We start from the raw sequence: 57,671 nt of genomic DNA, 5'->3' as shown, positions 1-57,671 counted from the left end.
CCAACCATCGACACGCCGCGCATCGCTTCCGGACCATTGCCGATCAACGTCGCGCCCTTCACCGGTGCGGTGATCTTGCCGTCCTCGATCAGGTAGGCCTCGCTGGTGGAAAACACGAACTTGCCGCTGGTGATGTCCACCTGGCCACCGCCGAGGTTGGCGCAGTAGATGCCCTTCTTCACCGACGCGATGATTTCCTGCGGGTCGCTGTCGCCGGCGCGCATGTAGGTGTTGGTCATGCGTGGCATCGGCAGGTGGGCGTAGGACTCGCGGCGCCCGTTGCCGGTGACTGCCATGCCCATCAAGCGGGCGTTGAGCTTGTCCTGCATGTAGCCCTTGAGGACACCATTCTCGATCAACGTGGTGCACTCGGTCGGCGTGCCTTCGTCATCGACACTGAGCGAACCGCGACGCCCTTCCAGGGTGCCGTCGTCGACGATGGTGCACAGCTTCGAGGCCACTTGCTCGCCGATTCGCCCACTGAACGCCGAACTGCCCTTGCGGTTGAAGTCGCCTTCCAGGCCATGACCGACCGCTTCATGCAGCAACACGCCGGACCAACCTGGGCCGAGCACCACAGGCAATGTGCCAGCCGGCGCAGGAATCGCCTCGAGGTTGACCAGTGCCTGGCGCAACGCTTCACGGGCATAGCCCATGACCCGCTCCTCGGTGAAGAAACGATAGTCGGTACGCCCGCCACCGCCCTGCCCGCCGCGCTCGCGGCGACCGTTCTGCTCGACGATCACGCTGACATTGAAGCGCACCAGCGGGCGCACATCGGCGGCCAGGCTGCCGTCGGCGGCGGCCACCAGGATGCGCTCCCAGACCCCGGCCATGCTCACGCTGACCTGCTGGATGCGGGGGTCGAGAGCGCGGGTGGCGGCGTCGACGCGCTTGAGCAGCTCGACCTTTTCCGCCCGGCTGAGCACTGCGAGGGGATTGTCAGCGGCATACAGCGCAGTCACGTCCTGGCTGCGGAAGGCCTGTACCTTGCCGTTCTGCCCGGCGCGCGAGATCGAACGGGCGGCACGGGCCGCCGAGGTAAGCGCCTCGAGGTTGATCGCGTTGCTGTAGGCGAAACCGGTCTTCTCGCCGGACTGGGCACGCACGCCCACGCCCTGGTCGAGGTTGAAGCTGCCTTCCTTGACGATGCCGTCTTCCAGCGCCCAGGTTTCCGAGATCTGGCCTTGGAAATACAGGTCGGCGGCGTCGATGCCGGGGCCGGCCAACTCGCCCAGCACCGTCTGCAGGCTGTCGAGGGTCAAGCCGCCCGGGGCCAGGAGCTGCTCGCTGACGGTGGATAACATCTGGCTCATAGTCACTCCGAGGTGTGCGCAGGCCGCAAGGCGTCCTGCGAGAAAAAGCGCCGGTGGCTGACCACCGGCATGCGCGCCCGGATGGACGCTTGTTCTTCACTGTCGCGCGTGGCCAGCAATACCGCTTCGCCCCGCGCCTGTTGCGCGACGATCCGCCCCCAGGGGTCGACGATCGCCGCTTGGCCATGGGTTTCCCGCGGCCCCGGATGCACACCGCCCTGGGCGGCCGCCAGCACATAGCACTGGGTTTCGATGGCCCGTGCACGGATCAGCACTTCCCAGTGCGCCGCGCCGGTCACCGCGGTGAACGCCGCCGGCGCGCTGATCAGCTCGGCCCCGGCGGCGCGCAAGGCGCTGTACAGCTCGGGGAAGCGCAGGTCGTAGCATACCGACAAGCCGAGACGCCCGACCGGCGTATCAGCTACCACCACCTGGTCACCGTGGGCGTAGTCGTCGGATTCACGGTAGCGGCCACGGTTGTCGGCCACGTCCACATCGAACAGGTGCAGCTTGTCGTAGCGCGCGGCAATCTCGCCATGCTCGTCGACCAGCAGCGAGCAGGCATGGGCCTTGTGCTCCGGCCGGCCGACCGGCGGCAGCGGCAAGGTGCCGGCGACAATCCATAACCTGAGGTCGCGGGCCGCCTGTTTCAACCAGGGCAGGATCGGCCCTTCGCCCAGCGCCTCGGCGCGGCCGATGGCGGAGGCGTCACGCCGCCCCATGGCGGCGAAGTTCTCTGGCAGCACGGCCAGGCGCGCGCCACCGGCCGCGGCCTGTTCGAGCAAGGCCCGGGCGCGTTGCAGATTGGCCAGGATATCGTCCTGGCTGACCATCTGGATCACTGCTGAAGTCATGCCCACCCCTGCCATTACTTGTCGAATGGTTTCACAAACGTGATTTTAGGCTCTTTCACCGGCCCTTCTACGCGGTAGTGCACGCTGGCAAAGCGGGCCACGCGGTCGCCAATCAGGCGGTCGACCAGGAACAACGCGCCACCGACGGCCGGCGCGCCGATGATCAGCGCTGCCAGCGGCAGGTTGTTGGTCACCGGCAGGGTCACCAGCAGGTTGGCGTCGACCCGGTCGCGGACGAAGTCCAGAGTGCCGTCGAGCTCGAAGTTGCTCGACGGCCCCGTCACGGTAATCGGCTCGCGGGTCACATAGACCCCCTCGCTGGCCACCAGCAGGCCCTTGACCCGGTCATAGGCCAGGCCCTTGCTGAACAAGTCGGAGAAGTCCAGGCGCAGGCGGCGCCCGATGGAGTTGAAGTTGAGCAGCCCGAACACCCGCAGGGCCTGGGCGCTGCCCTCGACCTCGACGAACTGGCCGGTGCGCAGGGCGGCGTCGAGGCTGCCGGAATAACGATTGAGGCTGACCCAGGCCGGCGAACCCGGCCAGCGGCCATCGACATCCATGCGGAAATCCCGGCTGGTTACGGTGGGGGCGAAGCCCCAGGCCTTGAGCACATCGGCCAGGTTCTTGCCGTCCAGGCGGCCCTTGTACCAACTCGAGGTACTGCCGGGCTCGCCTTCCCAACCGCCACTGCCATCGATATACAGCCCCTTGAGGTCCAGGTCGATATCGGCCAGGGCCAGGCCACGCGACGCCTGGCGCAGTTTCACCGAGGCACTGCCGAACAGGTCGTCGCCGCGGTACATCTTGTCGATGGTCAGGTCCAGCGGCGGCACCTTGCGCGGGTCGACGCCGGCCAGTGGATCAGGAGCGTTTTCCGCCTGCTCCTCCGTCGTCGGGTTGGCGGGAGGCAGGCGCAAGGTCTGCAGGCGGATGGTCATCGGCGTGGCCTTGGCGTCGGGAATACGCGCATTGCCGATGACTTCCTTGCTGTCCAGGCGCAGGTCCCAGGCCTGGCCGCCACGCGCCAGGCGCACGACCGCCTGGTTGAGATCCATGCCGAAGGCCTTGAGCTGGCCGATGCTCAGGTCGACGCCCTGCAGGTTCTGTCGCGCGCTGCCGCCTGGGTCCTGCCCGGCGAAACGCTCCATCTGCTGCTGCCAGGGTGCCAGGTCCAGTGTCTCCAGGCGCCCACGCACACGCAGGCCTTGGCCATTCGGCACGCTGGCCTCACCGGCACCCAACAGCAATTCGCCACGGCCAAGGGCCAGATTGTCGGGGGGCACGGCGTAGGCGAAGCGGGCCAGGTCGGCATAGCCGACATCGAGACGCCGTTCGGGGCCTTGCAGGGTGAGGCTGAAACGGCTGTCGCGAATGTCTGCGGGCGCCTTGCCGAAGGGGGCTGGGAGATCGATGGCCAGGCCCTTGAGCGATGAATTGACAGTGATCCGGTTGTCACGGCTTCCAAGCATCACCTGCAACTGGTAGGGCAGATCGCCCGAAGCCGGCAGTGCTTGCTGGAAGTTCAGCCAATCGGTCAAAGCCTTGAGGCCGACCTGGCCGGTGGCGCTGATACGCGTCTGGATCTGCCCGCCCTGCCCTTCGGCGGCGATCTGCGCGGTGACCGGCTTGCCGAAGGCCTGCAAGGTGATGCCCTTGCCGCTGAGCCCCTTGTCGAAATCAAAGCTGAAGTCGCCCTTCAGGCGGTTCAGTTCCAGGCTCGGTGGCGCGACCTTGAGCGTTGCGTCGGCGGTCGAGAAATCCACCAGCACCTTGGGGCGCTGCCCGTGGGTCAGGGGAATATCAAGTTTGACCTTGCCTCGTAGCGGCCCCTCGCCTTCCCAACCGGCGAAGATCTCCCCCGTGCCGATGGGCGCTTCCTTGAGGATCTTCAGGCCATCGCCGAGGCTGCCATCGAAGTCGCCATCGAGATACAGGTGGCTGTGCTGGTCGCCCTCGACATGGGGAATGTCGACACTCACGTCGCTGACCTTGGTGTCGAGCAGCAGCCCTTGCCGGGCCTTGATCCGCACCCCGGTGTCCTCGATGAACACGTCGCCCTCGACCTGCTGCACCTGGGGCCAGCCCGGCTGGAAGTCCAGGGCCGCGTCGTGCACCTTGAAGAACAAGCTGATATCGCGGGCATGTGGCGGCGCGCCGTGGTTCAGCGAGCCCTGGTACTGGAAGTAACCTTCGTCGACATTGCCCTTGACGATGGCGCTGCGCAGCCATTCGTCCAGCGCCGGGCTGAGTACCTCGGGCAGGTACTTGGCGGTGTAGCGGCCATCGCCCTCGGTGAGGCCGACACGCAGGTCCATGTAGTCCTCATGGCCTGGCTCCAGGTGGATGCGGATCAGGAAGTCGGCGGCGATCTTGCCTTCGTCGCCCAACACCTTGATATAGGGGGCGACCAGGGTGAAGGCTTGCTTGTCCAGCGTCCAGGTCAGCCGCGCGTTGGCCTTGGGGTAATGCCAGGGTTTGCCGAAGATCGGGTACAGATGCAGCATGAACGCTTGAGTGTCCAGGCGCAGTTCGCCATGCCCGAGGTCACCGCTGATCGCCCCGGTGACGTTGCCGGCAGCAGGCGCGCCGTGATAGGCGTCGAAGCCAACCTTCTCCAGGTTGGCGGCGAACTGCAAACGCTGGTCGCCCTCGGCCTTCGGGCGGATGTCCAGGCGCACGTTGCGCAACGAGCCGGTCACCTTGAGGGCGTCGACCACGGTCATGAGTTTGTCGGGCAGCGGCGCCAGGGCGTCGATCAACGGGGTCAGCGGCGTCAGGTCGAGGCGATCGGCCTGCACCTGCCAGGTTTCGTCGGCAGGGTTCTGGCCCAGGCGCTGCGCCAGTTGCAGGTGGGACTCCCAGCGAGTCTGGCCAAGGCTCATGGCCAGCGAGTCGACCGCCACGTCGAAACCCTGGTCCTTGCGCTGGAACCAGGCCGACAAGGCCAGGTTGTCCAGGGTGACAGCTTTGCGCCCGGTATAGGCACCCTTGAGCTGCGGGGCATTGAGGCGAACCATCGCCTGCTGCAATTGCCCATTGTTCCAGTCGATCCAGAATTCACCGCCGGCACGCAGCGTACTGGCTTGCCACTGGCCCAGCAGGCGCGCCGGCAACCAGCGGGCCCAGTCACTTTGCGGCAGGCTCAGGTAGGCCTGCAGGCGCCCCTCGCGCCAGGCCTTGGCACTGGCCCGGCTGTCCAGGCTCATGGCCAGCGGCTGGCCGTCGGGCAAGGTAGCCCGCAGATCGAGGCGCTGGCGCGAGGCACCGGCCTGCAAACCCAGGCTGACATAGGTCAGGGTCAACGGGTCACGCTGCCACGGGCGCAGGGTGACCTGGCTGTCGAACAGGTCGATGCGCCCCAACTGGCGCAGGCGCTTGAGCGCATCGGCCGGATCGAGCGGAGCATCATCCTGGTGCGGCAGGCCTTCAAGGGCCCAAGCGCCTTGCTCGTCTTCACGCAGGATCAACTGCAAGCCTGCGAGCTGGATACGTGCCAGGCGCACTTCGCGCGCCTTGAGGCTGGCCCACAGGTCCGGCACCAGCTTGACGTCATCCAGGCGCAGCGCCGCGGCCCCCTCGCCCAGTTGCAGGTCGCGCACCCGCAGCACCGGGGCCAGGCCGCTCCAGCGCCCTTCCAGCGCGCCGACATGCACAGGCAAGCCCAAGGCCTGTTCGACCTTGAGCTCGGCGTCCGCGCGGTATTCGGCGACCAGGGGTACCAGTTGTCGCCCAAGGCTGACATACAGCGCCACCAGCACCGCCAGCAGGGCGCAGATACCCAGCCCCCAGCGGGTCAGGGCGCCCAGAACGCGGGTCAGACGTTCCATGGCCAAGGCCCTCCGAGTCGTCCCTTAACTATGGCCGGGGAATCGGGCTTTGCCAGCCCTCGTACGGGGCGACGGCCTTCAGAACGGGTCAGAGCAGCACCACATCGTATTGTTCTTGGGAGTACATCGACTCGACCTGGAAGCGAATGGTTCGCCCGATGAACGTTTCCAGTTCGGCGACATTGCCCGACTCTTCGTCGAGCAGGCGGTCGACCACCTTCTGGTTGGCCAGTACCCGATAGCCCTCGGCCTGGTAGGCGCGGGCCTCGCGCAGGATCTCACGGAAGATTTCGTAACATATTGTCTCGGGGGTCTTCAGCTTGCCCCGCCCCTGGCAGGCGGCACACGGCTCGCATAGCACCTGTTCGAGGCTTTCGCGGGTACGCTTGCGGGTCATCTGTACCAGGCCCAGCTCGGTGATGCCGATGATGTTGGTCTTGGCGTGGTCGCGCTCGAGCTGCTTCTCCAGGGTACGCAGGACCTGGCGCTGATGCTCCTCGTCCTCCATGTCGATGAAGTCGATGATGATGATCCCGCCGATGTTGCGCAGGCGCAATTGCCGGGCGATCGCGGTGGCCGCCTCGAGGTTGGTCTTGAAAATGGTCTCTTCGAGGTTGCGATGGCCGACGAAGGCACCGGTGTTGACGTCGATAGTGGTCATCGCCTCGGCCGGGTCGACCACCAGGTAGCCGCCGGACTTGAGCGGCACCTTGCGCTCCAGGGCACGCTGGATCTCGTCCTCGACCCCGTACAGGTCGAAGATCGGGCGCTCGCCGGGATAATGCTCGAGGCGATCAGCGATCTCGGGCATCAGTTCGGCGACGAACTGCGTGGTCTTCTGGAAGGTTTCCCGCGAATCGATGCGAATCTTCTCGATCTTCGGGTTGACCAGGTCGCGCAGCGTGCGCAGCGCCAGGCCAAGATCCTCGTAGATCACGGTGGGGGCGCCACAGGTGCTGATCTGCGCGCCGATCTGTTCCCACAGGCGGCGCAGGTAGCGGATGTCCTGGAGGATGTCTTCAGAGCGGGCGCCTTCGGCGGCGGTGCGCAGGATGAAGCCACCGGCATCCTTCATGTCTTCCTGGGCCATGCAGTCGTTGACCACTTGCTTGAGGCGTTCGCGCTCGGCTTCTTCCTCGATCTTCAACGAAATTCCGACATGGCTGCTGCGTGGCATGTACACGAGATAACGCGAGGGGATCGACAGCTGGGTGGTCAGGCGCGCGCCCTTGGTGCCGATCGGGTCCTTGGTGACCTGCACCACCAGCGCCTGGCCCTCGTGGACCAGCGCGGTGATGGTCTCCACCGCCGAGCCTTCGCGCTGCGAGATTTCCGAGGCATGGATGAACGCCGCGCGCTCCAGGCCGATGTCGACGAAGGCCGCCTGCATGCCCGGCAACACCCGCACCACCTTGCCCTTGTAGATATTGCCGACGATGCCGCGGCGCTGGGTCCGCTCGACGTGCACTTCCTGCAGGACGCCGTTCTCCACCACCGCCACGCGTGATTCCATCGGGGTGATGTTGATCAGGATCTCTTCACTCATGGCACGCTCTCGTCAAAGGTCTGGGGTAATGATGGATCGCAGCAAGGTGGCTGGCTAGCGCTGGGCGGCATCCTCTTGCAGTTGCCAGCAGGGGATGGCGAATTGCTCGAGCAATTCAGCCGTCTCGCTCAGGGGCAGGCCGACCACTGATGAATAACTGCCTTCGATGCCGCTGACGAACACCGCGCCCAGGCCCTGGATGGCATAGCCGCCGGCCTTGTCCTGGGGCTCGCCGCTGGCCCAGTAGCGCAGGGCCTCCTCGAAGGAGATGGTACGAAAGCGCACGGTGGTGGTGACGCAGCAGCTCAGGCTGCGCTGGCCATCGGTCACCGCCACGGCGGTCAGCACCTGGTGCTCGCGCTTGGACAGGTCGCCGAGCATGGCCAGCGCCTGCTCGCGGTTTTCGGGTTTGCCGAGGATGTTGCCATCGAGCACCACGGTAGTGTCGGCGCCCAACACCACGCCGGTGCCGTCGGTCTGGGTGAAGCCCGCCACAGCCTTGGCCTGCGCCAGGCGTTCGACGTAGGCAGCCGGCGCCTCGTCGGGTAACGGGGTTTCATCGATGGGCGCACTGACGACAACGAACGGCACGCCGATCTGGGTCAGCAGTTCACGCCGTCGTGGCGAACCGGAGGCCAGGTACAACTGGGGCATGTAGACATCTCCTTGTCAGTGGCGGCGGCCGTCAGTGGATATGCAGGCGCAGGCGCAGGCCGCGCAAGGCAAAGCTGATCCACGGCCAGAGCAAGGCGCTGATCACCGCAGGCCAGACCAGCGCCAGCGTTGGCAGGCGATTGCCGGTCAGGGCGCTCAGCCACAGCTGGATCAGCTGGGCGATGCCGAAGATCACCAGGATCACCAGGCTCTGCTGCCACATGGGGAACATACGCAAGCGTTGCTGCAACGACAGCACGAGGAAAGTGATGAGCGTGAGAATCAGGGCGTTCTGCCCCAGCAGGGTGCCGTACAGCACATCCTCGGCCAGGCCGAGCACGAAGGCGGTGGTCATGCCGACCTTGCTGGGCACGGCCAAGGTCCAGAACGCCAGCAGCAAGGCCAGCCACATGGGCCGGAACACTTCCATGAACTGCGGCATGGGCGAAACGCTGAGCAACAGGCCGATGGCGAACGTCACCCAGATGACCCAGCCGTTTCTGCTACGGGTGCTGGCCATTCATTGTCTCCGGGGTTGAGCGGGCGCGGCAGGCGGATGGGCCGGTGCGGCGGGCGTCGTGACGGGTGCCGCAGGCACGGTCTGGCTGGCCGGGGCCGGCGTCGCCGGGGTGGCGGGCGGCTGGCCATGGTTGGCCCCTTGACGGTCGGCTTCTTCCTGGGCGATCGCCGCTTCGGTGGCGCGCTCTTCCGGCGTACGCCGGTCGCTGAACACCAGCAGCATGTAGCGACTGCGGTTGAGCGCGGCGGTGGGGATGGCGCGGACGATGGCGAATGGCTGGCCGGAATCGTGGATCACTTCGTTGACCGTGGCCACCGGGTAACCGGCCGGGAAGCGCTGGCCCATGCCGGAGCTCACCAGCAGGTCGCCTTCCTTGACGTCGGCAGTGTCGGCCACATGGCGCAGTTCCAGGCGCTCCGGGTTGCCGGTGCCGCTGGCGATGGCGCGCAGGCCGTTGCGGTTGACCTGCACCGGAATGCTGTGGGTGGTGTCGGTCAGCAGCAGCACGCGCGAGGTATACGGCATCAGCTCGACCACCTGCCCCATCAGGCCCCGGGCATCGAGCACCGGCTGGCCGAGGAACACGCCGTCGCGCTCGCCCTTGTTGATCAGGATGCGGTGGGTGAACGGGTTGGGGTCGACGCCGATCAGCTCGGCGACCTCGACCTTCTCGTTGACCAGCGCCGAAGAGTTGAGCAGCTCGCGCAGGCGCACGTTCTGCTCGGTCAGGGCCGCCAGCTTCTGCAGCCGCCCTTGCAGCAGCAAGGCTTCGGTCTTGAGCTTCTCGTTTTCGGCGATCAGCTCGGTGCGGCTGCCAAACTGGCCCGCCACGCCCTGCCACGCACGCTGGGGCAAGTCGGTGATCCAGTAGGATTCCATCAACACCAGGCCCATCTGGCTGCGCACGGGCTTGAGCAGGTCGAAGCGCGAGTCGACCACCATCAGCGCGACCGACAGCACCACCAGCACGAGCAGGCGAACGCCCAGCGAAGGGCCCTTGGAGAAAAGCGGTTTAATGGGCCGTTCCTCGTGGACGACGATTCAGGAGGTCATGGGACATGGGGCAACGCACCGGCCTGCTTGCGGGTTGACGGAAACGACGCCCGAACGGGCGCCAGCACAGCGCATACAGGTAGCACTGTGCGTGCTACCTGTAAACCTGGATGCTTGCTGCAGCGCCTGCGATCACTCGCTGGAGAGCAGGTCCATGGCGTGCTTGTCCATCATCTCCAGCGCACGGCCGCCACCGCGGGCGACGCAGGTCAGCGGGTCTTCGGCGACGATCACCGGCAGGCCGGTTTCCTGGGCCAGCAGCTTGTCCAGATCGCGCAGCAACGCGCCACCACCGGTCAGCACCAGGCCGCGCTCGGCGATGTCCGAGGCCAGCTCCGGCGGCGACTGCTCAAGGGCGCTCTTGACCGCCTGGACGATGGTCGCCAGCGATTCCTGCAGCGCTTCGAGCACTTCGTTGGAGTTCAGGGTGAAGGCACGCGGTACGCCCTCAGCCAGGTTGCGGCCACGAACGTCGACTTCACGCACTTCACCGCCTGGATAAGCGGTACCGATTTCCTGCTTGATACGCTCGGCGGTGGATTCGCCGATCAGGCTGCCGTAGTTGCGACGCACGTAGGTGACGATGGCTTCGTCGAAGCGGTCGCCGCCGACGCGGACGGACTCGGCGTAGACCACGCCGTTCAGCGAGATCAGCGCGATTTCGGTGGTACCGCCACCAATGTCGACGACCATCGAGCCGCGGGCTTCCTCAACCGGAAGACCGGCACCGATGGCGGCGGCCATGGGCTCTTCGATCAGGAATACTTCGCGGGCACCGGCACCGAGGGCCGATTCGCGGATGGCACGACGCTCGACCTGGGTCGATTTGCAGGGTACGCAGATCAGCACACGGGGGCTGGGCTGCAGGAAGCTGTTTTCGTGCACCTTGTTGATGAAGTACTGCAGCATCTTTTCGCAGACGCTGAAGTCGGCGATCACGCCGTCCTTCATCGGACGAATGGCAGCGATGTTGCCTGGAGTACGGCCGAGCATGCGCTTGGCTTCGGTCCCGACTGCGACGACGCTTTTCTGGGTGCCATGGGTACGGATGGCAACCACCGAGGGCTCATTCAGGACGATACCGCGCTCACGCACGTAAATAAGGGTGTTGGCAGTACCCAGGTCGATGGACAGATCGCTGGAAAACATGCCACGCAGTTTCTTGAACATGGGAAAGTGACCCTGGGGAAAGCGTGGGTAAAAAAGTGCGGCAAACTCTAACAATGGCAGGGATTTTGGGCAAGGAGCCAATATGTTAAATTGGCTGTTTTTCCGAGCATGCCTGCCGATGATCGCGGCCCTTTGACCGCCAGAATCCTGACATGTTCCTCATTTGCGGACCCATTCCGCATTTCGTTTCCCTGGAGATCCCCATGGCGCTTCAACGCTCCGACGTGGAAAAGATCGCCCATCTGGCCCGCCTGGGCCTGAATGAAGGCGAACTGCCACGCATTACCGACGCCTTGAACAGTATTCTCGGGCTGGTCGACCAGATGCAAGCCGTCGACACCAGCGGTATCGAGCCTCTGGCCCACCCGCTGGAGACCACCCAGCGTCTGCGTCCCGACCAGGTCACCGAAAGCAACCAGCGCGACCGCTACCAGGCCGTCGCGCCGTCGACCGAGAACGGCCTGTATCTCGTACCGAAAGTCATCGATTAAGGGAAAGCGCCTGCCATGCATCAATTGACCCTGGCCGAGATCGCCCGCGGACTCGCCGACAAGTCGTTCTCCTCGGAAGAACTGACCGGCGCACTGCTGTCGCGCATCAAGCAGCTCGACCCGCAACTCAACAGTTTCATCACCGTCACCGAAGAACAGGCCCTGCACCAGGCCCGCGCCGCCGATGCCCGACGCGCCGCCGGCGAGACCGGCGCGCTGCTCGGCGCGCCGATCGCCCACAAGGACCTGTTCTGCACCAACGGCGTACGCACCAGCTGCGGCTCGAAGATGCTCGACAACTTCACCGCACCCTACGACGCCACCGTGGTCGCCAAGCTGGCCGAAGCCGGCATGGTCACCCTGGGCAAGACGAACATGGACGAATTCGCCATGGGCTCGGCCAACGAGTCCAGCCACTACGGCGCGGTGAAGAACCCGTGGAACCTCGAGCACGTGCCGGGCGGTTCGTCCGGTGGCTCGGCCGCCGCCGTGGCCGCGCGCCTGCTGCCGGCCACCACCGGCACCGACACCGGCGGCTCGATCCGCCAGCCGGCGGCGCTGACCAACCTCACCGGCCTGAAACCGACCTACGGTCGCGTTTCGCGCTGGGGCATGATCGCCTACGCCTCGAGCCTCGACCAGGGCGGCCCGCTGGCCCGCACCGCCGAAGACTGCGCCCTGCTGCTGCAAGGCATGGCTGGCTTCGACAGCAAGGACTCGACCTCGGTCGACGAGCCCGTACCGAACTTCAGTGCCGACCTCAATGCCTCGCTGCAGGGCCTGCGCATCGGCCTGCCGAAAGAGTACTTCGGCGCCGGTCTCGACCCGCGCATCGCAGCGCTGGTCCAGGCCAGCGTCAAGGAGCTGGAAAAGCTCGGCGCGGTGGTCAAGGAAATCAGCCTGCCGAACATGCAGCACGCCATCCCGGCGTACTACGTGATCGCCCCCGCGGAGGCCTCCTCCAACCTGTCGCGTTTCGACGGCGTGCGCTTCGGCCACCGCTGCGCGGACCCGAAAGACCTGACCGACCTGTACAAGCGCTCCCGTGGCGAAGGTTTCGGCGTTGAAGTGCAGCGCCGCATCATGGTCGGCACCTACGCCCTGTCGGCCGGCTACTACGACGCTTACTACGTCAAGGCGCAGCAGATCCGCCGCCTGATCAAGAACGACTTCGTGGCCGCGTTCAACGATGTCGACGTGATCCTCGGCCCGACCACCCCCAACCCGGCCTGGAAGCTCGGCGCCAAGAGCGCCGACCCGGTCGCCGCGTACCTGGAAGACGTCTACACCATCACCGCCAACCTGGCGGGCCTGCCGGGCCTGTCGATGCCGGCCGGCTTCGTCGATGGCCTGCCGGTGGGCGTGCAACTGCTGGCCCCGTATTTCCAGGAAGGCCGCCTGCTCAACGTCGCGCACCGTTACCAGCAAGTCACCGACTGGCACACCCGCGCCCCTAACGGCTTCTGAGGAGTTCACACATGCAATGGGAAGTTGTGATCGGGCTGGAGATTCATACCCAGCTCGCCACCCAGTCGAAGATCTTCTCCGGCAGCGCCACCACCTTCGGTTCCGAACCGAACACCCAGGCCAGCCTGGTCGACCTGGGGATGCCTGGCGTGCTGCCAGTGCTCAACCAGGAAGCCGTGCGCATGGCGTGCATGTTCGGCCTGGCGATCGACGCCGAAATCGGGCCGCGCAACGTGTTCGCGCGCAAGAACTACTTCTACCCCGACCTGCCCAAGGGCTACCAGATCAGCCAGATGGACCTGCCGATCGTCGGCAAGGGCCACCTGGACATCGCCCTGGAAGACGGCACGATCAAGCGCATCGGCGTGACCCGCGCGCACCTTGAAGAGGATGCCGGCAAGAGCCTGCACGAAGACTTCAACGGCGCCACCGGCATCGACCTGAACCGTGCCGGCACCCCGCTGCTGGAAATCGTCTCCGAGCCGGACATGCGCAGCGCCAAGGAAGCCGTGGCCTACGTCAAGGCGATCCACGCCCTGGTGCGTTACCTGGGCATCTGCGACGGCAACATGGCCGAAGGTTCGCTGCGTTGCGACTGCAACGTCTCGATCCGCCCCAAAGGCCAGACCGAATTCGGCACCCGCTGCGAGATCAAGAACGTCAACTCGTTCCGCTTCATCGAGCGCGCGATCAACAGCGAGATCCAGCGCCAGATCGACCTGATCGAGGACGGCGGCAAGGTGGTGCAGGAAACCCGCCTGTACGACCCGAACAAGGACGAGACTCGCTCCATGCGCAGCAAGGAGGAAGCCAACGACTACCGTTACTTCCCCGACCCGGACCTGCTGCCGGTGGTCATCGAGCAAAGCTTCCTCGACAGCGTGCGCGCCGCCCTGCCGGAGCTGCCACCGCAGAAAGTCGAGCGCTTCCAGAGCCAGTATGGCCTGTCCCCGTACGACGCCAACGTGCTGGCTTCCAGCCGCGAACAGGCCGACTACTTCGAGCAGGTGGTCAGCATCGGCGGCGACGCCAAGCTGGCGGCCAACTGGGTCATGGTCGAGCTGGGCAGCCTGCTGAACAAGCTGGGCGTCGAGATCGACCAGTCGCCGGTCAGCGCGGAACAACTCGGTGGCATGCTGCTGCGCATCCGCGACAACACCATCAGCGGCAAGATCGCCAAGACCGTGTTCGAGGCCATGGCCGCCGGTGAAGGCGACGCCGACAGCATCATCGAAAGCAAGGGCCTCAAGCAGGTCACCGACACCGGTGCGATCGACAAGATGCTCGACGAGATGCTCGCCGCCAACGCTGAGCAAGTCGAACAGTACCGCGCCGCTGATGAAGCCAAGCGCGGCAAGATGTTCGGTTTCTTCGTCGGCCAGGCGATGAAGGCGTCGAAGGGCAAGGCCAACCCGGGGCAAGTGAACCAATTGCTCAAGGCCAAGCTCGAAGGGTGATCTGAAAAGCGGCGAGGGCTTTGCCCTCGATCGCGGATGAATCCGCTCCTACACAGTTGATGACGCCATACCTGTAGGAGCGGATTCATCCGCGATGGGCCGCACAGCGGCCCCATTTTGCGGAGCATCCGAATTGCTGAAGCGTTCCCTCACCACTCTCACCCTCTTCTCCCTCCTGGCCGGCTGCGCCAGCCACGACATCGACCCCCGCGGTTACAACGAAACCGGTACCGCCTCCTACTACGGCTCACGCCACCACGGCAAACGCACCGCCAGCGGCGAACCCTTCAACCAGCACGGCCTCACCGCTGCCCACCGCAGCCTGCCTTTCGGCAGCCGCGTACTGGTCACCAATCTCGCCAACCAGCGCAGCGTCGTGGTCCGTATCAACGACCGAGGGCCCCACACCCGTGGCCGGCTGATCGACCTGTCGCGCGCAGCCGCGGAAAAAATCGGCATGCTCCGTAGCGGAACGGCGCGAGTCCGGGTACAAGGTCTGAGCGATTGACCTGACTGGAGCCCTCGCCATTTTCGACCTGGCCACCCTCCCCACCTTCAGCCTCCTGCAACTGGGCCTGGGCCTGGTGCTGCTGATCATCGGCGCCGAACTGCTGGTGCGCGCTGCCCTGCGCCTGGCCACCCGCCTGCATGTGCGCCCGCTGATCATCGGCCTGAGCCTGGTGGCCTTCGGCAGTACCGCGCCACAATTGACCGTGAGCCTGCAGGCCGCCTATCAAGGCGCCCCGGACGTCGCGGTGGGCAGCGTGGTCGGCAGCAACATCTTCAACGTGCTGGTGATTCTCGGCCTGGCGGCGCTGATCATCCCCCTGCGCGTTTCCCGCCAGCTGGTGCGCCTGGACATCCCGCTGATGATCGCAGCCAGCGGTCTGGTCTACCTGCTGGCCGGCAACGGCACGCTGGGGCGTGTCGAAGGGCTGGTGCTGCTGCTCGGATTACTGGGCTACCTGCTCATGCTCTGGCACCAGTCGCGCCACTATGCCCGTACCTATCCGGCACCCAGTGCGGTCCATACGAGCGCCGGACGCTTCTGGAGCGGCGCGCTGCTGCAGATCGCCCTGGGGCTCGGCCTTCTGAGCCTGGCCGGCCACCTGCTGCTGGAGGCCGCCGTGGAAGTGGCAACCGACCTGGGGTTGTCCGAGCGGGTCATCGGCCTGACCGTGGTCGCCGTGTGCACCTCGCTGCCGGAGCTGGCCGCCGCCTTGATCGCCGCCCTGCGTGGCGAGCGGGAAATCGCGGTGGGTACGGTGATCGGCAGCAACCTGTTCAACCTGCTGGCGGTGCTGGGGCTGACTGCGCTGGTCACGCCCGAGCCGCTGTCGATCTCGCCCAATGCGCTGGACTTCGACCTACCCGTGATGCTCGGCGTAGCAGCACTTTGCCTGCCGGTGTTCTACTCCGGCTACCGGGTCACCCGTGCCGAAGGCCTGGTGTTCCTCTGCCTTTACCTGGCCTATGGCCTGCATGTGGTGGCCTTCACCACCGGCATGCCGCTGGCCGGCCGCCTTGAACGACTGATGCTGTTCTATGTGATGCCCGTGCTCGGGATCGTGCTGCTGTACACCACGGCCCGTGCCTGGCGCCGCCAACACTAAGGAAAACAACATGGCTGACACGAAACAGGCCGGTGAAAGCATTCGCCGCCAGGTGATGGGGGATGCGTTCGTCGACCGCGCCCTGGGCAACGCGACCGCGTTCACCCAGCCCCTGCAGGACTTCGTCAACGAGCATGCCTGGGGCAGCGTCTGGTCGCGTGAGGGGTTGCCGCTAAAGACCCGCAGCCTGATCACCCTGGCCACGTTGACCGCGCTCAAGTGCCCGCAGGAGCTCAAGGGGCATGTGCGTGGGGCGCTGAACAATGGCTGCACGGTGGAAGAGATTCGCGAGGCGCTGCTGCACTGTGCGGTATATGCCGGTGTGCCGGCGGCGATCGATGCATTCCGTGCCGCGCAGGAAGTGATCGACAGTTACGAAGGCTGAGTGACCAGCGGCCCTTTCGCCGGCAAGCCGGCCCCTACAGATATTGCACGCTCTCTGTAGGAGCCGGCTTGCCGGCGAAAGGGCCTGCACTGGCTACATCACTGGGCCTGGCGCGCCTTCTTCATCTTGAACGCCACCCACAACACCGCGATCCACGCCGGAATCAGCATCACCGAGATGCGGATCGGCGGCGTCAGGTACATCACCACCAGAATCAGCACGATGAACGCCAGGCACAGGTAGTTGGTCAGCGGGTGCCCCCAGCTGCGGTAGAACGGCGTGATACCGGCCGCCAGCTTGGCTTTGCGGAACTTCAGGTGGGTGATGCTGATGCTCGCCCAGTTGATCACCAGCGCCGACACCGCCAACGCCATCAGCAGGCCGAACGCCTCGCCCGGCATGAGGTAGTTGATCACCACGCATAGGCCGGTGGCGAACGCAGAAACACCCAATGCGGTAAGCGGCACACCACGGCGGCTGACCTTGAGCAACTGACGCGGCGCATCACCTTGCGTAGCCAGGCCGAACAGCATGCGGCTGTTGGCGTACACGCAACTGTTGTAGACCGACAGCGCCGCCGTCAACACCACGATGTTGAGGATGGTCGCGACCAGGTCGCTGTCCAGCTCGTGGAAGATCATCACGAACGGGCTGCCGCCCTGTACCACCTTCTGCCACGGGTACAGCGACAACAGCACCGCCAGCGCGCCGATGTAGAAGATCAGGATGCGGTAGACCACCTGGTTGGTGGCTTTGGGGATGCTTTCACGCGGGTTGGCGGCTTCGGCGGCGGTGATGCCCACCAGCTCCAGGCCACCAAACGAGAACATGATCACCGCCAAGGCCATGACCAGACCCGTCACGCCATTGGGGAAGAAGCCACCGTACTGCCAGAGGTTGGCGACGCTGGCATCCGGGCCACCGTGGCCGCTGGTCAGCAGCCAGGCACCGAAGCCGATCATGCTGACGATGGCCACCACCTTGACCAGGGCGAACCAGAACTCCATTTCACCGTACACCTTCACCTGGGTCAGGTTGATGGCGTTGATGGCCACGAAGAAGATCGCCGCCGTGGCCCAGGTGGGGAAATCCGGCCACCAGTACTGCACGTAGATGCCCACCGCGGTGAGCTCGGCCATACCGACCAGCACGTACACCACCCAGTAGTTCCAGCCCGAAACGAAGCCTGCGAACTCGCTCCAGTACTGGTGGGCGAAGTGGCTGAAGCTGCCGGCGACCGGCTCCTCGACCACCATCTCGCCCAGCTGGCGCATGATCAGGAAAGCCATCAGGCCGGCGACGGCATAGCCCAGCAGCACCGAGGGGCCGGCCAGCTGGATGGTCTGGGCGATGCCCAGGAACAATCCGGTGCCGATGGCGCCACCCAGCGCGATCAGCTGGATATGGCGATTCTTCAGCCCGCGTTGCAACTGCTCGGGCGTGCTCTGGTCTTGCATGAAGTGTCCTTTCAATGAGGCCGTATTGTTAGTGTTGCTTGCTGTCATGGGCTAGATCCATCCACCCCATTGCAAGAAGAAGATACCGATGTTCGTGGTGATCGCCGCCATCAAGGTGGTGATCACGATGATCGACGCCGCCAGTTCGTGGTTGCCATTGGCCGCCCGCGCCATCACATAACTGGCCGCCGCGGTGGGGCTGCCGATGTAGAGGAACAGGATGCCCAGCTCCGCGCCGCGAAAACCGCACAGCCAGGCGCCCAGCGTCCCCAGCAGTGGCAGCCAGACCATTTTCACCAGGCTGACGTCGAACGCCAGCCGGCCACTGTCGCGCAGCGCCGCCATCGACAAGGTGCCACCGATGCAGATCAGCGCCAGCGGCAGGGTCATCTGCGCCAAATAGTCACCTGAAGTAAGCAGCCAGTTGGGCAGCGGCACCTGGCCATAAGCCATGGGCGTGGCCAGCAGCACGCTGATGATCAACGGGTTGCTGAGGATGCTCTTGCAGATGCTCCACGGGTCGGACTTCAGGTCCGGGCTGTACACCGCCAGTACCACGGCCGACAGCGAGTTGTACATGAGGATCACCAGCCCGGCCAGTACCGCGCCGAGGGATATACCGTAGTCGCCATACAAGCTGGCCGCCAGTGCCAGGCCGATCACGCCATTGTTGCCGCGAAACGCGCCCTGGGTGTAGATGCCCCGGTCCGCCGGCGGGCAGCGCCAGATCGCCAGGCACCAGGCCAGGCCGAAGCACACCAGCGTGGCGGCGATGAAGTAGAGGATCACCCCGGGCTTTACCGCCGTCGCCAGGTCGGCGTGGTAGATGCCGAGGAACAGCAGTGCCGGCATGCACACATTGAACACCAGCGTCGAGGCGACCTTGTTGAAGTTGTCGTCGATCAGGCGGATGCGCTTGAGCAGCACGCCCATGAACAGCATGGCGAACACAGGTGCCGTGATGTTCAGTGTCTGGATGAGAAGGGCGAGCATGCAGCGCGATCCTGAGGGTATTCGTCAGGGGAGCAATCATACGTCAGTGCCAGGGGCTTGCGCCCGCCGCAGGTGCCGGTTACCCGCACAAACAGACCTTGACGTAGGAAAATTCCTGCATATGATGAAAATCACTGTATATGCATACAGTATAAAAATGGATAATCCAGACCTTGCAAGGAGCAAATCATGTCAGGCATGCAAACCCCGCCTGCGGCCATTCAGGCCCAGGCCAGCCTGGTGGTCGCCGACCTCGACCAGTTGTTCGACACTCAGGGCGTTGCCCTGCCTGGGGCGGACAGCCACCTTGTGCTGGTGATGCACGGGCATCACACACTCAAGTACCACCGTTTTGCCGTACCGCCCGCGCCCCCCAAGCGTGGCCCGGAACTGTTCTTCGAAGGCGCAGAACATACCGCCATCGGCGACAACACCCTGCTGCGCTTCGAGGCCGGGCAGGCAGCTATCCCTGCCCATCAGTCGCCGCTGCCGCTGCCCAATGGCCTGAGCCTGACCTACGGCCAGGTGATCGCCCTGGGCGGTGACTTCTACGGCGTGCCCGAACGCCCGATCGCCGATGGTGCCAACGAGGCCGAGCGCCTCGAACGCTTCACCCAGGCGTTCGACGCCCTCGCTCGCCTGCCTGCGGCGAAAAGCGAAGCCGAGTCGATCCTGGCCGTCATGCAGGAAGAAATCAGCGCCGCCAACCAGGCCATCAAGGATGGCCGCCAGCCCCACGAAGCCTACGACGCGCTGGGCGACACACTGTCAGCACGCTGGAACCGCATCACCGGCGGCGGCAGCTTCGCCTCCGACCTGTTCCCTCTGGGCCGCTACCTGAAACTGGCCGCCAGCAACTGGGACCATTTCGGCCCCTGGGCCCTGCTGGCCTACCAGGCCGGTCACGCCTGTGCCCTGCAGCAAGCCGTGAAGGCACGCGCCAGCGGCAACGAGCGCGACCTGCAACTGGCCTATGCGATGAACGCCTTCGCCGACCACTTCCTCACCGACCTGTTCTCCGCTGGCCACCTGCGGGTGCCGCGCAAGGCACTGGCCGACACCGTCACCCCCAGCGACGTCGGCTCGCTGATCGCGCGCTTCATGCACGACGAGGACAGCAAGTACGGCCTGGCCGTGCGCAACGCCGAGGGCGAGCAATGGCGCGCCTATGGCGACAAGCGCTACTTCGACACGGTCGACGTGACCAACCGTCGCCAGGTCGGGCGGGCGGTGCAGCGCTCGGCCGATGAAGTGTTCCAGGCCTTCGTCGATGGCCGCGTGCCGCAGGCCAAGGACTACGCCGCCCTGCGCCTGGTGCCGGACCTGCGCGCCGCCGAGCAGGACCTGATGCCCGGCAACTTCGCCCCGCTGTACTTCCACGACGGCAAGACCGTGTTGCGACGCAAGGACGTCAACAACCTCAACGACCGCAACCGCACCGCCGACTGGTGGGGCTGGAGCACCTACCTGCTGCTCAAGGACTACAAACCAAACAAGCCCACGGGCTTCATCGAGGCACCCACCAGCTCACCGGCGATCGTCGCCAATGGCTGGCAGCGCCGCGAACCCGATGGCCTCAACTGGCAGCGTGGCAATGCCGTGCGTTACGCCTTCAGCGTGACCGAACAGTTCAACGAGTCCTACATCGGCCCGTGGAGCACCTATGCCGAACTGACCGACCAGTTCCACCCGACCGTGCAGGTGCCGGTGGACGGCAAGCAGCGCGGGCGCAACCTGTTCCGCCAGTTCCGCGGTGGCTCGCCGGAGCTGATCGCCAGCCTGGATGGCAAGGCAACTACATATATCGATCGCAACGCGTGACAAGGAGGTCACAGATGAACATCAGGATCAAACTGGAGCTGGCTTCGGGCCAGTCGTTGGAAGGCATGCCGCTGGAGCTGCTGCGGGCGGGCAAGGTGATTGGCCGGACCAAGGTGCCGGCGGGAGGGCAGGTAGCGTTCGAGGCACCGGCGGGTACCGGACAGTTAGCGGTGCGCGTTGACCGGTCGGGGGTGAAAGCCTGATAGAAGGCAGGGCCGCCTGGCGGCCCTTTCGCCGGCAAGCCGGCTCCTGTACGTAATCGTCAAAACGACCAAATATCACGTAGGAGCCGGCTTGCCGGCGAACCCGTCAGCGACGAACCGGGCGCTTCTGCAACTTGCGCTGCAGGGTGCGTCGGTGCATCCCCAGCGCCCGCGCCGTGGCAGAGATATTGCCTTCGTGCTCACCCAGCACACGCTGGATATGCTCCCACTGCAGGCGATCCACCGACATCGGGTTTTCCGGTACCAGCGTGTCCAGGTCGGTGTGCTCCGAAAGCAGCGCCGCCAGCACGTCATCGGCGTCGGCCGGCTTGCACAGGTAGTTGCAGGCACCACGCTTGACCGCCTCGACCGCCGTGGCGATGCTCGAGTAGCCGGTCAGGATCACCACGCGCATCTCCGGGTCCAGCTCCAGCAGCTTGGGCAGCAGCACCAGGCCCGAGTCGCCTTCCATCTTCAGGTCCAGCGTGGCGTAGTCCGGCAGGTCCTGCTCGGCCAGCTTCAAGCCCTCTTCGGCGGAACCCGCGGTGCTCACGCGGAACCCGCGACGGGCCATGGCTCGCGCCATCACCCGGGTAAAGGTGGCGTCGTCATCCACCAGCAGCAGGTGCGGCAGCTCTTCGCCTTCAACCTGGTTTTCTTCGCTCATCATGCATCTCCTCGCTTGCCATGGGGCAGGCGCAATTCGGTCAGGGTGCCACCCTGCTCATGACTATAGAGTTTCACCGAACCGCCCGCACGCGTCACGCTGGCCTTGCTCAAGAACAGGCCCAGGCCGAAGCCTTTGCCCTTGGTGGTAATGAAAGGTTTGCCGATGGCTTCGGCGATGGCCGGCGGTACGCCCGGGCCGTGATCGCGGATGCTGATGACGATGTCGTGGGCGTCCCAGTCGAGGCGCACTTCCAGATCGTCGGGGCACGCATCGGCGGCATTGTTCAGCAGGTTCAGCAGGGCCTGGGTCAGGTCCGGTGGCGGCGTCAGCCGCGGCACCACGCCGTCGCGCAGGCGCTGGAAGCGGTAGCTGGCTTCAGGGCGCATCAGGTGCCAGCGATTGAGCGCTTCGTCGAGCCAGGCGGTGACGTCCTGCTCGACGATGGCCAGGCGCCGGTTGGCCTCGGCGGCGCGCACCAGTTGCTGCAGGGTTTCCTTGCACAGCTTGACCTGGTCCTGAAGGATCTGCAGGTCTTCCTGCAACAGGGGGTCGGCGTGGTCCTGGCGCATCTCGTTGAGCAGCACGCTCATGGTCGCCAGCGGGGTGCCCAGCTCATGGGCAGCGCCGGCGGCCTGGGTGGCCACGGCCAGCAACTGTTCGTCGCGCAGGCTTTCTTCACGCCGCTCGGCGCGCAGGTTTTCCTGCTGGCGCAGTTCCTCGGCCATGCGCGCGGCGAAGAAGGTAATCACCCCCGCCGCCAGGGCAATGCTCAGCCACATGCCGTAGACCTGCATGGTGTCGCGCGCCAGTGGCAGCGTTTCCAGCGGGTAGTACTGCACCAGCAACAGGCTGTAGGCCACCAGCGCGATACCCGAAAGCACCAGCGAATAGATCCACGGCAGCGTGACCGCGGCAATTGCCAGCGGCACCAGGTAATAAGAGACGAAGGGGTTGGTCGAGCCGCCCGAGTAATACAGCAGGGCACTGTGGATCAGCAGGTCACAGGCCAGCTGCAGGGCGTATTCGAGCTCGGTGACCGGCAACGACAGGCGCAGGCGCAGGGCGGTGAAGGCACACAGCAGTGACGACAGGGCCAGGGTCACCGCCAGCGAGAACCACGGCAGGGGCAGCAGTTCGGTCCAGTAGGCCACGCCCACCGAACCGGCCTGGGCCGCCAGGACGAGGATGCGAATGAAGGTCAGGCGCCAGAGGTTCTGGCGTGTAGCGGACAGCGGATGTGCGGCGGCGAGCATGAGCTCTCCCGATGAGTGCTCCAGGAAAATCGGCTGGAGTATACCGAAGCCAGGCGCCTCGCTGCAGCAATGCGGCAAAGCGCCACACTTTGTCACAGAATCATGATGGCACTTTTGAACCCACTACACTCACTCCGGTCTGATCGGCCATGCGTGGGATGAATAGCGTTCCGCGCTTTATATATTGCCAAGGAGTTCCACATGCACATTTCCCGTCGCAGCAAAGCCTTCGCCCTGTCCTGCGGCATGCTCGCCAGTCTGCCCGCCCTGGCGGCCGACGAGCCACGCTACAACCAGGTCTCGCTGCGCGCCGAAGTCAGCAAGGAAGTGGCACGCGACCTGATGGTCGTGACGCTGTACAGCGAATCGCAAAACAGTGATCCGGGCAAGCTGGCCAAGGAAATCACCGAAACCATGAACAAGGCGGTGCAGCAGGCACGCCAGGTCAAGGAAGTGAAGATCAGCCAGGGCAGCCGCAACAGCTACCCGATCTACGACACCAAAGGCCAGAAGATCACCGGCTGGCGCGAGCGCGCCGAGCTGCGCCTGGAGAGCGCCGACTTCCCGGCCCTGTCCAAGCTGACCGGCGAACTGCTGCAGGACCTGAAGATGGGCGGCATGGATTTCTCCATCGCCCCCGCCACCCGCAAGGGCAATGAAGACGAGTTGCTCAAGGATGCCGTCGCGGCCTTCAAGGCACGTGCCCAGCTGGCCACCGAGGCCCTGGGCGGCAAAGGCTACAAGGTGGTCAGCCTGAACCTGAACAGCAGCGGCTACCCGCGCCCTTACCTGCGCAGCGCGCCGATGGCGATGATGGCCAAGGGCGCCGCCGATGAAGCCGCGCCAGCACCGGATATCGAAGCCGGCACGAGTGAAGTGAGCATGACTGCCGATGGCCTGATCGAAGTTCAGGTGCCCTGACCCCTCCAGTTGGATGTCCGGGACGGACAAGACCGTCTCGGACAGTAGTTTCAGACCTTTCCCACGCCCCAAACGGGTGCATCCGCTTGTCACATTTGATGCGAAACATCTTGAAATTTTCGTGTCAAACGACCGCGCAAACGATCAACATTCGCCAAAGTTATATGGATGCGACATCCATGTACGTCCGTCCCACATTTTTGCCGCCAACCATCCCGCTGAGTGTTGCATTGGGAATAGCCCCTGCATAAGTATCCGCAGGTCGGCTCACGAGGCCGCCTCAATTCGAAAAATGACAACAATGAGGCCACCATGCTCAAACACGCAGTCATCCCGTTCCTGGTCAGTGCAGGCTTGCTAGCCGGCGCTCCGTCCGCCCTCGCCGCGACCAACCTGGTGTTCTGCTCCGAAGGCAGCCCGGCCGGTTTCGACCCTGGCCAGTACACCACCGGGACCGACTTTGACGCCTCCGCCGAAACCATCTTCAACCGCCTGACGCAATTCGAGCGCGGCGGCACCGCGGTGATCCCGGGCCTGGCCACCAAGTGGGAAGTCTCCGACGACGGCAAGACGTACACCTTCCATCTGCGCGACGGAGTGAAGTTCCATACCACCGAGTACTTCAAGCCCACCCGTGAATTCAACGCCGACGACGTGCTGTTCACCTTCAACCGCATGCTCGACAAGAACCACCCCTTCCGCAAGGCCTACCCCACCGAGTTCCCTTACTTCACCGACATGGGCATGGACAAGAACATCGCCAAGGTCGAGAAGGTCGATGACCACACCGTGCGTTTCGCCCTCAACGAAGTGGACGCCGCGTTCATCCAGAACCTCGCCATGAGCTTCGCCTCCATCCAGTCCGCCGAATACGCCGACCAGTTGCTCAAGGAAGGCAAGGCCGCCGATATCAACCAGAAGCCCATCGGCACCGGCCCGTTCGTGTTCAGCAAGTACCAGAAGGACGCGCAGATCCGCTACAAGGGCAACAAGGACTACTGGAAGCCCGAGGACGTGAAGATCGACAACCTGATCTTCGCCATCAGCACCGACGCCTCGGTGCGCATGCAGAAGCTCAAGAAGAACGAGTGCCAGGTCACCCTGTTCCCGCGCCCAGCCGACATCGCACCGCTCAAGCAGGATCCGAAGCTGAAGATGCCTGACCAGGCCGGCTTCAACCTCGGCTACATCGCCTACAACGTGATGGACAAGGTCAAGGGCAGCAACGAACCCAACCCGCTGGCGCAACTCAAGGTACGCGAAGCGCTGGACATGGCGGTGAACAAGCCGCAGATCATCGAGTCGGTCTATCAAGGCGCCGGCCAGCTGGCGGTCAACGCCATGCCACCCACGCAATGGTCCTACGACACCACGATCAAGGACGCCAAGTACGACCCTGAGAAGGCGAAACAGCTGCTCAAGGAAGCCGGCATCAAGGAAGGCACCGAGATCACCCTGTGGGCCATGCCGGTGCAGCGCCCGTACAACCCCAACGCCAAGCTGATGGCCGAGATGCTGCAATCGGACTGGGCCAAGGTCGGCATCAAGGCCAAGATCGTCAGCTACGAGTGGGGTGAGTACATCAAGCGCTCCAAAGGCGGCGAACAAGGCGCCATGCTGATCGGCTGGAGCGGCGACAATGGTGACCCGGACAACTGGCTGGGCACCCTCTACGGCTGCGATGCAATGGACGGCAACAACTTCTCCAAGTGGTGCTACAAGCCGTACGACGACCTGATCAAGCAAGCCAAGGCCACCCCCGACCAGGCCAAGCGCACCGAGCTGTACAAGCAGGCGCAACACATCCTCAAGGAGCAGGTGCCGATCACCCCGATCGCCCACTCCACCGTGTATCAGCCCATGAGCACGAAAGTGAAGGACTTCAAGATCAGCCCCTTCGGTCTGAACGCCTTCTACGGGGTAAGCGTGGACAACTAACGGCCGTGGCCGTCCTGCCGGCGTTTTCGGCAGGACGGCGACACGACCGGGTGATACGCAGGGCAATTCCCTAGCGCTCACCGGACAGCTCCCGCTCACTTATCAGTATCTGACTCTGGTTCCCGCATTCTGGCGCTTCTATCGTCAGGGCCGGGACGTTGCAGCCGCGTTTTGCCTGGCGCGGCCGAAATACACGGACAAAGGATCTGCCATGCGCCTCACCACACTGAGTTCCACCCTGCTCGCCCTCGGCCTGCTGAGCCAGGCGCCGCTCGTCGCGGCCAACAACCTGGTGTTCTGTTCAGAGGGCAGCCCGGCCGGTTTCGACACCGCCCAGTACACCGCTGCCACCGACAACGACGCCGCCGAACCGATCTACAACCGCCTCGTCGAGTTCGAACGTGGCGGCACCGCGGTGCAGCCTGGCCTGGCCACCGACTGGCAGGTCTCGGACGATGGCCTGAAGTACACCTTCCACCTGCGGCCCGGCGTGAAGTTCCACGCCAACAAGGACTTCAAGCCCTCGCGCGACTTCAACGCCGACGACGTGCTGTTCACCTTCAACCGCATGCTCGACAAGGACCAGCCCTTCCGCAAGGCCTACCCCACCGAGTTCCCCTACTTCATCAGCATGGGGCTGGACAAGAACATCGCCAAGGTCGAGAAGACCGCCCCGCTGACCGTGGTCTTCACCCTGAACAAGGTCGATGCCGCGTTCCTGCAGAACATCGCCATGGCCTTCGCCTCGATCCTCTCCGCCGAGTACGCCGAGCACCTGCTGGCCAGCGGCAAGCCCAGCGATATCAACCAGAAACCGATTGGCACTGGCCCCTTCGTGTTCCAGCGCTACCAGAAGGACTCGCAGATCCGCTACAAGGGCAACAAGGACTACTGGGCCCCGGACCTGGTGAAGATCGACAACCTGGTGTTCTCCATCAACGTCGACCCCTCGGTGCGCATCCAGAAGCTGCGCCGCAACGAATGCCAGATCACCCTGCACCCACGCCCGGCCGACCTGCCTGCGCTCAAGCAGGACGACAAGCTGCAGGTGATGACGCAATCCGGCTTCAACCTCGGCTACATCGCCTACAACACCCAGCACCCACCGTTCGACCGCGTCGAAGTGCGCCAGGCCATGGACATGGCGGTGAACAAGCAGGCGATCATCCAGGCGGTCTACCAGGACGCCGGCCAACCCGCGGTCAATGCCATGCCGCCCACGCAGTGGTCCTACGACACCTCGCTCAAGGACGCCAAGTACGACCCGGAAAAGGCCAGGCAACTGCTCAAACAGGCGGGGGTCAAGGAAGGCACCGAGATCACTCTGTGGGCCATGCCGGTGCAGCGCCCCTACAACCCCAACGCCAAGCTGATGGCCGAAATGCTGCAGTCGGACTGGAGCAAGCTCGGCTTCAAGGTACGCATCGTCAGCTACGAGTGGGGCGAGTACCTCAAGCGCATGAAAAACGGCGAGCACGACATCGCCCTGATCGGCTGGACCGGCGACAACGGTGACCCGGACAACTGGCTGGGCACCCTGTACAGCTGCGGCGCCATCGGCAGCAACAACTACTCGCTGTGGTGCGACCCGCAGTACGACGCGCTGGTCAACAAGGCCAAGCAGGTCACCGACCGTGAACAGCGCACCGCCCTCTACCAACAGGCCCAGCAACGCCTCAAGCAACAGGTGCCGATCACCCCGGTGGCCCATTCCACGGTCAACCAGCCACTGAGCATCGGCGTGAAAGATTTCAAGGTCAGCCCCTTCGGACGCAACGTATTTTCCGGCGTCAGCATCGATTGACCCTGCACCGCGCGGCCGGGGGTGAGACCCACCCCCGCGCCCGCGTGCAGCCCGGATTTGCCTGGTGACCCCAAGGCAAACATTGCAGTACCGCAGCACCGCAACAGGCCCGGCCCACAAGGCCTGGGTGATAACTAAAAAAAAATAAAGGGAGCTTTAATCTTGAGACGTTTCACACTCACCGCATTAGCCTTGTCCGTCGGCGCCTTCAGCGCCCTCGCCCTGGCCGAGCCCGCCAGCCAGGACTTCGTTCCGGTCACGCTCAAGTCGAGCAGCGAACAGGCCGAGAGCAAAGGCTTCATCGACGGCCAGAGCCTGTCCGGCAGCACCCGCAACTGGTATGCCCACGAACGCGCCACCCGCGCGCCGCTGTGGAAGTACTACAAGGGCGACGGCACCCAGCACGACACCCACAGCCGTAACAACTGGGTGCAGGGCACCATCCTCAACTACAGCTCGGGCTTCACCGAAGGTACCGTGGGCTTCGCCGTCGAGGCCGCGGCCTACAACGCCATCGCCCTCGAGCGCGGCCGCGCCGCCGTGGCCGGGCCGAACAACCGCACGCTCACCCACAGCGACGGCGATGTCATCGGCCAGTGGAGCAAGATGGGCCTGGGCAACGTCAAGGCACGCATCTCCAACACCACGCTGACCGTCGGTCGCCAGTCGGTCGACACGCCCATGATCGCCTACATCGGCAACCGTGCCCTGCCCTCGAGCTTCCAGGGTGCGTTCCTGCACAGCGCCGAGTTCGACAACCTGTCGTTCGACCTGGGCACGTTCGACCGCGTCTCGCCGCGTACCGAACAGAGCCTGAGCAAGTTCCGCAGCGAATACACGGCCAAGCGCGTGGAAACCGACCGCGCCAGCACCGTCGGCGTCAACTACCAGCCGCTCAAGAGCCTGACCACCAGCTTCTACGCCACCCAGGTCGAGGACTTCTGGAACCAGTACTACGTCGGCGCCAACCATGTGCTGGGCGACAGCGCGGTGCTGAGCCTGACCACCGGTCTGAACTACTACAAGACCGTGGACGAAGGCAGCAAGAAGATGGGCGAGATCGACAACGACACCTACAGCCTGTCGTTCGGCCTGACCCACCAGGCCCACACGCTCAGCGCCTCCTGGCAGCAGGTCAACGGCAACGAGTACTTCGACTACCTGCACGAAACCAACGGCATCTACCTGGCCAACTCCCTGCTGTCGGACTTCAACGGCCCGAACGAGAAATCCCTGCAGATCAGCTACGTGCTGAACATGGCGCCGTACGGTGTGCCAGGCCTCAAGTTCAACCTGTACAACGCTCGCGGCTGGGGCATCGATGGCACCCACTACAAGGGCACGATGTACGACGTCAAAGGCCTGGACGGCGAAACCCACTACGAGTGGGGCTTCGGTACCAGCTACGCGATACAGAGCGGCCCGCTGAAGGATACCGCGATCCGCGCCACCTACACCGCCCACCGCGCCAGCAAGGCCCAGGGCGACGGCAGCCTGGACGAGTTCCGCCTGGTCACCACCATTCCGTTCAACATCCTCTGACCGTTGCCGCCACGGCCCGACTGACAACGGGCCGTGGCGGCTACGCTGGAACAATGACTGCAGGGAGGTTCCATGAAATCGCTACCGCTACGCGCTGCCCTGGCAGCGGTCATCCTGGGCGCGGCGTCAAACCTGGCGGCCAAGCCGCTGGTGGTGTGCACCGAGGCGAGCCCCGAGGGCTTCGACATCGTCCAGTACACCACCGCCGTTACCGCCGACGCCACGGCCGAGGCCATCTTCAATCGCCTGGTCGACTTCAAGCCCGGCACCACCGAGATCCAGCCGGCCCTGGCCAAGAGCTGGGACGTCAGCCCCGACGGGCTGGTCTACACCTTCCACCTGCGTGAAGGTGTCAAGTTCCACACCACCGACTACTTCACCCCGACCCGCGACTTCAACGCCGACGACGTGCTGTGGAGCCTGAACCGCCAGTTGCGGCCCGACCACCCGTGGCATGACAAGACCAGCATCGGTTTCCCCTATTTCGAAAGCATGGCCTTCAAGGACCTGCTCAAGTCGGTCGAGAAGACCGACGACCACACCGTGGTGATCACCCTCACCCGCCCCGAAGCGCCGTTCCTGCGCGACATGGCCATGGCCTTCACCTCGATCTACTCCGCCGAATACGGCGACCAGCTGCTCAAGGCCGGCAAGACCGCCGACCTCAACAGCAAGCCGATCGGCACCGGCCCGTTCATCTTCCAGCGCTACAACAAGGATGCCCAGGTTCGCTACAAGGCCAACCCGGACTACTTCCGCGGCAAGCCACCGGCCGACGCGCTGATCTTCGCCATCGCCACCGACAGCAACGTGCGCCTGCAGAAACTGCGCGCCAACGAATGCCAGGTCGCCCTGTACCCCAAGCCTGACGACGTGCCGGGCATCAAGACCGACCCGAAACTCAAGGTCGCGGAAATCGAGGCGCTGGTCACCGGCTACATCTCGATGAACACCCAGCACAAGTACCTGAGCGACGTGCGCGTGCGCAAGGCGATCAACATGGCCTTCGACCGCCAGACCCACGTCGACCAGCTGTTCGGCAAGGGCAATGCGTTGCCGGGCGTGAACCCGTACCCACCGACCATGATCGGCTACAACACCGACAACAAGAACCCGCCCCATGACCTGGACAAGGCCCGCGAACTGCTCAAGCAAGCCGGCGTGCCGGAAGGCACGGTGATCACCCTGTTCACCCGCAACGGCGGTGGCCCGACCAACCCCAACCCGCGCCTGTCCGCCGAAATGCTCCAGTCCGACCTGGCCAAGATCGGCATCAAGCTCGACATCCGCGTGATGGAATGGGCCGAGATGCTGCGCCGTGCGAAGAAAGGCGAAGCCGACCTGGTATCGGCGGGCTGGGCCGGCGACAACGGCGACCCGGACAACTTCCTCACCCCCATGCTCAGCTGCGACGCGGTCAAGAGCGGCGAGAACTACGCACGCTGGTGCAACCAGAAGTTCCAGGACCTGATCACCCGGGCCCGCGAAGTGATCGACAACGATGAACGCGCCAAGCTCTATAACGAGGCGTTGGCGGTGTACGATGAAGAACAGCCCTGGATCAGCATGGCCCACCCGAAAATGTTCACCGCCATGCGCGAGAACGTCGAAGGCTATGTGATCAACCCACTGACCAACAACAACTTCGCCACCACCAAGGTGAAGTAGAACAACAACAGCCGCCGGACCCTCTGCAAGGGGCCCGGCGGCACCGCCGTTCCGGCTGATGAGGTACCCCCGACAATGTTGAGTTTTATTGCCCGACGCCTGGGTCTGCTGATCCCGACTTTCTTCGGTATCACCCTGCTGACCTTCGCGCTCATACGCCTGATCCCCGGCGACCCCGTCGAAGTGATGATGGGCGAACGCCGGGTCGACCCCGAAATGCACGCCCAGGCCATGGAGCGCCTGGGCCTGAACAAGCCGCTGCCGGCCCAGTACCTGGACTATGTCGGCAAGCTCGCCCAGGGCGACCTGGGCGAATCCCTGCGCACCCGTGAGAGCGTATGGAACGAATTCCTCACCCTGTTCCCGGCAACCCTCGAGCTGGCCATGGCCGCCCTGCTGTTCGCCGGCGTCATCGGCCTGCTGGCCGGGGTGATCGCCGCGCTCAAGCGCGGCTCGCTGTTCGACCATGGGGTGATGGGCATCTCGCTGGCCGGCTATTCGATGCCGATCTTCTGGTGGGGCCTGATCCTGATCATGTTCTTCTCCGTGAGCCTCGGCTGGACACCGGTGTCCGGGCGCATCGACCTGCTCTACGACATCGAACCGAAAACCGGCTTCATGCTCATCGACACCCTGCTCAGTGACGAAGAGGGCGCATTCAAGGATGCGGTGATGCACCTGATCCTGCCGGCCATCGTGCTGGGCACCATCCCGCTGGCGGTGATCGCCCGCATGACCCGCTCGTCGATGCTCGAAGTGCTGCGCGAGGACTACATCCGCACCGCCCGCGCCAAGGGCCTGTCGCCGTCACGCGTGGTGTTCATCCATGGCCTGCGCAACGCGCTGATCCCGGTACTGACCGTGTTCGGCCTGCAGGTCGGCACACTGTTGGCCGGCGCCGTGCTCACCGAAACCATCTTCTCCTGGCCGGGCATCGGCAAATGGCTGATCGAAGCCATCGGCGCCCGTGACTACCCCGTGGTCCAGAACGGCATCCTGTTGATCGCCTGCCTGGTGATCCTGGTCAACTTCGTCGTGGACATCCTCTACGGCCTGGTCAACCCACGCATCCGTCATCAGCGCTGAGGCTCCCGTCATGACTAGCCCGATTCCGAAATCCGTGACCCCGTCCAGCGCGGTCGACCAGAGCTTGCTCTACCCCTCGCCCTACAAAGAATTCTGGCAGGCCTTCTCGCGCAACAAAGGCGCGGTGGCCGGCCTGGCCTTCATGATACTGGTGGTGTTCTGCGCCCTGTTCGCCCCCTGGGTGGCGCCGCACAACCCCAGCGAGCAATACCGCGACTTCCTGCTCACCCCGCCGGTGTGGCTGGAAGGCGGCACCTGGCAGTTCATCCTGGGTACCGACGAACTGGGTCGCGACCTGCTTTCGCGGCTGATCCAGGGCGCGCGCCTGTCGCTGCTGATCGGCCTGTCGTCGGTGGTGATGTCACTGATCCCGGGGATCCTGCTCGGCCTGTTCGCCGGCTTCTTCCCGCGCCTGCTCGGCCCTTCGATCATGCGCCTGATGGACGTGATGCTGGCCCTGCCCTCGCTGCTGCTGGCCGTGGCCATCGTCGCCATCCTCGGCCCAGGCCTGATCAATACCGTGATCGCTATCGCCATCGTCTCGCTACCATCGTATGTGCGCCTGACCCGCGCCGCCGTGATGGGCGAGCTGAACCGCGACTATGTCACCGCCGCGCGCCTGGCCGGTGCCGGCCTGCCGCGCCTGATGTTCGTCACCGTGCTGCCCAACTGCATGGCACCGCTGATCGTGCAGGCGACGCTGAGCTTCTCCTCGGCCATTCTCGACGCCGCCGCCCTGGGCTTCCTGGGGCTGGGCGTGCAGCCGCCAACCCCCGAGTGGGGCACCATGCTGGCCTCGGCCCGCGACTACATCGAGCGCGCCTGGTGGGTGGTGAGCCTGCCCGGCCTGACCATTTTGCTCAGTGTGCTGGCAATCAACCTGATGGGCGACGGCCTGCGCGACGCGCTGGACCCGAAACTCAAGAACGCCGCCTGAGGAGAACGCCATGTCACTGTTGCAGATCAACAACCTGAACGTGCGCTTCGGCGACGCCAACGCCATCCCTGTCGTGGACGGCCTCGACCTGGCCGTGGAAGCCGGCGAGATCCTCGCCATCGTCGGCGAGTCCGGCTCCGGCAAGTCGGTCACCATGATGGCCCTGATGGGCCTGATCGACGCGCCCGGCCGTATCACCGCCGATGTGCTCAACTTCGACGGCATCGACATGCTCAAGCTCAGCGGCCGCCAACGGCGCAAGGTGGTGGGCAAGGACATCGCCATGGTCTTCCAGGACCCGATGACCGCGCTCAACCCCAGCTACACCGTGGGCTACCAGATCGAGGAAGTGCTGCGCCAGCACCTCGGCCTCAAGGGCAAGGCCGCGCGCCAGCGCGCCCTGGAGCTGCTGAAGAAAGTCGAGATCCCGGCCGCCGAAAGCCGCCTGGACGCCTACCCGCACCAGCTGTCCGGCGGCATGAGCCAACGGGTGGCGATCGCCATGGCCATCGCCGGCGAACCGAAACTGCTGATCGCCGACGAACCGACCACCGCCCTGGATGTGACCATCCAGGCGCAGATCATGGAGCTGCTGGTCAACCTGCAGAAAGAGCGCAACATGGCGCTGATTCTCATCACCCATGACCTGGCCGTGGTCGCTGAAACCGCCAAGCGCGTGTGCGTGATGTACGCGGGCCAGGCTGTCGAAGTGGGCCAGGTGCCCGAACTGTTCGACATCCCCGCCCACCCGTACAGCGAAGCGCTGCTGGCGGCCATCCCCGAGCACAGCATCGGCGCCGAGCGCCTGGCGACCCTGCCCGGTATCGTTCCCGGCCGCTATGACCGCCCGCAAGGCTGCCTGCTGTCGCCGCGCTGCCCGTACGTGCAGGAAAACTGCCGCCGCCAGCGCCCGGCCCTCGATCCCCAGGCCCACAGCCTGGTGCGTTGCTTCTATCCGCTGAACCAGGAGGTGGCGTGATGACCGTCGTTCTATCCGCCCGTGAGCTGACCCGCCACTACGAAGTCTCCCGCGGCCTGTTCAAGGGCCATGCGCTGGTACGCGCGCTCAATGGCGTGTCGTTCGAACTGGAGGCCGGCAAGACCCTGGCCGTGGTCGGCGAGTCCGGCTGCGGCAAGTCCACCCTGGCCCGTGCGTTGACCCTGATCGAGGAACCCTCCTCCGGCTCGCTGCAGATCGCCGGGCATGAGGTCAAGGGCGCCAGCAAGGACCAGCGCAAGCAATTGCGCCGCGACGTGCAGATGGTGTTCCAGAGCCCTTACGCCTCGCTCAACCCGCGGCAGAAGATCGGTGACCAGCTCGCCGAACCGCTGCTGATCAACACTTCGCTGAGCAAGGCCGAGCGCCGCGAGAAAGTGCAGAAGATGATGGAGCAGGTGGGCCTGCGCCCCGAGCACTACCAGCGCTACCCGCACATGTTCTCTGGTGGCCAGCGCCAGCGTATCGCCCTGGCCCGGGCGATGATGCTGCAACCGAAAGTGCTGGTGGCGGACGAACCGACTTCCGCTCTCGACGTGTCGATCCAGGCCCAGGTGCTGAACCTGTTCATGGACCTGCAGAAGGAGTTCAACACCGCCTACGTGTTCATCTCCCACAACCTGGCGGTGGTGCGCCATGTGGCGGACCAGGTGCTGGTGATGTACCTGGGCCGGCCGGCGGAGATGGGGCCGAAGGAGGATATCTACGACAAGCCGCTGCATCCGTACACGCAAGCGCTGCTGTCGGCGACCCCGGCGATCCACCCGGATCCGCTGAAACCGAAGATCCGCATTGCCGGTGAGTTGCCCAACCCGCTGAACCCGCCGGATGGCTGCGCATTCCACAAACGCTGCCCCCATGCCACCGAGCGCTGCGCCAAGGAAGTGCCGGCGTTGCGCCAGGTGAGCACGCGGCAGGTGGCCTGTCACTATGCCGAGCAGTTTCTTTAAACGTTGGAACGCTGGGGCCGCTTCGCAGCCCTTTCGCGGCACAAGGCCGCTCCTACAGGGAAACGCGTTGCCTGTGTAGGAGCGGCCTTGTGCCGCGAAAGGGCCGCACAGCGGCCCCGGGGATCTCAATGCATAAAGAACCAGATCAGGATGATCACCGGGATCGGCACCCCAATCATCCACAGCAGTATCGAGCGCATGGCTGTTCTCCTTGTTCGGTGTTGAGCAAAGACAGTGCAGTGCTCGTGCCACTTGTATCAAAAGATAACATCCATTCGAATCAACACCTTGCCCGGCAAGTAGCCTGGCAAGACCGTGCAAAATGCCAGATCCATGCCCTTGCGCCTGGGTTTTCTGCAATGCACTATCAGGCCCATGACCGCCACTCCCCTCCCCGACGGCCCCGGGCAAACCCCGCTCACCGCCGACACCGTCATGCGCTACCACCTGTGCTGGAAGCATCGCGACCTCGACGGGGTGATGGCGCTCTACCACCCGGACATCCAGTACCACGACTTCTTCCAGAACCGCGTGCTCGGCTACGACGACCTGCGCGACTACGTGCGCGCCTGCCTGCCCCATGAAGCTGGCGAGGACATCGTCCACCGCGACCGCATCCGCGTCGACGGCTGCACCGCGTTCATCCAGTACCAGGTCACGGTTCAAGGTGGCGACGGGCTGGCAGCGTTCCAGTCCAGCGAAGCGATCACGGTCAAGGACGGGCTGATCTGGCAGGTCAACGAGTACGCCACGCTGGTGCGCCAGGGTAGCAGCGCCAGCCACCCGGGTCGGCCACGCCCAGCCACCAGCAGGCTGGGCCTGTCACCACGCCAACTGTCGACCATGGCCCAGGACCTGGAGCACTACTTCCAGGGCCAGCGCCCCTACCTCGACCCGGAACTGGACCTGCAGCAGGTCGCCGACGCAAGCGGCTACAGTCGCAACCAGATCTCCTACCTGCTCAACCAGGTGCTCGGGCAAAGCTTCTACCGCTACGTCAACCAGGCTCGCCTGCAACACCTGATCGCGAGCTTGGGCGACGGCAGCGTGCGCACACCCATCGACGAACTGGCTTTCAACGCCGGCTTCAACTCACTGTCAGCCTTCTACAAGTGTTTCCGCGAACACACTGGGTTGTCCCCGAAGGCCTACCTCAAGCAAATTTCCCTGCGTGCACGCACGTAAGACAGCCTTCCCCGCGCTTCACTAGGATCGCCCACAGACCTTTACCGGATGTGGAGCCCGCCCCGATGCAACCCCTGCGCACGATCAGCCTGTGGATGGACCAGCTCGACGAGCCGCTGTGCGCGCGCCCGGCCCTGCGCCAGGACCTTGACCTCGATGTGTGCATCATCGGTGCCGGCTATACCGGCCTGTGGACCGCCTACTACCTCAAGCGCCAGGCGCCCCAGCTCGATATTGCGGTGATCGAAGCCAACATCGCCGGCTTCGGCGCGTCCGGGCGCAACGGCGGCTGGCTGATGGGTAACCTGCTGGGCGAGGACCGCCTGCTCGCCACCCTCTCGCCACAGCAACGCCGTGAAAGCATCGACCTGCTGCATGGCATCCCCGACGAAGTCCACGACGTGCTCCAGCGCGAGGGTATCGACTGCGACTACCGCAAGGGCGGCGTGCTCTACTGCGCCGCCCGCTATCCAGAACAGGAGCGCAGCCTGCGCGCCTGGCTCGACAACCTCTACCGCCAAGGCATGAGCGAAGACGACTACCGCTGGCTACGCCCCGAACAACTGGACACCCAGTTGAAAGTCAGCAACCCCTACGGCGCCATCTACAGCCCCCATGTCGCCACGATCCAGCCGGCCAAGCTGGTACGCGGCCTGGCGCGGGCGGTCGAGGCCATGGGCGTGCCGATCTACGAGAACACCCCGGCCATCGATTGGCAGACCGGCGCAGTGCGCACCCCACTGGCACGCATTCGCAGCCACTGGGTGGTGCCCGCCGTCGAAGGCTACGCCGCCAGCTTGCCACCGCTCGGGCGTCACCAACTGCCCGTGCAGAGCCTGTTGGTGGCTACCGAACCACTGCCGGAATCAACCTGGGAACAGATCGGCCTGGGCCAGGGCCAGGCCTTCAGCGAAAGCAGCCGCCAGGTCACCTATGGCCAGCGCAGCGCCGACAACCGCCTGGTATTCGGCGCCCGCGGCGGCTATCGCTTCGGTGGACGCTTGCGCGAGGACTTCACCCTGAGCGAAAACGAGGTCGAACTGCGCCGCTACCTGTTCGGCGAGCTGTTCCCGCAGCTAAAGCACGTTCGCATCACGCATTCCTGGGGCGGCAACCTGGGCATGGCCCGACGCTTCCGCCCGCACATGCTGTGCGACCGCCAGCGCGGCATCGCCCTGTCCGGTGGCTATGGCGGCGAAGGCGTCGGCGCCACCAACCTGGGTGGCCGCACGTTGGCGGCACTGATTCTCGGTCAACACAACGCACTCACCGCCCAGCCCTGGGTGCATGACAACCGCCCCTTGTCGAGCCTGGCCAGCTGGCCACCCGAGCCCTGCCGCTGGCTGGGCTACAACGCGATCATCCAGAGCTTCGTCCACGAGGACCGGACCCTCGCCAACCCGGCCAGCGCCCCCTGGCGGCGGCGCCTGGCCAGCGGGTTGGCCGACTTCATGGAAGGCTTCATGCACTGACTTCCCTTCATCACCACACAGGATCCACCGGTCATGAGCATCACCCAGTTCAAGCACACCGACAGCGCCATCCTGGACAGCTCCACCCCGGTCGCCGTGCCCCTCGGCGAGCCGGTCGCGGTCACCTCGGTCACCTGCGTCGAGCGCAGCGATGGTGTCGAGACCGGTATCTGGGAGTGCACCCCGGGCCGCTGGCGACGGCAGATCGTGCAACAGGAGTTCTGCCATTTCATCAAGGGCCGCTGCACCTTCACCCCCGACGGTGGCGAGCCGCTTGTCATAGAAGCCGGAGACGCCCTGATGCTACCGGCCAACAGCCTCGGCACCTGGGATATCCAGGAGACCGTGCGCAAGACCTACGTACTGATTTTCTGATCCGCTGATCGCCTGCCTTCGATAACAACAGACAAAGCAAGGTAACCCCGACATGCGCACGCTCCTTCTCGCTCCCCTGATGCTGGCCGCAAGCGTTGCCAACGCCGCCGACTCGGTGAAGATCTACAACTGGTCGAGCTACATCGCCCCGGACACCCTGAAGAACTTCCAGCAGACCACCGGTATCGCGCCAACCTACGATGTGTTCGACAGCAACGAGACGCTCGACGGCAAGCTGATGACCGGCAACTCCGGCTATGACGTGGTGTTCCCCTCCAACCACTTCATGGCCCGGCAGATCCAGGGCAAGGCCCTGAAGCAGCTGGACAAGTCGCAGCTGCCGAACTGGAAGAACCTCAACCCGGTGCTGCTCAAGGCACTGGAGGTGAACGACCCGGGCAACCAGTACGGTTTCCCGTACCTGTGGGGCAGCACCGGCATCGGCTACAACATCGACAAGGTCAAGGCGGTGCTTGGCGACAACGCGCCGATCGATTCGTGGGACCTGTTCTTCAAGCCCGAATACCTCTCCAAGCTCAAGAGCTGCGGCGTGGCGGTGCTGGACAACGGCCCCGAGCTGCTGCCGATCGCCCTGCACTACCTGGGCTTGCCGCACCACAGCCAGAACCCGGCCGACTACGACAAGGCCAAGGCGCTGTTGATGAAAGTGCGCCCGTATATCAGCTACTTCCACTCGTCGAAATACACCGGCGACCTGGCCAATGGCGACGTGTGCCTGGTGGTGGGCTTCTCGGGCGATGTGCTGCAAGCGAAGAACCGCGCCGAAGAGGCGAAGAACGGGGTGAAGGTGGGTTACTCGATCCCGAAGGAAGGCGCGCCGATGTGGTTCGACATGGTGGCCATGCCGGCCGATGCGCCCAATGAGAAGGCAGGGTATGCCTACATGAACTACCTGTTGCAGCCTGAAGTGATGGCGGGGATCAGCAACTTCGTGCAGTACGCCAATGGCAACCAGCAGGCTGACGCGCTGGTGGACCCGGCGATGAAGGGCAACACGATGATCTACCCGAGCGAGGACGTGATGGGCAAGTTGTATGCGCTGGAGGCGATGCCGGCGAAGATCGACCGCATCAGGACGCGGATCTGGACCAGCATAAAAGCAGGAAATTAACTGCGGGGTTTACGCTTACCCCTGTAGGAGCGGCCTTGAGCCGCGAAAGGGCTGCGTAGCGGCCCCGGGTTCAGTGTTCAACAAAGATCGCCGGGGCCGCTTTGCGGCCCTTTCGCGGCTAAAGGCCGCTCCTACAGGGTCAGGTGAAGACCTGTACGATCAGTGATGCTCGCGAGTCGCGCGGAACTTGATGTCCGGCCAGCGCTCTTCCATCAGCGACAGGTTGACCCGGGTCGGGGCCAGGTAGGTGAGGTGGCCACCACCGTCGATGGCCAGGTTCTCCATGGCCTTGTTCTGGAATTCCTCCAGCTTCTTCTTGTCGTCGCAGCTGATCCAGCGCGCCGACCAGACGGTGATCGGCTCGTAGGCGCACTCGACTTTGTACTCTTCCTTCAGGCGGCTGGCGACTACGTCGAACTGCAGCACACCGACCGCGCCGAGGATGATGTCGTTGCTGCGCTCGGGGAAGAACACCTGGGTGGCGCCCTCTTCGGCCAGCTGCTGCAGGCCCTGGCGCAGTTGCTTGGATTTCAGCGGGTCCTTCAGGCGCACACGGCGGAACAGCTCAGGGGCGAAGTGCGGGATACCGGTAAAGCCCAGCGCCTCGCCTTCGGTGAAGGTGTCGCCGATCTGGATGGTGCCATGGTTGTGCAGGCCGATGATGTCGCCGGCAAAGGCCTCTTCCAGTTGCTCACGCTCGGACGAGAAGAAGGTCAGCGCGTCACCGATGCGCAGGTCCTTGTTCAGCCGTACGTGACGCATCTTCATGCCCTTCTCGTACTTGCCCGAGCAGATACGCATGAAGGCGATGCGGTCGCGGTGTTTCGGGTCCATGTTCGCCTGGATCTTGAACACGAAGCCGGTGAATTTCTCCTCGACAGGCTCGACGGTACGCTCGTGGGCGACACGGCCCAGCGGGCGTGGCGCCCAGTCGACGACCGCGTCGAGCACATGGTCGACACCGAAGTTGCCCAGCGCGGTACCGAAGAACACCGGGGTCAGCTGGCCGTTGATGAACTCGTCCTGGTTGAACTCATGGCAGGCACCCTGCACCAGCTCCAACTGGTCGACAAACGAATCGTACTGGTCACCCAGGTGGGCACGGGCTTCGTCCGAATCCAGCTTCTGGATGATCTTGGCCTCGGTGCGCTCGTGGCCGTGGCCCGGGGTGTAGACGATGATGTAGTCGCCGGTGAGGTGGTACACGCCCTTGAAGTCGCGGTAGCAGCCGATCGGCCAGGTGATCGGCGCGGCCTTGATCTTCAGTACCGCCTCGATTTCGTCGAGCAGTTCGATCGGGTCGCGGATGTCGCGGTCGAGTTTGTTGATGAAGCTGACGATGGGCGTGTCGCGCAGGCGGCAGACGTCCATCAGGGCAATGGTGCGCGGCTCGACGCCCTTACCGCCGTCGAGCACCATCAGCGCCGAGTCCACCGCGGTCAGGGTGCGGTAGGTGTCTTCCGAGAAGTCCTCGTGGCCGGGGGTGTCGAGCAGGTTGATCATGTGCTCGCGGTAGGGGAACTGCATCACCGAGGTGGTGATGGAGATGCCGCGCTGCTTCTCCATTTCCATCCAGTCGGAGGTGGCGTGGCGGTCGGACTTGCGCGACTTCACGGTACCCGCGACGGAGATCGCCTTGCCCATCAGCAGGAGCTTCTCGGTGATGGTGGTCTTACCGGCGTCGGGGTGGGAAATGATGGCGAAAGTGCGGCGCTTCGCGACTTCGGCGGCCTGGTTGGTCATGGGAAATCGCCTGACTGGGGATTCAAAAAGGGGCGATATCATACCTGAAGTCACGCCCTTGGCCAAAGTCTGCAGCCTCCGTCAGTCCAGTGACGCGAATCAGTCCTGGCCTGGAAGCCCTTCAGCAAATCCATCCAGAGTAATGGGAGGACGGCCCGGCATGTGTGCGACCAACTCAAGCGTCCCACCCATGGCTTCGAGATAGTTGCGCAAGGTGGAAATAAGCATGTCGTTGCGTTTCTCGAACTTCGAGACATTGGCCTGGCGAATGTCGAGACGTTCGGCCATCCCCTCCTGGGTCAACTCGAGCGTCTTGCGCAAAGCCTGAAGCGTCATTTCCTCACGAATCAGCTCACGCCCTCGTTGCTCGGCTTCGGCGCGCAAGTCGGCCGGCAAGCTGTTCATGACCTCTTCAAGTGTCTTGGTCATTCCTCGTTCCTCTTTAACAGGTACTTTTCAAAACGCTTATCGGCGCGTCTGAGCAATCGTCGGTAGAACAGCCTTTCGCTCAATCCTGCCTTGTCACCGCCGACCAGAATCACGGCCTGGCGATCCGGGTCGAAGGCAAACGCGACGCGCCACACTCCACTACCAACGCGAAACCTCAGCTCTTTCATGTTCGGATGCTGGGATCCCTTCAAAGTATCCACCCTTGGCCTGCCCAGCTCAGGACCTTGGTGTTCGAGGAGCTTCAGCTGACCGATCAGTTCCCTCTTGACCGATCGCTCCAATGCGTCGAACTCAGCAACGAACTCCAGACAAAAACTGATCGACCAGGCCAATAAAATACCTCCGAGAGAATATTCCCTCAAGCGACTAAAAAATTTTTGTTCAGCTATGTTGCCCTTCCCGACAGGCACCTCAATAGCAGGCACTTCAACGCCTAAACGTAATATCTGCGCTTGTTTTTCGCGTGAAGATTCCTACAACCCAGTGATTAGCACTGGCCAAATGCCGCCCCAGATGGGAACCTTTACGCCCACGGAGACGTCCACTCCCCTGCAACCCGCCTCGGTTCAGGGCTGGTTTCACCCGCTTCACGAGCCCGACGGGGTTCGGCTCATGGCCTGATGCCGCGCATCGGGCTGCTACTCGCGACCACGCTGCCCGCCGCCAGGAATGGCCGGCCGCACGGGGGTGTGATCGCCGACTACAAAAAAGGAGTCCGCCTGTGGCTGCACGCTACGGAAAAGGGCTGTTGGGATGGGCCGCCGTGCTCGTCATCCTGGCCCTGCTGGTCCACTGGATCGGCATCGACACGATCGCCCGCTACCGCGACGATCTTGGGTTCTACCTGCAAGCGCACCTGGTTTTGGTGCTGGCTTCGATGGCGGCGGCGCTGGCCGTGGGCATCCCCGCCGGCATTGCCTTGAGTCGACCGCACCGGGTCGACAAGGCCGAGCGCTTCATGCAGTTTTTCAATGTTGGCAACACCATCCCTCCCCTGGCCGTCCTGGCCATCGCCCTGAGTGTCCTGGGCATCGGCGCCGGTCCCGCGATCTTCGCGCTGTTCCTCGCCTCCCTCCTGCCCATCGTGCGCAACACCTACGAGGGCCTGAAAAACGTCCCCGCCTCGCTCAAGGAAGCCGCCACCGGCATCGGTATGACCCCGCGCCAGCAGTTGTGGCAGGTGGAACTGCCCAACGCCGTGCCGATCATCGTCGGCGGGGTGCGGGTGGCCCTGGCGCTGAACGTGGGCACCGCGCCGCTGGCGTTCCTGATCGGCGCCAACAGCCTGGGCAGCCTGATCTTCCCCGGCATCGCCCTGAACAACCAGCCGCAGCTATTGCTCGGCGCCGCCTGCACCGCGCTGCTGGCCCTGGCGCTCGACGCCCTGGTGAGCTTCTCCAGCAAGCGCTGGCTGGAACGTGGCCTGGCCCGATAACAAGAGGGAAACCATGAAGAAGACAATCGCCTTGCTCCTGGGCGCGGCCCTGCTATGCGCAGGCTTTGCCCAGGCGGCGGACAAACCGCTGATCCGCATCGGCGCCCGGGTGTTCACCGAACAGACCGTGCTCGCCGAAATCACCGCCCAGTACCTGCGCGCCAACGGCTTCGACGTGCGGGTGACCTCGGGCCTTGGCAGCAATATCGCCCGCCAGGCCCAGGAAACCGGGCAACTCGACCTGATGTGGGAGTACACCGGGGTCTCGCTGGTGTCCTACAACCATATCGACGAACGCATGCCTAACGCCGCAGCCACCTACGCCCGCGTGAAGGCACTCGATGCGAACAAGGGCCTGGTCTGGCTGACCCCGTCGAAATTCAGCAACACCTATGCCCTGGGCCTGCCCAAGCAGGTGGCCGAAGCCTATCCACAAGTCAACACCATCAGCGACCTCAACCAGGTGCTGCATGCTGAGCGCACCCGCCACCACCTGGTAGCCCTGGACACCGAGTTCGCCAACCGCCCCGATGGCCTGGTCGGCCTGCGCGAGGTGTACGACCTGCCCCTGGACCGCCGCAACATCCGCCAGATGGATGGCGGCCTGGTGTACACCGCAATGCGCAATAACCAAGTGTTCGCCGGGCTGGTCTACACCACCGACGGGCGCCTGAACGCCTTCGACCTCAAGCTGCTGGCAGACGACAAGCACTACTTCCCCGACTACACGGCGGCGCCGGTGCTGCGCAAAGCGGTGCTGGACGCCCACCCGCAACTGGCCGCCCTGCTCAAGCCACTGGCCGAGCAGTTGGACGACGAGACCATGCGCCAGCTCAACGCCCAGGTCGATGTCGAGCACCGGAGCCCGACCGTGGTCGCCACGGCATTCCTGCGTGAGCACTCACTCGGCGAGGTACAACCATGAACCTGCTCGATACCTTTGCCCACCTCGACTGGGCCCAGGTCCTGCAACTGACCGGGCAGCATGTCACCCTGGTCGGCATCGCCGTGGGGCTGGCCATTATCGTCGGCGTGCCGTTGGGCATCCTGATGACCCGTTTCCCGGTGTTCGCCGGCCCCCTGCAAGCCAGCGCCACGGTGCTGCTGACCATCCCCTCGATCGCCCTGTTCGGCCTGCTGCTGCCGTTCTACTCGAAGTTCGGCCAGGGCCTCGGCCCGTTGCCAGCGATCACGGCCGTGTTCCTCTATTCGCTGCTGCCGATCCTGCGCAACACCTACCTGGCCCTGACCAACGTCGAGCCCGGCATCCGTGAAGCGGCCCGTGGCATCGGCATGACCTTCGGCCAGCGCCTGCGCATGGTCGAGCTGCCCATCGCCGTGCCGGTGATCCTCGCCGGCGTGCGCACCGCCGTGGTGATGAACATCGGCGTGATGACCATCGCCGCCACCATCGGCGCCGGCGGCCTGGGCGTGCTCATCCTCACCGCCATCAGCCGCAGCGACATGTCGATGCTGCTGGTCGGCGCCGTGCTCGTCAGCCTGCTGGCGATCATCGCCGACCTGCTCCTGCAAGCCCTGCAACGTGCCCTGACTCCAGAAGGACTGCGCCCATGATCGAACTGAACAACCTCAGCAAGACCTTCACCGCCAACGGCAAGGACGTCAACGCCGTCGACGCGGTAAGCCTCACCGTCAACGAGGGCGAGATCTGCGTGTTCCTCGGCCCCTCCGGCTGCGGCAAGAGCACCACGCTGAAGATGATCAACCGCCTGATCACCCCCACCTCCGGCCAGGTTTTTATCAACGGCGAGGACACCAGCGCGCTGGACGAAGTCACCCTGCGCCGCCAGATCGGCTACGTGATCCAGCAGATCGGCCTGTTCCCCAACATGACCATCGAGGAGAACATCACCGTGGTCCCGCGCCTGCTCGGCTGGGGCAAGCAGAAATGCCACGACCGCGCCCGCGAGCTGATGCACATGATCAAGCTCGAGCCCAAGCAGTACCTGCAGCGCTACCCCCGTGAGCTGTCCGGTGGCCAGCAGCAGCGTATCGGCGTGATCCGCGCCCTGGCCGCCGAGGCGCCGGTATTGCTTATGGACGAGCCGTTCGGCGCGGTCGACCCGATCAACCGCGAGCTGATCCAGCACGAGTTCTTCGAGATGCAGCGGGCGCTGAACAAGACCGTGATCATGGTCAGCCATGACATCGACGAAGCGATCAAGCTGGGTGACAAGATCGCCATCTTCCGTGCCGGCAAGCTGCTGCAGCTGGATCATCCGGACACGTTGCTGGCCCATCCGGTGGATGATTTCGTCAGCAACTTCGTCGGCCAGGACAGCACGCTGAAACGCCTGTTGCTGGTGCGTGCCGAGGATGCCGCGGACAACGCGCCATCGGTGAGCCCGGAAACGCCGGTGAGCGATGCGCTGGAACTGCTGGATGAGCATGACCGGCGCTATGTGGTGGTCACCGACGGGCAGAACAAGGCGCTGGGGTATGTGCGCAGGCGCGACATGCATCGCCAGCAAGGGGCGTGCGCGGACTTCCTGAGGGCGTTCAATGCCACGGCGTCCCACGACGAACACCTGCGCATCCTGCTGTCGCGGATGTACGAGTTCAACCGGGCGTGGTTGCCGGTGCTGGATGCCGAGCAGGTGTTTCTGGGAGAGGTGACGCAGGAGTCGATTGCGGCGTACCTGAGCTCGGGGCGCTCGCGCGGGGCGAAGACCTCGATCGTGTCGCCGGCCGAGGTGGTGGTCGCCTGAGCCGGCCTCATCGCGGATAAATCCGCTCCTACAGGATTGGCGCAGGCCCTGTAGGAGCGGATTCATCGGCGATGAAGGCGACGCGCTATCAGAACCCTACACTGGCCTGCACATAGAACGTACGCGGCTCACCCACATAGAGCCCGGCATTGTTGTCGCTGGAGCGGGTGAAGTACTGCTTGTCGAAGAGGTTCTTCACCCCCGCCGCCAGCTTCAGGTTCGACAGCTGCGGCCCGAACGCATAACCACCGCGCGCATGCCAGGTCACGTAACCCGGAATGTCGCCATATTGCCCATCGGCACTCGGCTCGGTGATGTAGTTGCCGTTGAAGCTGCCGTCGGCATTCATGCCGGTGCCCGGCGCACGTTGCTTGGATTGGGCGTAGGCGTCCAGGTTCCAGGTCCAGTGGTTGACCTCGTAGCGCAGCCCGGCCGTGGCCACCGTGCGCGAGTAGAACGGCAGGTCGCGGCCCTTGAAGCCGGGAATCTCGCCTTCGTAGGTGGCGCGGGTATAGGTGTAGCCACCGTTGACCGACAAACCTTCCAGGCGCGGATCGAGCCCCGCCAGGTCATAGCGCACCGACGCCTCGATCCCCTGGTGCTTGGTGGCCCCCAGGTTGGTCCAGCCAATGTCGTTGCTGATGTACTGCAGCTCGTCGTCGAAGTCGATGTAGAACGCGGTCAACTCGCCGGCGAAACCACCGTTGTCATAGCGCGTGCCCACCTCGTAGGTCTTGGCCTTCTCCGGCTCCAGGCCATTGGCCGTGTTGTTGCCGGTACCGCCCTGGCCCAGCTGGAAGTACTGCAGGCTGCCGAACGACGTCTCGTAGTTGGCGAACACTTTCCAGGCATCGGAGAGGTGGTACATCACGCTCAGCGCCGGCAGCGGCTCGTTGCTGGTGATGCTGCGGTTCTTCTCCGGCACTGGCCGGTTGTTGGCGTCCAGCACCGGACGGTCGCGCCAGTCGGTGTTGATGTGCTCGAAACGGATGCCTGGGGTGATGGTCCAGTTACCCACGTCGATCTTGTCGTCGATGTAGTAGGCGCTGGCCTCGGTGCCGCCGCTGCGGTCCTGGAACACATGGCCGTCGGAGGTCGGAGTAACGGTCGGTACGTTGTCGATCAGCGCCAGGCGCGTCGATTGCTCACGCATCGCTTCTTTCAGGTAGCGGTAACCGACGCTGACTTCCTGGGTGGTCGGGCCGGCGAAGAAGATCCGCGACACCCGCGGCTCAATGGCGAAGGTGTGATAGTTGCGCGGGTACGACGACAGGGTCTTCATGTCGCGCGCGGCGATGGCGCTGCCACGGAAGCTGTCGGTGTAGTAGGTCAGCACTTCGAACTGGGTGGCGTCGTCGAGCTGGCGCTGCCACTTGAACGACACGTCCTTGCGCCGGCCGGCGAAGTAGTCGTAATCACGCAGCGACTGGTACGGGTTGCTGTCGTACTGCGCCTGGGTCAGGCCACCAGGCATGTCGGCGCGGCCGTCGTAGTAGTGGAAGTTGAGCCAGAACTCGTCGACATCAGTGGGGGCCCAGTGGGTCTTGAGCATGACGTCATCGATGTCGTTGCCATTGTTGCTTTCGCGGTAGCCGTTGCCATTCACCCCGGTGTACAGCAAGGCCACGCCCATGCCGTTGTCGGCGGTGCCACCGGCGAACGCCGACTCGGTGTGCTTCCAGCCGCCGTGCTGGGAGGTTTCCAGGGTGGTGGACAGTTCCGCCGAGGCTTTCTCGGGGATCGCCCGGGTCACGAAGTTGATCACCCCGCCGACGTTCTGCGGGCCGTAGCGCACGGAACCGGCGCCGCGCACCACATCGATGCTGTCGAGGTTGCCCGAGGAAATCGGCGCCATCGACAGCTGCGGCTGGCCGTAAGGGGCGAAGGCCGCCGGGATGCCATCGATCAGCACGGTCGAGCGCGGCGACAGGCGCGAGGTCAGGCCACGCACACCGACGTTCAGCGACAGGTCGCTACCGCCAGTACCGTTGGAGTCCTGCACCTGCACGCCGGGAATACCGCGCAGTACATCGCGCACGTTCATCGCGCCCTGCTCCACCATCGCCTCGCGACGCACCACGGTTCGCGCGCCCGGGTGGTTCTGCACCACGCTCTGCTCGGCGTCGCCCAACCAGTCGCCGACCACCTTGACGTCGGTGGGCGCCAGTTCGAGGCTGCCGGTGGTGAGGGTGCCGGCAGCCTGGGCCGGCTTGACCACCACGGTGTCGGCGGACTGCTCGTAGGTCAGCCCGCTGCCCTGCAACAGCTGCGCCAGCGCCTGCTCCGGCGCCAGGTTGCCCGACACGGCCGGGGCCTGCTTGCCGGCCACCAGTTCGGGGCTGAAGAACAGTTGCAGACGGGTCTGCTGGCCCAGTTGTTTCAGGGCAGTAGCCAGAGGCTGCGCCTGGATCTGGATAGTCTCGGCATAGCTGTTGCCAGCGGCGGCGCTGACCGCCAGGGCCAGCGCCAGGCGGCGCAACTGGAGAAGGGGCTTATTGTTGTTCACGTCTTCGATGGGTCCTGAAAGTCGGGATAAACGCCAACCGCATGCAAATGGAAATGCTTGGCAGTTGCAGCTGGCGGGGAAGACGAACGAGCGGAAAAAAACCTGAATCTATTTCGAAATAATTTCGCTGGAGCCATCCGCGTGCTGCTTGATCGCCACCGGCAGGATGTTCGGCAAGGCGCGCAGCAGCGCATCGGGGTCATCGCTGCTGAAGGTGCTGGACAGGCGCAGGTTCGCCACTTTGCCAGGCGCGACACGCAGGGGCTGGGCGCGATAACGCGAGACTTCGGCGACCACTTCGCTGAGCGGGGCGTTGTCGAACACCAGCTTGCCCTGGCGCCAGGCCGTCAGCGCATTGGCATCGATGGCGTAGGGCGCGGCGACCTGGCCGTGGGCGTCGATGCGCGAACCCTGGCCGGCACCGAGCAGCGCCAGCGATTCGCCCGCGCCCCGGACCCGTACCGACCCCTGTTCGACCGCGACACGCGTGCTGTCCCGGTCCTGACGTACATCGAAGCGCGTGCCCGTCACGGTCACATCCCCCTGGGCGGTGCTCACCACAAATGGCCGATCGCTGTCATGGGCGACGATGAACATCGCCTCGCCCTGGCCCAACCGCACGTGACGGCGGCCGGGGGAAAAGTCGACCTGCAACCGGGTGGCGCTGTTGAGCTCCAGCTGCGACCCGTCGGGCAACTCGACCTGGTGGCGCTCACCCAGGGCGGTTTGCAAGGTGTCCTGGTGGTTCAGTTGCTGGTACTGCCAACCCACCCAGCCCAGGCCGAGGGCCACGACCGCCACGCTGGCGGCCAGTGCCTGGCGCAGCAGGCGACGGCGCGGCAACGGGCGTACAGAGTCGGGCTCGCACAGTGCCTCGAGGCGCTGGCGTGGGATGAAATCGGCGGCGCGCCATAGTTGCGTCAGCCGCTCGTACTCCTCGCGGTGCTGCGGATGCTGTGCCAGCCACCGGCCAAAACCCGCCTGCAGTTCACCGTCGCGCGGCGCGTCCTGAAGCCGGGTGAACCATACGGCGGCCTGCTCGCGCACGTGCTGTTTCATCAATGGGGTCTCCTGACTCATCTGGCCGACACATCCAGGTGCTCACGCAGATGTCGGAGCGTGCGGATCATATACTTTTCGACCATGTTCTTGCTCAAGCCCATGCGCTCGGCGATTTCGGCCTGGGTCAGGCCCTCGAGCTTCTGCCAGATGAAGACCCGGCGACAGTTGAGCGGCAGCGCTGAAAGCGCCCGCTCCACGGAGGCAGCCAGCTCCAGGGCATGCACATAGGCCTCGGGGTCGTCATGGCCCGCCGCCCCTTCCTCGAATGCCTCCAGTTCAAGGGCCTGGCGACGGTCCTCGCGGCGGAAACCATCGACGGCAATGTTGCGGGCGGTCTGGTGCAGATAAGCGCGCGGTTGCTCGACCTGCTCGTTCGGGTTCTCCAGAACCCGCACGAAGGCGTCATGGGTGAGGTCCTCGGCCTGCTGACGACTGCGCAGCTTGCGCGTCCAGGTGCCGATCAGCTCGTGGTAGTGGTCGAGGAAGCCTTTGTGTCCGGACACGGGTGTGTTCATCAGGGAGGCAGGGCGAGGTCGCGAATAGTAATGTTTCTCATCAACAACGGCAATCGGTGCATTGTCAGTCCGACCAAGGGCGAGCAGCGGGTGCGATGACAATTTTTTTTGCTGATTTCATGCGCGGGGGAGGCGCGGGCTTCGTGGCCATAAATATGAACACTGCCGGCCTCATTGCGGGTAAACCCGCTCCTGCAGAAAAGCGCTGGATCCCTGTAGGAGCGGGTTTACCCGCGATGGGGTCAACACGGTCCATTCCACTATTTTTTACGCTTGCACAAGGCCTGGGAACATATGCCGGTCATGTGGGTCGGTTATTCAGGTGACAGCTCATCGATCCACGGCGAAACCACCGGGTTTGCCTGTTGATCTTGCGGTTTTCACGCCCTAAAGTGCGCGCCGAACGTCCATGCTGGAAACGATCCATCCGGCTCAAGTACTGACGACGAGACAGCAAGGTCACCCGCCGCTCCGCACCACGGGCACGGTTGACCTTTTTGCTTTCGGCGACATGCCTTGGGAAGTAGGCGAACCAAAGTGGGGATACGGAGGGCGTTCAGTTTGCTGCCACTTATCTTTTCAGTTTGCCCATGGAGCCCTTGAGCATGTCGATCCAGGTCGAAGACTATTTCGCACGCGACACCTTCCAGAAAATGAAGGCGTTCGCCGACAAGCAGGAAACCCCGTTCGTACTCATCGACACCCAGATGATCAGCCAGGCCTATGACGACCTGCGCGCCGGTTTCGAGTTCGCCAAGGTGTACTACGCAGTGAAAGCCAACCCGGCGGTCGAGATCATCGACCTGCTGAAGGAGAAAGGTTCGAGCTTCGACATCGCCTCGATCTACGAGCTGGACAAGGTGATGGGCCGTGGCGTCAGCGCCGATCGCATCAGCTACGGCAACACCATCAAGAAATCCAAGGACATCCGCTACTTCTACGAGAAGGGCGTGCGCCTGTACGCCACCGACTCCGAAGCCGACCTGCGCAACATCGCCAAGGCCGCGCCAGGCTCGAAAGTCTATGTGCGCATCCTCACCGAAGGCTCCACCACCGCCGACTGGCCGCTGTCGCGCAAGTTCGGCTGCCAGACCGACATGGCCATGGACCTGCTGATCCTCGCCCGCGACCTGGGCCTGGTGCCTTACGGCATCTCCTTCCACGTCGGTTCGCAGCAGCGCGACATCAGCGTGTGGGACGCGGCCATCGCCAAGGTCAAGGTGATCTTCGAGCGCCTGAAGGAAGAAGACGGCATCGAGCTGAAACTGATCAACATGGGTGGCGGCTTCCCGGCCAACTACATCACCCGTACCAACAGCCTCGAGACCTACGCCGAAGAGATCATCCGCTTCCTCAAGGAAGACTTCGGCGACGACCTGCCGGAAATCATCCTCGAGCCGGGCCGTTCGCTGATCGCCAACGCCGGCATCCTGGTCAGTGAAGTGGTGCTGGTGGCACGCAAGTCGCGCACCGCGGTCGAGCGCTGGATCTACACCGACGTGGGCAAGTTCTCCGGCCTGATCGAAACCATGGACGAAGCCATCAAGTTCCCGATCTGGACCGAGAAGAAAGGCGAGACCGAAGAAGTGGTCATCGCCGGCCCGACCTGCGACAGCGCCGACATCATGTACGAGAACTACAAGTACGGCCTGCCGCTGAACCTGGCGATCGGTGACCGCCTGTACTGGCTGTCGACCGGCGCCTATACCACCAGCTACAGCGCGGTGGAGTTCAACGGCTTCCCGCCGCTGAAGGCCTACTACCTGTAATACCGAACGGGGCCGCAAGGCCCCGTTTTCGCATCCATGGTGAGCGCCGGTGGCAGCGGGCTTGCCCCGCGACGAGGCCGGCACAGGCTCGTCAGGTTCCGCGCTGTTCGATCTCCTCGGCATACCGCGCCGCGAAAGTCGTCAACACCGGCCCGGCCCCCTGCAAAGTCACCAGCGCACTGCGCAGGAAACTCAGGTTGCCCTCGACCCGCGCCCGATCCAGCCAGGGCCCGGCCTCAGCCACCTCGCCCCGCTCGACCAGCACCAGCGCAAGGCTGAACATCCCGCGAAAATCCCCCGCCTCGGCCGAACGCCGATACCAACGCACCGCCCGTGCCGGGCTCGCGGTCGTGGCAATGCCCTGCTCCAGGTAACGCCCATACAGGTTCATCGACTTGGCATGCCCCTGGTGGGCGGCCTTTTCGTAACAAGCCAACGCCTGGAACTGGTCGGCCGGCACCCCGCGTCCGGTGGCCAGCAGGTTGCCCAGGTTGTACATGCCCCAGTCCAGCCCAGCATCAGCCGCATGCGCATAGTGTATGGCCGCCTGCGCCAGGCTCACTTCACCACCCCAACCGTGCTCCAGACAACGGCCGAGCATGTTGTGCGCCATGGCGCTGCCGCCCTGGGCGGCGATGGCGAACCAACGGCGAGCCACGCAGGCATCCTCTTCGATACCGCGCCCATCGAGCAGGATCTGCCCGAGCAACAGCTGCGCCTCGACCGCGCCCTGCCCGGCCGCTGCCAGAATCGCCTGGGCGGCTTGGCCAGGGCTGTGCTCGAGCATCGCCTGCAGCCCGGCGACATCCACGACCTCTTCACGACGCAATTGATAGGACACGGCTCAAACCTCGGCCCAGCGGCGCAACAGGTTGTGGTAGGTGCCGGTCAACTGCAGCAGCGACGGGTGCTCCGGCACATCGGCGGTGAGTTGGCGGATGGCGTTGTCCATCTCGAACAGCAGGGTGCGCTGGCTATCCTCGCGCACCAGGCTCTGGGTCCAGAAGAACGCCGCGTAGCGCGCGCCACGGGTAACCGGGTTGACCTTGTGCAAGCTGGTGCCTGGGTACAGCACCATGTCGCCGGCCGCCAGCTTGACCTGCTGCACACCGAAGGTGTCCTGGATCACCAGCTCGCCGCCGTCGTAGCTGGCCGGATCACTCAGGAACAAGGTCGACGACAAATCGGTGCGGATACGCTCCGGGCTGCCTTTGGGCTGGCGCAGGGCATTGTCGATGTGGAAGCCGAAGTTGCCACCCTCGCGGTAGCAGTTGATCAGCGGCGGGAACACCTTGTGCGGCAGCGCCGCCGACATGAACAGCGGGTTGCGCCACAGTCGGTCGATCAATGCGTTGCCGATTTCCTTGGCCAGGGCATGCCCCTCGGGCAACTGAAGGTTGTGCTTGGCCTTGGCCGACTGGTAGCCGGCCGTGACCTTGCCATCGGCCCAGTCGGCCTGCTCCAGGGCCTCGCGGATACGCGAGATTTCGTCGGCATCGAACAGCCCGGGAATGTGAAGCAGCATGGCAATGGCACCTGATGCGGAAAGAGAGCCGCCAATGATATTGATTACCTTTTACGGATCACAAGCCCCCTTGATCCAGCCGTGACGTATGAGCCCGTAAAAACCGTAAGGTGAAATTGTAAAGAATGTAAATTTCTGTCGAATGGTAACGCTTCTCAATTGTTCCTTACATTCGCTTACATTAACATCCGCGGCCTTCATACCTTGGGGAAGGTCTACAACAATGCGTCACGTGCCAACCGCTGTGAGTTCACCACGTCTGCTCGTCTCCGCCATCGGCATGGCGATCACCGCCACCTCCGCCTATGCCGCCGATCCTGCCGCCAGCCATGCCGTCACCCTCGATGCCACCAGCATCAACGGCAAGGCCGAGCAGGCGAGCACCGACTACAAGGTCGAGAAAGCCTCCTCGCAGAAGTACACTGCACCACTGGTGGACACCCCACGCTCGGTCACCGTGATCCCGCAGCAGGTGATCAAGGACACCAACGCCCTTAACCTGCAGGACGCCCTGCGCACCGTGCCGGGCATCACCTTCGGTGCCGGCGAAGGCGGCAACCCGCAAGGCGATCGCCCCTTCATTCGCGGCTTCGACGCCCAGGGCGACACTTACCTGGACGGCGTGCGCGATACCGGCGCGCAGACCCGCGAAATCTTCGCCATCGAATCGGTGGAAGTGGCCAAGGGCCCGAACTCGGCCATCGGTGGCCGTGGCGCCGCCGGCGGCACCATCAACCTGGTAAGCAAGCGCGCGCACCTGGGCAACTCGCTGGACGGCGCCTGGACCTGGGGCAGCGACCAGACCCAGCGCTACACCTTCGACGGCAACTACCAGTTCAGCGACAGCGTGGCCGGGCGCCTCAACCTGATGACCCACGAGAGCAACGTCGCCGGCCGCGACAAGGTCAACTACGACCGCTGGGGCATCGCCCCGTCCCTGGCCTTCGGCCTGGGCACGCCAACCCGCGTCAACCTCGACTACTACCACCTGGAAAGCGACGACCTGCCGGACTCGGGCATCCCGTACAGCGTGCCTAGGGCAGGCAGTGCCGCACGGACTTCGGCGCATCCGGACAAACCGGTAGACGGTGGCGACAGTGACAACTTCTACGGTCTGACCGGACGCGATTTCCGCAAGACCCGTGTCGATATCGCGACCTTTGCCATCGAGCACGACCTGTCCGACACGCTGACCATCAAGAATACCCTGCGCCACGGCAACAGCATGCAGGACTACGTGCTGACTCAGCCTGACGACAGCGCCGGCAACGTCAACAACAATGGCGTCTGGCGTCGCGCCAATACCCGTGTGGGCAACACCGCCACCACCACCAACCAGACCGACCTGTTCGGCGAGTTCTACCTGGGCGGCCTGAAGAACAGCTTCTCCACCGGCGTCGAGTTCACCAAGGAAGAGTCCGACCGCCAGAGCTACACCGTCACCCCCAACAGCAAGCTGACCTGCACCGGCCCAGGCAGCGGCGGCAGCTGCACCTCGCTGGACAACCCGAACCCGGACGACAACTGGGTCGGCACCGTCGCGCGTAACTACGCAGGTACCAGGACCAGCAGCAAGACCCGTGCGCTCTATGTGTTCGACACTCTGGAGCTGACCCCGCAATGGCTGCTGAACATGGGCCTGCGCTACGACCACTTCGACACTGATTACCGTGGCTACAACGCCGACGGCAGTACCGCGGTGAGCAGCAAGGGCGTACCTGCCAAGGGCCAGGACACCAGCGAGTTCATCACCGGCCAGGTGGGCCTGGTGTGGAAACCGGCGGACAACGGCAGCATCTATGTGTCCTACGCCACCTCCGCCACGCCGCCCGGGGCCATGCTCGGCGAGGGTACCGAGGGCAACCCGCTGGGCAACACCACTGACCGTTCCGGCAACCTGCTGAGCAGTGACATGGAGCCGGAGGAAACCACCAACTACGAGATCGGCACCAAGTGGGACCTGCTCGACCAGCGCCTGTCCCTGGCTGCGGCGCTGTTCCGGACCGAGAAGGAAAACGCCCGGGTCCAGGTCGACACCACCACCTACGAGAACGTCGGTGAAACCCGCGTTCAGGGCATCGAGCTGTCGGCCAGCGGCAAGCTGACCGACAAGTGGCAGGTGTTCGCCGGCTACACCTACATGCAGGCCCGCCAGATCGATGGCGGCCCGCTGGGCAAGGCGAACGACGGCAACCAGTTGCCCAATACGCCGAACAACAGCGCCAGCCTGTGGACCACCTACCAGCTGACGCCGAAGCTGACCGTCGGTGGTGGCGCCTTCTATGTCGATGACGTCTACGGCAGCGTAGCCAACACCACCATGGTCGACAGCTACGTACGCTACGACGCCATGGCCGCCTACAAGCTGACCAAGAACATCGACCTGCAACTGAACGTGCAGAACCTCACCAACGAGGTCTACTACGACAAGGCGTACTCCACCCACTTCGCCAACCAGGCGGCGGGCCGGACCGCACTGCTGACCACCAGCGTGCACTTCTAAAGGTCGCCCCCCAAGCCCCGTCCATGGTCATGGACGGGGCTTTTGCGTATCAAGGCATAATGCACGCCGCGCGGGCTCTGGCGGCAACACAAGGTGATCGATGTGGTGAAGAAGACACTGTTCCAATTGCACTGGTTCTTTGGCATCACCGCAGGCCTGGTGCTGGCGCTGATGGGCATCACCGGCGCCATCTGGTCGTTCCAGGAAGAACTGCTGCGCGCATTCAACGCCGACGTGCTCAAGGTCGAGGTGCGCCAGGAGGGCGTGCTGCCACCGGCCGAGCTGGTACGCCGGGTGGAGAGCGCACAAGGCGACAAGGTCTCGATGCTCTGGGTGGATACCCGTGAAGGCAACGCCGCGCGGATCTTCTTCACCCCGCCTCCAGGCAAGCGCCGTGGCGAGCTGCGCTATGCCGACCCATACACCGGCGAACTCAGGGGCGATGTCGCGGGGCTGGGCTTCTTCGACTTCGTGCTCAACCTGCACCGCTTCCTGGCCATGGGTGATACTGGCCGGCAGATCACCGGTGCATGCACCCTGATGCTGATCTTCTTCTGCCTTTCCGGCCTGTACCTGCGCTGGCCGCGCCAAGCGCTGAACTGGCGAGCCTGGCTGACCCTGGACTGGGCGAAGAAAGGCCGTGCGTTCAACTGGGACCTGCATGCGGTCTTTGGCACGTGGTGCCTGCTGTTTTATCTGCTGTTCGCCCTGACCGGGCTGTTTTGGTCCTATGAGTGGTATCGCGAAGGCCTGAACACGCTGTTGGCCGACAAGCCGGCCGCAGGCGAACAGAAGCGCGGCGAAGGACGTGGTGGCCGCCATGGCCCGCCCAAGGCCGACAACAACGCGCCACCGCTGGTGGTCGACTACGACGCCATCTGGGCCAACCTGAAGGAGGTTGCCGGCCCTGGGTTGTCGACCTACAACCTGCGTCTGCCGCCTGCGGGGGGACAACCGGCGACCCTGTTCTACCTGCTCGAAGGCGCCGACCACGAGCGCGCACTCAACACCCTCACCCTCGATCCGGCCACCGGCCAGATCAAGCGTCACGAGCGGTACGCCGACAAATCGTTCAAGGCCCAACTGCTGCAGAGTGTCTACGCCCTGCACGTGGGCAGCTATTTCGGCCTGCCGGGGCGGATCATCGTCACTATCGCCAGCCTGACCATGCCGCTGTTCTTCGTCACTGGCTGGCTGCTGTACCTCGACCGTCGCCGCAAGAAGCGCCAGGTCCGCGCCGCCCGTGGTGCGGTGGACACCGTAGCGAACACGGGTGACAGCTGGCTGATCGGCTTCGCCAGCCAGAGCGGCTTCGCCGAGCAGTTGGCCTGGCAGAGCGCTGGCCAGTTGCAGGCTGCCGGGCTGGCGGTACAGGTGCGCCCACTGGCGGAACTGGGCGAGCCAGAATTGCGCCAGGCCAAGCGCGCGCTGTTCGTGGTCAGCACCTTCGGTGACGGCGAGGCGCCGGACAGCGCCCGCGCCTTCGAACGCAAGGTGCTGGGCCAGCCCTGGGCGCTGGAGCACCTGGACTATGCCCTGCTTGCCCTGGGCGATCGTCAATACCCGCACTTCTGTGGCTTCGCCCGGCGCCTGCAGGCCTGGCTCGGTGAACGTGGCGCCAGCAGCGCCTTCGGCGCGGTTGAAGTGGACAACGCCGACCCCGCCGCGCTGCAACGGTGGCAGCAGGAACTGGCCCGGCTGACCGGCGCCCGCCCGGTGGTCGCCTGGCAGCCGCCGAGTTTCGACAATTGGCGCCTGACCCGACGAGAGCTGCTCAATTCTGGCAGCCAGGGTGCCCCTGTGTACCTGCTGGGCCTGCTGCCACCGGCACCTGTGACCTGGGAAGCGGGAGACCTGGTGGAAATCCTGCCACGCCACGGCCAGGTACGTGTCGACGCCTTCCTCACCGGGCTCGGGCTGCCCCCTGAAAGCCCCGTACAACTGGACGGCCTGAACGAAACCCTCGCCCAGGCCCTGGCTAGCCGCCAGTTGCCGCAGAGTCGCGAGCATCTGGTCGGCCTGCACGCCCAGGCGCTGGTCGATGCGCTGATCCCGCTGACAGCGCGGGAATACTCGATCGCCTCCATCGCCAGCGATGGCGTGCTGGAACTGATCGTGCGCCAGGAGCGCCACCCCGACGGCAGCCTGGGCCTGGGTTCAGGTTGGCTGACTGAGTACCTGCCGTTGGACGGCACGGTGAGCCTGCGCCTGCGGCGCAACAGCAGCTTCCACCTGCCCGAGGTGTCCGCCCCCCTGGTTCTGATCGGCAACGGTACTGGCCTGGCCGGGCTGCGCAGTTTGCTCAGGGCACGTATCGCGACCGGCGAGCCACGCAACTGGCTGCTGTTCGGCGAACGTAACCAGGCCCATGACCTGCTGTGCGGCGACGAACTGCAAGGCTGGCTGCGCGGTGGCGACCTGCAACGGCTGGACCTGGCGTTTTCGCGGGATCAGGTGGAGAAGGTCTATGTGCAGGATGTGCTGCTGCAGCACGCCGCCGAGTTCAAGCGCTGGGTCGACGAGGGTGCGTGCGTGTATGTCTGCGGCAGCCTGCAAGGGATGGCGGCGGGCGTGGATGCGGCACTGCACGGGATGCTGGGAGCAGATAGCGTGCAACAGTTGATCGAGGATGGGCGGTATCGGCGGGACGTGTACTGATCTTGCGACTGTTCGCCGG

48 protein-coding genes (1 of these 48 running past the window's edge) are annotated in these 57,671 nt (G+C 64.4%); 28 read left to right on the top strand and 20 right to left on the bottom strand.

Annotation, left to right across the window (positions count from 1 at the left end):
* From tldD to mreB, 8 genes are all read right to left on the bottom strand, one after another.
* Positions 1-1,316, bottom strand: partial view of a metalloprotease TldD gene (gene tldD, locus P5705_RS07495; protein WP_213659736.1) — the 5' portion only. 124 nt of this gene lie to the left of the window's left edge; 1,316 of the gene's 1,440 nt are visible here — the first part of the coding sequence; the start codon lies at positions 1,314-1,316; the stop codon falls past the left edge of the window.
* Between the two features lie 2 nt (positions 1,317-1,318).
* A complete protein-coding gene (locus P5705_RS07490) occupies positions 1,319-2,170 on the bottom strand; it encodes a carbon-nitrogen hydrolase family protein (protein ID WP_277460217.1) in 852 nt (283 codons plus the stop codon).
* Positions 2,171-2,184: 14 nt separating this feature from the next.
* The gene (locus P5705_RS07485; RefSeq protein ID WP_277460216.1) at positions 2,185-5,997 is read right to left on the bottom strand and encodes a YhdP family protein; all 3,813 of its coding nucleotides are present in this window, start codon (positions 5,995-5,997) and stop codon (positions 2,185-2,187) included.
* 88 nt (positions 5,998-6,085) lie between these two features.
* Complete coding sequence (rng, locus tag P5705_RS07480) at positions 6,086-7,543, bottom strand: ribonuclease G (RefSeq protein WP_277460215.1); 1,458 nt, start codon at positions 7,541-7,543, stop codon at positions 6,086-6,088.
* 54 nt (positions 7,544-7,597) lie between these two features.
* Entirely contained in the window at positions 7,598-8,197 is a 600-nt protein-coding gene (locus tag P5705_RS07475) for a Maf family protein (RefSeq protein WP_277460214.1), read from the bottom strand.
* Between the two features lie 31 nt (positions 8,198-8,228).
* Positions 8,229-8,717, bottom strand: coding sequence for a rod shape-determining protein MreD (gene mreD, locus P5705_RS07470; RefSeq protein ID WP_213659732.1), 489 nt, complete (start codon positions 8,715-8,717; stop codon positions 8,229-8,231).
* Entirely contained in the window at positions 8,718-9,704 is a 987-nt protein-coding gene (mreC, locus tag P5705_RS07465; RefSeq protein ID WP_431196931.1) for a rod shape-determining protein MreC, read from the bottom strand.
* Positions 9,705-9,902: 198 nt separating this feature from the next.
* Positions 9,903-10,940, bottom strand: coding sequence for a rod shape-determining protein MreB (gene mreB / locus P5705_RS07460; RefSeq protein WP_011532397.1), 1,038 nt, complete (start codon positions 10,938-10,940; stop codon positions 9,903-9,905).
* A 203-nt stretch (positions 10,941-11,143) separates the two neighbouring features.
* Between mreB and gatC the strand changes: the two genes are divergently transcribed.
* From gatC to P5705_RS07430, 6 genes are all read left to right on the top strand, one after another.
* Positions 11,144-11,431, top strand: coding sequence for an Asp-tRNA(Asn)/Glu-tRNA(Gln) amidotransferase subunit GatC (gene gatC / locus P5705_RS07455; RefSeq protein ID WP_248918826.1), 288 nt, complete (start codon positions 11,144-11,146; stop codon positions 11,429-11,431).
* Positions 11,432-11,446: 15 nt separating this feature from the next.
* A complete protein-coding gene (gatA, locus tag P5705_RS07450; RefSeq protein WP_277460213.1) occupies positions 11,447-12,898 on the top strand; it encodes an Asp-tRNA(Asn)/Glu-tRNA(Gln) amidotransferase subunit GatA in 1,452 nt (483 codons plus the stop codon).
* An 11-nt stretch (positions 12,899-12,909) separates the two neighbouring features.
* Positions 12,910-14,355, top strand: coding sequence for an Asp-tRNA(Asn)/Glu-tRNA(Gln) amidotransferase subunit GatB (gene gatB / locus P5705_RS07445; RefSeq protein WP_277460212.1), 1,446 nt, complete (start codon positions 12,910-12,912; stop codon positions 14,353-14,355).
* A gap of 133 nt (positions 14,356-14,488) precedes the next feature.
* Complete coding sequence (locus P5705_RS07440) at positions 14,489-14,863, top strand: septal ring lytic transglycosylase RlpA family protein (protein WP_232883098.1); 375 nt, start codon at positions 14,489-14,491, stop codon at positions 14,861-14,863.
* Positions 14,864-14,924: 61 nt separating this feature from the next.
* Positions 14,925-15,968, top strand: coding sequence for a calcium/sodium antiporter (locus tag P5705_RS07435; protein ID WP_277460307.1), 1,044 nt, complete (start codon positions 14,925-14,927; stop codon positions 15,966-15,968).
* Positions 15,969-15,978: 10 nt separating this feature from the next.
* Positions 15,979-16,353 carry a carboxymuconolactone decarboxylase family protein gene (locus tag P5705_RS07430; RefSeq protein WP_277460211.1) on the top strand — a complete coding sequence of 125 codons (375 nt, stop codon included), beginning with the start codon at positions 15,979-15,981 and terminating at the stop codon, positions 16,351-16,353.
* Positions 16,354-16,451: 98 nt separating this feature from the next.
* Here P5705_RS07430 and P5705_RS07425 read toward each other — a convergent pair whose 3' ends face one another.
* Both P5705_RS07425 and P5705_RS07420 read right to left on the bottom strand, forming a co-directional pair.
* Entirely contained in the window at positions 16,452-17,810 is a 1,359-nt protein-coding gene (locus P5705_RS07425) for an amino acid permease (protein ID WP_277460210.1), read from the bottom strand.
* 51 nt (positions 17,811-17,861) lie between these two features.
* Positions 17,862-18,803: an AEC family transporter gene (locus P5705_RS07420; protein ID WP_011532389.1), complete on the bottom strand. Its 942-nt coding sequence runs from the start codon at positions 18,801-18,803 to the stop codon at positions 17,862-17,864.
* Between the two features lie 189 nt (positions 18,804-18,992).
* On the opposite strand from P5705_RS07420, the gene P5705_RS07415 reads away from it, so the two are divergent.
* Complete coding sequence (locus P5705_RS07415; RefSeq protein ID WP_277460209.1) at positions 18,993-20,624, top strand: phospholipase; 1,632 nt, start codon at positions 18,993-18,995, stop codon at positions 20,622-20,624.
* A gap of 14 nt (positions 20,625-20,638) precedes the next feature.
* Positions 20,639-20,827 carry a hypothetical protein gene (locus P5705_RS07410; RefSeq protein WP_277460208.1) on the top strand — a complete coding sequence of 63 codons (189 nt, stop codon included), beginning with the start codon at positions 20,639-20,641 and terminating at the stop codon, positions 20,825-20,827.
* A 106-nt stretch (positions 20,828-20,933) separates the two neighbouring features.
* On the opposite strand, the gene P5705_RS07405 is transcribed toward P5705_RS07410, so the two are convergent.
* Positions 20,934-21,494: a response regulator transcription factor gene (locus tag P5705_RS07405; RefSeq protein WP_194789012.1), complete on the bottom strand. Its 561-nt coding sequence runs from the start codon at positions 21,492-21,494 to the stop codon at positions 20,934-20,936.
* Complete coding sequence (locus tag P5705_RS07400) at positions 21,494-22,750, bottom strand: ATP-binding protein (protein ID WP_011532385.1); 1,257 nt, start codon at positions 22,748-22,750, stop codon at positions 21,494-21,496. The genes P5705_RS07405 and P5705_RS07400 overlap by 1 nt, the downstream gene beginning before the upstream one ends.
* A gap of 201 nt (positions 22,751-22,951) precedes the next feature.
* Between P5705_RS07400 and P5705_RS07395 the strand changes: the two genes are divergently transcribed.
* The 13 genes from P5705_RS07395 (at position 22,952) to P5705_RS07335 (ending at position 38,757) form a co-directional block, all read left to right on the top strand.
* Entirely contained in the window at positions 22,952-23,671 is a 720-nt protein-coding gene (locus tag P5705_RS07395; RefSeq protein WP_277460207.1) for an SIMPL domain-containing protein, read from the top strand.
* A gap of 312 nt (positions 23,672-23,983) precedes the next feature.
* Complete coding sequence (locus P5705_RS07390; RefSeq protein WP_277460206.1) at positions 23,984-25,609, top strand: ABC transporter substrate-binding protein; 1,626 nt, start codon at positions 23,984-23,986, stop codon at positions 25,607-25,609.
* Between the two features lie 211 nt (positions 25,610-25,820).
* Complete coding sequence (locus P5705_RS07385) at positions 25,821-27,413, top strand: ABC transporter substrate-binding protein (protein WP_277460205.1); 1,593 nt, start codon at positions 25,821-25,823, stop codon at positions 27,411-27,413.
* 162 nt (positions 27,414-27,575) lie between these two features.
* Positions 27,576-28,955: an OprD family porin gene (locus P5705_RS07380; RefSeq protein WP_277460204.1), complete on the top strand. Its 1,380-nt coding sequence runs from the start codon at positions 27,576-27,578 to the stop codon at positions 28,953-28,955.
* A 72-nt stretch (positions 28,956-29,027) separates the two neighbouring features.
* A complete protein-coding gene (locus tag P5705_RS07375; protein ID WP_277460203.1) occupies positions 29,028-30,623 on the top strand; it encodes an ABC transporter substrate-binding protein in 1,596 nt (531 codons plus the stop codon).
* 75 nt (positions 30,624-30,698) lie between these two features.
* Positions 30,699-31,709 carry an ABC transporter permease subunit gene (locus tag P5705_RS07370; RefSeq protein ID WP_011532379.1) on the top strand — a complete coding sequence of 337 codons (1,011 nt, stop codon included), beginning with the start codon at positions 30,699-30,701 and terminating at the stop codon, positions 31,707-31,709.
* A 10-nt stretch (positions 31,710-31,719) separates the two neighbouring features.
* The gene (locus P5705_RS07365) at positions 31,720-32,646 is read left to right on the top strand and encodes an ABC transporter permease subunit (RefSeq protein ID WP_011532378.1); all 927 of its coding nucleotides are present in this window, start codon (positions 31,720-31,722) and stop codon (positions 32,644-32,646) included.
* A gap of 10 nt (positions 32,647-32,656) precedes the next feature.
* Complete coding sequence (locus P5705_RS07360) at positions 32,657-33,625, top strand: ABC transporter ATP-binding protein (RefSeq protein WP_240065594.1); 969 nt, start codon at positions 32,657-32,659, stop codon at positions 33,623-33,625.
* The gene (locus P5705_RS07355; protein ID WP_011532376.1) at positions 33,625-34,593 is read left to right on the top strand and encodes a peptide ABC transporter ATP-binding protein; all 969 of its coding nucleotides are present in this window, start codon (positions 33,625-33,627) and stop codon (positions 34,591-34,593) included. Before P5705_RS07360 ends, P5705_RS07355 begins: the two co-directional genes overlap by 1 nt.
* 375 nt (positions 34,594-34,968) lie before the next feature.
* Positions 34,969-35,778, top strand: a complete 810-nt coding sequence (locus P5705_RS07350) for a helix-turn-helix domain-containing protein (protein ID WP_277460202.1) — start codon at positions 34,969-34,971, stop codon at positions 35,776-35,778.
* Positions 35,779-35,843: 65 nt separating this feature from the next.
* Positions 35,844-37,250 (top strand): NAD(P)/FAD-dependent oxidoreductase, encoded by a 1,407-nt coding sequence (locus tag P5705_RS07345; protein ID WP_277460201.1) that lies wholly within the window; start codon positions 35,844-35,846, stop codon positions 37,248-37,250.
* 33 nt (positions 37,251-37,283) lie between these two features.
* Complete coding sequence (locus P5705_RS07340) at positions 37,284-37,625, top strand: cupin domain-containing protein (RefSeq protein ID WP_217868454.1); 342 nt, start codon at positions 37,284-37,286, stop codon at positions 37,623-37,625.
* A 52-nt stretch (positions 37,626-37,677) separates the two neighbouring features.
* Positions 37,678-38,757, top strand: coding sequence for a polyamine ABC transporter substrate-binding protein (locus P5705_RS07335; RefSeq protein WP_277460200.1), 1,080 nt, complete (start codon positions 37,678-37,680; stop codon positions 38,755-38,757).
* Between the two features lie 159 nt (positions 38,758-38,916).
* Here P5705_RS07335 and P5705_RS07330 read toward each other — a convergent pair whose 3' ends face one another.
* The 3 genes from P5705_RS07330 to P5705_RS07320 form a co-directional block, all read right to left on the bottom strand.
* Positions 38,917-40,500, bottom strand: a complete 1,584-nt coding sequence (locus P5705_RS07330; RefSeq protein WP_011532371.1) for a peptide chain release factor 3 — start codon at positions 40,498-40,500, stop codon at positions 38,917-38,919.
* A 99-nt stretch (positions 40,501-40,599) separates the two neighbouring features.
* A complete protein-coding gene (locus P5705_RS07325) occupies positions 40,600-40,929 on the bottom strand; it encodes an XRE family transcriptional regulator (protein WP_277460199.1) in 330 nt (109 codons plus the stop codon).
* Positions 40,926-41,375, bottom strand: coding sequence for a type II toxin-antitoxin system RelE/ParE family toxin (locus tag P5705_RS07320; protein ID WP_277460198.1), 450 nt, complete (start codon positions 41,373-41,375; stop codon positions 40,926-40,928). The genes P5705_RS07325 and P5705_RS07320 overlap by 4 nt, the downstream gene beginning before the upstream one ends.
* A gap of 296 nt (positions 41,376-41,671) precedes the next feature.
* Between P5705_RS07320 and P5705_RS07315 the strand changes: the two genes are divergently transcribed.
* The 4 genes from P5705_RS07315 to P5705_RS07300 are packed head-to-tail and all read left to right on the top strand — an operon-like array spanning position 41,672 to position 45,114.
* Positions 41,672-42,385 carry an ABC transporter permease gene (locus P5705_RS07315; RefSeq protein ID WP_011532367.1) on the top strand — a complete coding sequence of 238 codons (714 nt, stop codon included), beginning with the start codon at positions 41,672-41,674 and terminating at the stop codon, positions 42,383-42,385.
* Between the two features lie 13 nt (positions 42,386-42,398).
* Entirely contained in the window at positions 42,399-43,310 is a 912-nt protein-coding gene (locus P5705_RS07310; RefSeq protein WP_277460197.1) for a glycine betaine ABC transporter substrate-binding protein, read from the top strand.
* Entirely contained in the window at positions 43,307-43,960 is a 654-nt protein-coding gene (locus tag P5705_RS07305) for an ABC transporter permease (protein WP_277460196.1), read from the top strand. Before P5705_RS07310 ends, P5705_RS07305 begins: the two co-directional genes overlap by 4 nt.
* Positions 43,957-45,114 carry an osmoprotectant ABC transporter ATP-binding protein OsmV gene (locus P5705_RS07300; RefSeq protein WP_277460195.1) on the top strand — a complete coding sequence of 386 codons (1,158 nt, stop codon included), beginning with the start codon at positions 43,957-43,959 and terminating at the stop codon, positions 45,112-45,114. Before P5705_RS07305 ends, P5705_RS07300 begins: the two co-directional genes overlap by 4 nt.
* A gap of 88 nt (positions 45,115-45,202) precedes the next feature.
* Here P5705_RS07300 and P5705_RS07295 read toward each other — a convergent pair whose 3' ends face one another.
* From P5705_RS07295 to P5705_RS07285, 3 genes are all read right to left on the bottom strand, one after another.
* Positions 45,203-47,620 carry a TonB-dependent siderophore receptor gene (locus tag P5705_RS07295; RefSeq protein ID WP_277460194.1) on the bottom strand — a complete coding sequence of 806 codons (2,418 nt, stop codon included), beginning with the start codon at positions 47,618-47,620 and terminating at the stop codon, positions 45,203-45,205.
* 108 nt (positions 47,621-47,728) lie between these two features.
* On the bottom strand, positions 47,729-48,679 hold the full coding sequence (locus tag P5705_RS07290) for a FecR family protein (RefSeq protein WP_277460193.1): 951 nt from the start codon (positions 48,677-48,679) through the stop codon (positions 47,729-47,731).
* Between the two features lie 17 nt (positions 48,680-48,696).
* A complete protein-coding gene (locus P5705_RS07285) occupies positions 48,697-49,197 on the bottom strand; it encodes an RNA polymerase sigma factor (protein ID WP_277460192.1) in 501 nt (166 codons plus the stop codon).
* Between the two features lie 605 nt (positions 49,198-49,802).
* Between P5705_RS07285 and P5705_RS07280 the strand changes: the two genes are divergently transcribed.
* The gene (locus P5705_RS07280) at positions 49,803-50,966 is read left to right on the top strand and encodes a type III PLP-dependent enzyme (protein WP_277460191.1); all 1,164 of its coding nucleotides are present in this window, start codon (positions 49,803-49,805) and stop codon (positions 50,964-50,966) included.
* 91 nt (positions 50,967-51,057) lie between these two features.
* Here the strand turns inward: P5705_RS07280 and P5705_RS07275 are convergent, their stop codons facing one another.
* Complete coding sequence (locus tag P5705_RS07275; protein ID WP_277460190.1) at positions 51,058-51,807, bottom strand: tetratricopeptide repeat protein; 750 nt, start codon at positions 51,805-51,807, stop codon at positions 51,058-51,060.
* 3 nt (positions 51,808-51,810) lie between these two features.
* Positions 51,811-52,491 (bottom strand): Fe2+-dependent dioxygenase, encoded by a 681-nt coding sequence (locus P5705_RS07270; protein ID WP_277460189.1) that lies wholly within the window; start codon positions 52,489-52,491, stop codon positions 51,811-51,813.
* 223 nt (positions 52,492-52,714) lie between these two features.
* Between P5705_RS07270 and P5705_RS07265 the strand changes: the two genes are divergently transcribed.
* Together P5705_RS07265 and P5705_RS07260 are read left to right on the top strand one after the other, a co-directional pair.
* Positions 52,715-54,994: a TonB-dependent receptor gene (locus tag P5705_RS07265; RefSeq protein WP_277460188.1), complete on the top strand. Its 2,280-nt coding sequence runs from the start codon at positions 52,715-52,717 to the stop codon at positions 54,992-54,994.
* A 102-nt stretch (positions 54,995-55,096) separates the two neighbouring features.
* Positions 55,097-57,652 (top strand): sulfite reductase flavoprotein subunit alpha, encoded by a 2,556-nt coding sequence (locus tag P5705_RS07260; RefSeq protein WP_277460187.1) that lies wholly within the window; start codon positions 55,097-55,099, stop codon positions 57,650-57,652.
* The last annotated feature ends 19 nt before the right edge of the window (positions 57,653-57,671 follow it).

Source organism: Pseudomonas entomophila, assembly GCF_029478665.1.
Lineage (GTDB): Bacteria > Pseudomonadota > Gammaproteobacteria > Pseudomonadales > Pseudomonadaceae > Aquipseudomonas > Aquipseudomonas entomophila_F.
Note: the sequence above shows the minus strand (reverse complement) of the source record. Positions and strands in the feature narration are given on the sequence as shown.

Coding starts and splice junctions, on each gene's coding strand:
- P5705_RS07490 (WP_277460217.1), bottom strand. CDS start 2,170: ATGACTTCAGCAGTGATCCAGATGGTCAGCCAGGACGATATCCTGGCC.
- P5705_RS07485 (WP_277460216.1), bottom strand. CDS start 5,997: ATGGAACGTCTGACCCGCGTTCTGGGCGCCCTGACCCGCTGGGGGCTG.
- rng (WP_277460215.1), bottom strand. CDS start 7,543: ATGAGTGAAGAGATCCTGATCAACATCACCCCGATGGAATCACGCGTG.
- P5705_RS07475 (WP_277460214.1), bottom strand. CDS start 8,197: ATGCCCCAGTTGTACCTGGCCTCCGGTTCGCCACGACGGCGTGAACTG.
- mreD (WP_213659732.1), bottom strand. CDS start 8,717: ATGGCCAGCACCCGTAGCAGAAACGGCTGGGTCATCTGGGTGACGTTC.
- mreB (WP_011532397.1), bottom strand. CDS start 10,940: ATGTTCAAGAAACTGCGTGGCATGTTTTCCAGCGATCTGTCCATCGAC.
- gatC (WP_248918826.1), top strand. CDS start 11,144: ATGGCGCTTCAACGCTCCGACGTGGAAAAGATCGCCCATCTGGCCCGC.
- gatA (WP_277460213.1), top strand. CDS start 11,447: ATGCATCAATTGACCCTGGCCGAGATCGCCCGCGGACTCGCCGACAAG.
- gatB (WP_277460212.1), top strand. CDS start 12,910: ATGCAATGGGAAGTTGTGATCGGGCTGGAGATTCATACCCAGCTCGCC.
- P5705_RS07430 (WP_277460211.1), top strand. CDS start 15,979: ATGGCTGACACGAAACAGGCCGGTGAAAGCATTCGCCGCCAGGTGATG.
- P5705_RS07425 (WP_277460210.1), bottom strand. CDS start 17,810: ATGCAAGACCAGAGCACGCCCGAGCAGTTGCAACGCGGGCTGAAGAAT.
- P5705_RS07420 (WP_011532389.1), bottom strand. CDS start 18,803: ATGCTCGCCCTTCTCATCCAGACACTGAACATCACGGCACCTGTGTTC.
- P5705_RS07415 (WP_277460209.1), top strand. CDS start 18,993: ATGTCAGGCATGCAAACCCCGCCTGCGGCCATTCAGGCCCAGGCCAGC.
- P5705_RS07410 (WP_277460208.1), top strand. CDS start 20,639: ATGAACATCAGGATCAAACTGGAGCTGGCTTCGGGCCAGTCGTTGGAA.
- P5705_RS07405 (WP_194789012.1), bottom strand. CDS start 21,494: ATGAGCGAAGAAAACCAGGTTGAAGGCGAAGAGCTGCCGCACCTGCTG.
- P5705_RS07400 (WP_011532385.1), bottom strand. CDS start 22,750: ATGCTCGCCGCCGCACATCCGCTGTCCGCTACACGCCAGAACCTCTGG.
- P5705_RS07395 (WP_277460207.1), top strand. CDS start 22,952: ATGCACATTTCCCGTCGCAGCAAAGCCTTCGCCCTGTCCTGCGGCATG.
- P5705_RS07390 (WP_277460206.1), top strand. CDS start 23,984: ATGCTCAAACACGCAGTCATCCCGTTCCTGGTCAGTGCAGGCTTGCTA.
- P5705_RS07385 (WP_277460205.1), top strand. CDS start 25,821: ATGCGCCTCACCACACTGAGTTCCACCCTGCTCGCCCTCGGCCTGCTG.
- P5705_RS07375 (WP_277460203.1), top strand. CDS start 29,028: ATGAAATCGCTACCGCTACGCGCTGCCCTGGCAGCGGTCATCCTGGGC.
- P5705_RS07370 (WP_011532379.1), top strand. CDS start 30,699: ATGTTGAGTTTTATTGCCCGACGCCTGGGTCTGCTGATCCCGACTTTC.
- P5705_RS07365 (WP_011532378.1), top strand. CDS start 31,720: ATGACTAGCCCGATTCCGAAATCCGTGACCCCGTCCAGCGCGGTCGAC.
- P5705_RS07360 (WP_240065594.1), top strand. CDS start 32,657: ATGTCACTGTTGCAGATCAACAACCTGAACGTGCGCTTCGGCGACGCC.
- P5705_RS07355 (WP_011532376.1), top strand. CDS start 33,625: ATGACCGTCGTTCTATCCGCCCGTGAGCTGACCCGCCACTACGAAGTC.
- P5705_RS07350 (WP_277460202.1), top strand. CDS start 34,969: ATGACCGCCACTCCCCTCCCCGACGGCCCCGGGCAAACCCCGCTCACC.
- P5705_RS07345 (WP_277460201.1), top strand. CDS start 35,844: ATGCAACCCCTGCGCACGATCAGCCTGTGGATGGACCAGCTCGACGAG.
- P5705_RS07340 (WP_217868454.1), top strand. CDS start 37,284: ATGAGCATCACCCAGTTCAAGCACACCGACAGCGCCATCCTGGACAGC.
- P5705_RS07335 (WP_277460200.1), top strand. CDS start 37,678: ATGCGCACGCTCCTTCTCGCTCCCCTGATGCTGGCCGCAAGCGTTGCC.
- P5705_RS07330 (WP_011532371.1), bottom strand. CDS start 40,500: ATGACCAACCAGGCCGCCGAAGTCGCGAAGCGCCGCACTTTCGCCATC.
- P5705_RS07325 (WP_277460199.1), bottom strand. CDS start 40,929: ATGACCAAGACACTTGAAGAGGTCATGAACAGCTTGCCGGCCGACTTG.
- P5705_RS07310 (WP_277460197.1), top strand. CDS start 42,399: ATGAAGAAGACAATCGCCTTGCTCCTGGGCGCGGCCCTGCTATGCGCA.
- P5705_RS07305 (WP_277460196.1), top strand. CDS start 43,307: ATGAACCTGCTCGATACCTTTGCCCACCTCGACTGGGCCCAGGTCCTG.
- P5705_RS07300 (WP_277460195.1), top strand. CDS start 43,957: ATGATCGAACTGAACAACCTCAGCAAGACCTTCACCGCCAACGGCAAG.
- P5705_RS07290 (WP_277460193.1), bottom strand. CDS start 48,679: ATGAAACAGCACGTGCGCGAGCAGGCCGCCGTATGGTTCACCCGGCTT.
- P5705_RS07285 (WP_277460192.1), bottom strand. CDS start 49,197: ATGAACACACCCGTGTCCGGACACAAAGGCTTCCTCGACCACTACCAC.
- P5705_RS07280 (WP_277460191.1), top strand. CDS start 49,803: ATGTCGATCCAGGTCGAAGACTATTTCGCACGCGACACCTTCCAGAAA.
- P5705_RS07270 (WP_277460189.1), bottom strand. CDS start 52,491: ATGCTGCTTCACATTCCCGGGCTGTTCGATGCCGACGAAATCTCGCGT.
- P5705_RS07265 (WP_277460188.1), top strand. CDS start 52,715: ATGCGTCACGTGCCAACCGCTGTGAGTTCACCACGTCTGCTCGTCTCC.